Below are 57,671 nucleotides of genomic sequence, written 5' to 3'. Positions count from 1 at the left end.
CAATAAAATGAGCCTGCCCACATCAATGATCCTGAGTAGGTAGTAAGAAGGGAAACTATCAAATAAATTGGCTATACTAAGGATGGGAGGATTAAACAGTGCCTGTGGCAAATCGGAAATCCAGGTGTATGAAAAGTAATAGTAAAGTAAAAATATACCGGTAATGGCCCTGAATATACCTAGTGAATCTGTATTTACATAGGTGGCATTATTGACCCTACTCCATAAGGCCCTATTTATATGTTCAATGGAGGTGAATAATCTGCGCACTTTCTACTTGTCTTTTTAAAACATTACCCTGTAGGTCAATGGTTTTTTCTACAGCTTCTATTTTGATTTTATCTGCGTCTTGGACCCATATGGCTATGTTGGACTGGATCCAGCTTTTCAGCTCATTGATAGCGATATCATTAGGGACCCTTGGATCCAAAAGGTGCATCTTTTTCAGGATTTTAAAAAACCTCCTTTCCGGATAAGTCCTTGGTGGCAGCAGTCCAAATTCTCTTCGTAAGATGGGTGAGGAGTATTGTTCGGGAAGGGGGGAGAATACCGCTACAGGATCCAACTGTTTCCATGGTCCCCCCGCTTCCTGTACAAAAAATTCCAAGTTTCGATGCATAATTGTATTCCCTTCTAAAGTTTTAATGTGTGGTCCTGAAGGAAGGATGATTGCAGGATACATTTCAAACTGGTAGCCGAAAAGTGTTTTTATGACTAAGGGCATTATCAGTATAAGGAATAGGAATAAAGTGTGTCTTGCTTTGGGCATATCAGATCTTATCGACTGAATTTATTTTTTGCTTAATAAATATATCTGCCTACCACCATCTTCAAGTGAAGTCACCACGATGTGTTTTCCGTCTGGACTGGGACATGGATGAAGATCACAGCGAAAATGCCCGTTTGCAGGTGTATGGTGGTGAAAGGTGGCTATTTTTGAACTTGTATCATTTTTTGAATCATAAGTGTAGAGATCTATATTTTCCTGATAAGGAGTATCAAAAATAAATTTATCCTTTGTTCCACTGAAATGACGCATATGGACATTTTTTTTAATTAGATGAGGGGCTATTTTAGGAAGTTTTTGTACGCCATCAGTGGAGTCTTTGTAGACGTACAGCCCGTTTTGCTGCCATGCATAGAGGTGCTCGTTGTCCAGCCAGATGACATGAGAGGTAGCATGGCCAAGTAATCTCATGTCGTTTCCGTCCGTTCCGCATGTAATACTTGCTCCCATGCTGTCGCTCCAGCCTTTGGACAGATCTTTGGATCGATAGCGTATTTTTACAGTTAGACGGCTGCCGTCAGGGCTTACTTTTACATGATTGAACCAATAGATAGGGGATTTAAGTAGTTGATTGAGTCGTTCTTTGATCCGTAAATGTGGGAAAAGGAATCCGGCAGCTTTATTTATTGATAGAATTAATTTCTTTTCTCCAGTTTCTAAATCTATTCTCCAAATACCATCATCTTTTGGCTTTAGTTTATTAATCATATGGCCTTCCCCGCCCACATATCCGTAGCCGGGACGTACATGGTCCAGTCTCGCCATATTGAGAGAAAGAACAAACTTTCCATTTGGATCTACAGCATATATAGGCTGATCCATAGTTTCGGTTTTACCTGTATCAAGGGAATGGAGGCGTGAAACAAATTTACCGTTTTCCCTATCGTTCCATATCAATGTACGGGTATTAGGCAGCCATTGGCTCATGGCGCCTTGCTGCCAACTCCATGCAGTGCTTTCTCCCACTTTATACCATTTTTGCCCTTCTTTGAGGTTAATATATCCTATCTCTATAGCATCTGTAGATGTAGGCTGGCGTTCTTTTATGGTAATTTTATGTCCTGCGAGCAGATTGCTCCCTGAATCAAAAACAGGTATGTCATAATAAGCATGGGAATGGTAGGCTCCAGATTCACTTCCTTGAGTGAGTTTGGTCAGTAGCCATTTTTCTTCATTTAGTGGAGCATTCATAGATAGTGGTAAAGAGGGTGGGTATTTATCGGATTTTAGAAAGAATTTTTCTATATAAACTTGAGGAATCGTTGCGTAATTTTAATAAAGCCAGTTGGGTCCTCCAGGGCAATTTATCAAGGGTGCCAGATTTCCTTATGGGCATTTTTTCAATTTGAATCCTTTGGTCTTCCCCCAAATGCTGTAACAATAAGTTGCCATAGGATTGTCCATGTGTACTTACCCCAGCGGTAGCCAGCCTTTTTTGAAGACTTTGAAGTAATGCTTGGTTCCATTTAAAATGATGGACCCTAAGGGGGATCTGAAATCTAGTTGTTGCCGCTTTTATCCCGTTGAATTTTGCAAGCTGACGGGATCCAAAGATATATTTGATCGGGCTTCCATGGTTTAAAGGAAAATGACCTCCTCTTTCAGGCAGTAAGTCACCTTTACATGCCATTATGTTTACAGTACCGTTCTCCCACCCATTTTCTTCCACCTGACGAATGGTGCATATGACATCAGCCTGTACGGGGAATTGTTCCCAAAGTGGCGGTGATGCTTTGATAGCTGCTAAGGATCCATCAGATGTCAGTCTATCTATAAAAACCCCTTGGACACAGTTGATTTCTTTTTTATCACAGTAAGATAGGAATACTGATAGTTTATCGGGGAATTCATGAAATTCATCTACATCTGCACTGATGACCCAATCTTCTTTATTGGCGACGCATAGCTGGATCTCCCTTCGCTTTTCCCACATGGTGGCGCTGGTGTAGGGGGCTATCCAGATTTCGGCAGCAGTTATTCCATCTTGATGGAGAATAGCCTGTGCTTTCTTCATCTCATGACTATCTGATTCTGAAGCTTGCAGAATGAAATACATATTCTTTGTATGTATTCCCAGCGCTTTATAATAGGCTATAAAATGTGGCAAGAGTGCTAAGTCATGTTCCACTCCTGCACATGTTATAAGTTTTATTTCTGCCATTTAAGTTTTTAAATTCAAAATGTTAAGTTCACTATTAAGACTGGATTTGGTAATTGAGAGAAATAAACAATTACTGAAGAACTTTTCTTATAAAATAAGGGATTGGAAATTGGAAGTTACAAAAAATAGGGTGTATAACAATTATTTGTACATGTAAAAAGAGTTTAATATTCTAAAGCATTTTAAATAATATTGGCAAAACTCCTTTTTATGAATGAATATCTCAACATATCGCGTTATTGATGAGATAGCTATAAGTTTTAATTTGATTTACAAAGGGTAGTGTTAAATATTTATCCCATAGAAAAATGCCTAAAACCCCCAAGGGACAAAAATAAAAAAAGCCACTCCTACGAGTGGCTATGTAGCCTCGACGGGAATCGAACCCATATCTAAAGTTTAGGAAACTTCTATTCTATCCATTGAACTACGAGGCCAAGATCATTAAGATAATGAATAAAGTAGGAATTCTAAGGCAATAAGTATCCAGTTTCTTTACTACAAGGTCCTTTGGTTTCGCTCCTCCAGGCACTATGCATAAATAACCGGTCATCCTATATCATCATCATTAATGCCCGCAATTTAACCCAAAATTTTGAACTTCCACAAATAAAATTAAAGCTACTTGTACTTTTCCATATTAATGAGTTATCTTTGCAGTCCAAAAATAAGGTGGACGGGATCCACCAATTAACTAAATATCAATATAATATGGCAGTAAAAATCAGATTATCGCGTAGAGGTAGAAAAAGAATGGCCATCTATGACGTAGTAGTAGCTGATGCAAGAGCTCCACGTGATGGACGCTTTATCGAAAAAATCGGATCTTATAATCCTAACACTGACCCAGCATCTATCAATATCAACAATGAGCGTGCTCTTAAGTGGTTATTGAACGGTGCCCAGCCAACGGATACAGTTAAGGCTATGCTTTCTTACCGTGGTGTAATGCTTAAGAAACACCTTCAGATAGGCGTCTTGAAAGGTGCTATTACTCAGGAAGATGCAGACAAAAAATACGAAGACTGGATCACTTCTAAAGAAGAAGCTATCACTGGCAAGAAGGATAAATTGACTCAGGCTAAAGATGAAGCCCGTCAGAAAGCCCTTGCTGCTGAGACTGCTAAAAAAGAAGCCCGTCTAGAAGCTATCAAAAAGAGAGAAGATGAAGCCAAGGCTGCTGCCGAAGCTGCTAATGCTCCTGCTGAAGAAGGCGAAGCCTCCGAAGAAGCTCCTGAAGCTAACGAAGAAGAAAACAACGCTTAATCAAATCCACTATCCGTGAACATAGACAACTGTTACCAAATCGGCTACATTTCTAAAGTTCATGGTTTGCATGGAGAAGTTACCGTAGTCCTGGATGTAGATGACCCATCGCAATATGAAGACCTCGAACATGTCTTTTTAGAGCAAAAGTCACGATTGGCACCTTACTTCCTCGAGCATTTTGTCCTGCAGCCCGGTAATAAGGCGCTGGCTAAATTTGAGGAGTATGAAACTGTAAATGATGCCAGTACCCTGGTAGGGGCTGTTGTTTATTTACCGCTGAATGCCCTTCCTACCTTGGAGGACCATCAGTATTACTTCCATGACCTCATAGGATTTACTGTGGAGGATCAAAACCACGGCGAATTGGGAGAGATTAAGATAATATATGACCTTCAGACCCAGGATTTGATAGGGTTGGACTACAAAGGAAAAGAAGTACTGATCCCTATACAGGACGGTATCATTACCAAAGTAGACAAGACAGCAAAAAAAGTTTTCTGTCACTTGCCAGAAGGTTTACTTGACATTTATCTGGAAGATTAGTCCATGCGCATAGATATCATTACGGTAGTTCCGGGATTGCTGGAGGGTCCATTTTCACATTCTATCCTTAAAAGGGCAGAAGATAAAGGACTAGCAGAGGTAAAACTGCATAATCTTAGAGATTACTCCACTGATAAGCATAAACAGATTGATGATTATGCTTTTGGTGGCGGTGCAGGCATGGTCATGATGATAGGGCCTATCGCCAGGTGTATAGATGCACTGAAGAGCGAAAGGGACTATGATGAGGTAATATACATGACTCCGGATGGTGAGACATTCGATCAGGGTATGGCCAACTCACTTTCTCTCAAAGGCAACCTTATCATTCTTTGCGGACACTATAAAGGTGTGGATGAAAGGGTAAGGCAAAAATACATCACCAAAGAAATCAGTATTGGGGATTTTGTTTTATCCGGAGGAGAGCTGGCAGCCGCCGTAGTGACAGATGCAGTGATCCGCTTGATTCCGGGAGTGCTCAATGATGAGACTTCCGCACTGACAGATTCCTTTCAGGACGGCCTGTTGGCTCCTCCTGTATTTACCAGGCCTGCAGTGTATGAGGGCATGAAAGTGCCGGATATATTACTTTCGGGACATAATGGAAAGATAGACGAATGGCGGTTTGAAGAATCGGTTCGCCGGACCAGAGAAAGAAGACCTGATCTGCTGAAGGGCAGGGATTTCTAAGGTGGCGATTTACGTAAATATTTGAGAATTAATTTAATAGAAAAATAAAATTGCATAGATTTGCAGTTCTAATTGCGAAAGCAAATAAAGGATAAAGATATGAGCGAACTAATTAAATTTGTAGAAGAGGAATACAAAGATGTAAGATCGAAATTCCCTTCTTTCAAGGCTGGAGATACGATCAATGTTCACGTAAAGATTACGGAAGGTAACAAAGAGCGTGTTCAGCAGTTCCAAGGTACAGTAATCCAGAGAAAGAATCCTAATACTAACGGAGAGACTTTCACGGTAAGAAAAATTTCAAACGGTATCGGAGTAGAAAGGATTTTCCCAATCATCGGCCCTAGCATCGAAAAAATCGAAGTGCTTAGAGAAGGTAAAGTAAGAAGAGCGAGACTGTTCTATCTAAGAGGACGTCACGGAAAAGCTGCCAAGATCAAAGAAAAGATCAGAGCAAGAAAATAATAGCTTTGTTTATAAAGCAGAAAGGGATCCAAATGGGTCCCTTTTTTTTATATATCGAATGTGGAGGCTTTTCATTCACGCGATGAAATGTAAGTGTTGAGGAGCAGGTATAGTTGCTTTAAATGCTCAAACCCAATCTTCCAGAAACTGATCATATCTCCCACGTAAATCTTTGATATCTTCTGGTTCTGAAAAACCATTTTCTCCAGCCCTCATACACATATCTGCATGTCTTCTTAATATTTTCAAACGGGTTTGGTCCCGGGTAAATTGCTTGATGGTAAACAGACCTTCCATTAAACGGATCAAAACAGCAGGATTATTAGCTGAATATTGCCTCACTTGATTGAAGGCTGCATTCACTAGGCCTTCAAAAGTAAGTGGGTTTAATATCATTCTCAGATGTCCATTGTCATCGAATCTGTAGCCTGATGGGAATATGTTTGCAGCGAGTTCACTAAGGTTGGCAGTAAGCTTATCCAAAGCGGTGATAGCGGTAAAAGGATCATTTATACCAGATGAAAGTGCCCTGGAAATGATCTCCACCAGCTGGTGCACAGAAAATTCAGCATCATGGGTAGGTGTCCTGTTTTCTCCGAGAATGAAGGCAGCTGTAATTTTTTTTATGGTTTTTTCATTTAAAGGAGCATGAGAACTGATTTTGGCTAAAGTCATGTTTTTTACTATGAGATCTCCCGGTCGATGGTCAAATTCAAATACCAGATCATTATCTTTAGCGATCTGAAGTAAGTTTTCGCCATTTATAAGCTGTAAATACCCGCTTTTAGGGTTAGAAATCAAGGTTTTGATGGGAATCTTATCTGTATGTTCTTTCAAAAACACCTCACTTTGCTCGAAATTATGAGTGCCTATCTGGTTCGGATATAGTATTTTGAGACTGCTTCTCAGGTTTTTGCCTACATCAGTGATGATATAATCGGCCTGTATGCTTACTGCAATATGATGGATGTAGGCAATGAGTAAAAATATGTTAGCTATAGATATGATTATGGCTACAAATATGGAAATGTTGGGAATAAATTCATTATCCTCAACGCCTTTCACTACCCTTAATATCAAAATGCAAAAAATAAAAGTAGCGATATAGGTCCCCAGGACAACCTGATTGAGCCTGTCATTCATAAAATTCCGTAGTAACCTAGATCCAAACTCCGAAGAGGCTAAGGTTAGTGCTACCAATGTAATAGAAAATACGATACCGGTAACATTTAACATCGCTCCGGCGATGGTAGAGAGGATCTGTCTGGCAGACTCTACGTCTTCTGTTATAAAATGGGAAAAGAAACCCTCAAAGGCTACATGGTAATTACTGTCTAGATCAATTAGAACTATCGATAAGATGATGGATGCCAAAACAATTACAGCAGGAATAAACCAAAAGCTGGTTTTGAGTTTTTCCCAGATATGAATAGTCAGTGTTTTCATTAAAAAATAAGGTTAAAGTAATGATGAGAGGTAAATCGTTGTACTATAATCCTGCCAATATATAATATCTAAATTATCTGTTTATAAATGTTTTAAAAACAGCATAAATCTTCCCGTTCTGAAGGTGGTGATGAAATTATACATAATCGAGATGTTGTAATGCAGGCTTTTAGGACACATCAATGATTATACTTTTACCCATGCTCTATTTCATGCTGTTTTACTTTTTCATAATGAAGGTATTACCCTAATACTTACGCCGAAAACCATTTAATTTCTACCTCCTTCCCTATCTTTTTGCTATCTTTGTATCATATTTGGTGAGACCAAAACTGTCAATTTATACGGTGGTTTTACCTTCGAAGGAAAAGAATTTAAAATGAACAGAGAAGTACGTGTACGATTTGCGCCATCCCCTACAGGAGCGCTCCATATAGGTGGGGTGAGAACTGCCCTTTACAATTATCTTTTTGCTAAGAAAAACAACGGTAAATTTCTGCTCCGCATTGAGGATACTGATCAGAATAGGTTCGTGCCCGGCGCAGAAGAATATATCAAAGATGCCCTCGAGTGGATCGGCGTAGTGCCCGATGAAAGCCCCTGGTCTGAAGGTCAATATGGGCCATATAGACAATCGGAACGTAAGCCCATGTACATGCAGTATGCACTGGACCTGGTGGAGAAGGGCCATGCTTACTATGCCTTTGATACAGCAGAAGAACTTGAAGCGATGAGGGAAAGGCTCACTGCCGCGAGGGTGGTTTCGCCCCAGTACAATTCTATTACTAGGGCCCAGATGAAAAATTCCCTTACCCTTCCGGATGATGAAGTAAAGGAAAGACTGGCTTCCGGTGACCCCTATGTGATCCGTATAAAGATACCAAGGAAAGAGGAAGTCAGATTAAATGATATGATCCGCGGTTGGGTGATGGTTCACTCCAGTACTCTGGATGATAAAGTACTGATGAAATCTGACGGTATGCCTACATACCATCTGGCAAATATCGTAGATGATCATCTGATGCATATCACACACGTGATCCGTGGGGAAGAATGGTTGCCTTCTGCACCGCTTCACGTATTGCTATATAAATATTTTGGATGGGAGGATACTATGCCGCAGTTTGCCCACCTCCCTCTTTTGATGAAGCCTGACGGAAATGGAAAGCTATCAAAGAGAGATGCAGAAAAACACGGTTTTCCTATTTTCCCACTCGATTGGACTGATCCAACATCTGGTGAAAAAGCACAGGGCTTTAAAGAATCAGGCTACCTGCCTGATGCCTTCTTAAACTTCCTGGCCTTTCTTGGCTGGAATCCAGGGGATCACCGTGAGATCTTCAGCGTAGATGAGTTAATAGAGGCTTTTTCCATAGACAGGATAGGCAAATCAGGAACCAAATTTGACATCAATAAAGCCAAATGGTTTAACGAGCAGTATCTTAGGTCAAAATTAGATGCCGAGCTTGCCGAATACCTTTTGACAGATCTTAGTAAAGAAGGCATCAGTATCTCCCAGGATAAAGCTGAAAGCATTGTAACCTTAATGAAAGAAAGAGCCACTTTCCCTTCTGATCTTTGGAAAGAAGGGAAATTTATGATAATAGCTCCGGATACATTTGACGAGGGCGTGGCAGCTAAGCGCTGGAACAATGAGGCAGTAACCGTGTTATCTACCTATCGGGACAAACTCTTATCATTGGATGATGACCTCAATCCTGAAAATGCAAAGACACTTCTCGAGGCTGCTGCTGAGGAAAACGGTATCAAATTGGGTAAGGTGATGCAGGCAGTAAGACTGGCAGTTACTGGAATAGGCGCTGGACCGGATCTTATGCAGGTATTTACTATATTAGGTAAAAAAGAGTTATCCAAAAGAATAGATTTTGCGTTAGATAAGTTAAAGGTAACTGTATAGTCTGTCTATCGGCTTCACCAGTAGATAGCAGTGTAAGTATCCATTGAACCCTGAAAAAGGATAAAGCTATGGCCAAGAAATCAAAAAAGGACGAAAATCCTAAAGTAAGTGCAGACTTGGAAGGCTTCAAAATGAAAATCAATTCATTTGGAGAAATTTCCAGTTCGTTTTCTATCGATAAGATCAACGAATTTCTGAACAAGAATGTAGATGATAAAAAACTGAGAGATAGGGATGATCTAGAAGAGGTAAAAAAGAAACCTAAAAAATAGAAAGAGCCGCCATTAGTGCGGCTTTTTTTATGTGGTAATGTTTCTAAAAATTCCAATAATATGGTTTAAAATGTACGCTGCCATAAAGGGATATAAAAACACTCATTACTTAGGGGGAAATTAATTTGTGATTATCATCATGTTGCTATTTTTTTTCGAATTGTCAGCTGTATATACATCGATATAGATATCTAGGTGAAAATGGAAATTCCCTTCCCAGATAATATTCGGTTTCATTGACATATGATAGATCTATTCACTATTTTTGGCACATGCATGCAATGTTAAAAATTTTATTGAGCTTGTCGTTACTCTTATTTGTGATTGCTGATATGCAGGCACAGACCAGTTTAGGAGTCAGGGCGGGATATTCTTCATCGAATGTCAGTTATAGATCTGCACCAGGGGCACCGCCAAGGAGGACAGGTGATGTTTTGACCCCTACTTATTCTTTTGTGATCGAGCAATTTTTTGCTGATAATGCAGGAGTTCAGCTGGAAGTTCAGTGGCTCACCCACGGTTATGCAGAACAGGATACGCTAGGTAATGTGAATGAATCACGTCTAAATTATATGAAGGTTCCTGTGCTATCAAATTTTTATATTGGAAATAAAAACAGGTTCCATATAAAAATGGGGCCGCATTTTGGAATGTTATTAAATGCCAGTGATATAAGAAGGACACATGAAACCAATGATCTAGGTCTGCCTTCCATGCCACAATATGGAAGGGAAACAGACGCTCCCCAGCGATTCATGTATGGTCTTACTGGTGGTGTAGGTCTCTCAAGGTTGCTGGGAAGAAACACAGTACAGGCAGAACTAAGGTTTGGTTATGAGTTTGGCAGGCCAGAGGGCTTGGATAGGGTATTTGATATGAATTTCAGTAGCCTGGAACTTACACTATCTTATTTATTTGCGGTTATCAGACGTCCTTAGAGGGGGGGGTTGCCTTCCTGTATAGAGTATAATAGTATGCCGGGAAGATCAATGCCCGCAATTTCCATAAATTTTTTTCTTCTAGGGATAAGCTTTTATTTTGGTGGACTTTCATATACATGCTGCCTGCCATGACGGTATGGGCGATTAGGAGCAGAAAGATAGCCGCATATATGATTAATTCTGTCATCTTGTGAATTTAGGTAATAATGATGGGACCTCTTTTTTATAGTCCTCATATGCTGGTCCAAAAATGGTGATTAATTTTCTTTCCTCAAAGTAAATGCCTATCGGTATATATATGATCAATGCTACCAGGTGTACCAGTGAGACCGTAGTAGGCATATATAAAAAGAAACCCAGATAAATAAATATTAGTGCAAGATAAACGGGATGTCGTAGATAGCGATGTATTCCCTGGACGATTAATTCCTGTGGTTCATGCAGGTCATTATGTAAAGGCAAACCCAAAAACCGCAGCGGTCCAAAAAATTTGAAAGCCTTAATGAGTATGATTGTTCCTATTCCAGAAAGCATGAGAGCCATATATTCACCGAAATCACCTGTGGGAAATAGTATAACCGTAGGAATAGTGGCCCCATAAAAAAATATGATGACAAAGAGGGATAATGATATCAAAGCGTAAAAAAACCTATACCATTTATACCCTTTTCCCATGTATCGATGAATATTTCTTTTTATCTTCAAGCTGGCAAGAACGCTGTGAATAAAATAGAAGAGAGCCCAGCTCATCAATAATAGGATGTATGACATTTTGGATAAGGTTTGTGTGAAGATAAAGCTTAAAGCGGTAAAATAATAACTTAATTCTTGGTATAAGTATGAAAATAGGCTTGATTAAAGAAAATAAAAACCCCTATGATAAACGGGTGCCTTTTGATCCCAGCCAATTGGCTACTATAGTCAGAAATGCTGAAGGTTATTTTGATTTTATTATCGAACCCAGTGCTCATAGGTGTTTTGCTGACAGTGAATACATTGATGAGGGCCTTACGGTATCTGCAGAAGTAGAAGATTGCGACATTCTGATGGGAATTAAGGAAGTGCCTATAGCATCTATAATTCCAAACAAAACATATATATTTTTTTCGCATACTACTAAAAAGCAGGAAGCCAATAGGCGTATGTTACAGCATATATTGGAAAACCACGTTACCCTCATCGATTACGAAGGGATCAAGGATAAAAATGGAAATAGACTGGTGGCTTTTGGAAAATGGGCTGGAATAGTGGGTGCGTATAATGGACTATGGACATATGGAAAAAAAACAGGGTTATTTGATTTAAAGAGAGCTATAGACTGCTATGACATTCAGGAATTGAAACAAGAACTGAAAAAAATAAGTCTTCCTCCTATAAAAATGGTCATTACGGGTACTGGTAAAGTAGGAGGGGGAGTTCAGGAAATATTGAAGCTTGTAAAGGTCAAAGAGGTTTCTCCGGCAGATTTGATCAGTAAATATTATGAAGTGCCTGTATATGCGGTCCTTTCATCGGAAGATTATAATAGGAGGAAAGCAGATGGTGTATATAACAGAGAAGAATTTCATTCTCACCCCGAGCTTTACGAGAGTGACTTTCTCAAATATACAGAGGCATGTGATATATTGTTTGCAGCAGCTTATTGGCATCCCAGAGCACCTAGGCTTTTTGCTCCCAAAGATTTGTTGGCAGATGATTTTAACATTTCGGTGATAGCCGATATTTCATGTGATATCGATGGGTCTATCCCAACTACCTTGAGATCCAGTAGTGTAGCAGATCCTGTGTATGATGTGGATAGAAAAACGATGCGGGAAATTCCTGCTTTTGGGTCTCAGCATAGTATATCGGTAATGGCTATAGATAACCTGCCCTGTGAGTTGCCAAGAGATGCTTCCCGTGATTTTGGCAATCAGCTCATGCAATATCTTATACCTGAACTCATGCTGGAATCCTCTGATTTATTAGAAAAGGCAACTATAGCCAAAAACGGGAAATTAATGCCTGCCTATACCTATCTGGAAGGGTATGTAAATCCCATAACTACTAATTAACAATGAAAAACTTAGAGCGATATATAGAGCAAACTGTCTTAAAGCCATTAACGGTGGATGCGGACATAGAACTGCTGATAGCAGAAGCTAGGAAATATAATTTTGTCGGCGTTTGCGTCCCTCCTTTTTGGGTAAAAAAAGTGAAAAGGGAACTTGCCGATACAGATACTCAAGTGGTTACTGTGGTAGGTTTTCCGCTTGGATATAACATGACCGAAACGAAGGTTTTTGAAACCCAACAGGCTATCAGAAACGGTGCAGATGAAATAGATGTGGTCTGGTCACTTACTTCTTTCAAAACAGGCATGAACTGGCCCAAAATAGAATTGGCAAAGCTGGCCACCTTCTGTCATGAAGAAGAGCGACTCCTTAAAGTCATCATAGAAACCGCCTATTTAGATGAGAAGGAAATTATCACTGCCTGCGAAATTTGCAGTGATGCTGGGGTCGACTTTGTCAAGACTTCCACCGGATTTGCTCCCGAAGGGGCCAAGGTAGAGCATATTTCTTTGATGAGGAGTATACTTCCCAGTAACGTGGGCATTAAAGCCAGCGGGGGCATCAAGACATATGAACAGGCTGTGGCGCTTATCCATGCTGGAGCTGACAGGATTGGCACCAGCGCTGGACTCCAAATACTGGAAGGACTGGTAAAAAACAGTTAATATCTTAAAAAAACAGCTGCTGAGTAGCAGATTTGTCTAAATGGGTTTTCTTAGGGACCAGTATCTCTTTGTTTTTCTCTTTACTGCGAGCATCATGGACCTGAACATCATCTTTCTTATTGAAATATATCAAAAGAAAAGGAATGATAAAGAAAGTCATCAGGATATATGCCAAACTCACATATTTTTTATTAATAGAAATTCTTCCAAAGAAGCTGGCTATCATGACCGGGATATGGCGTATAGCTGGGAATGGCAGAAAAATCAAAGCTCCTATTAAATTTATAATTACATGGACAATAGCAATGCTGATAGCTGCTTCGGTTTTATAAATAGCAGCTATAATGGCTGTGATGGTGGTGCCCATATTGGCGCCTATGATAAAAGGAAAAATTTTCGCCAGTTTTATCTTTCTTGTCGCGACTGCAGGTACGACCAGTGAAGTGGTCACTGTACTAGACTGTACAGCTGCTGTAAACAATATGCCATAAATAAAGGTCAGTAAAGGCGCCTTAAATACATGCTCGCTTAGATTTTTGAAATGGGTAGAGAGAAACGCCTTATATACTGTTTCAGATAAAATTTTAATGGAGCCAAACACCAGCAGTATAGCTAAAATAAACCATAATATCGGTTGAGCAAAAAGCTGGGTAATCCATAAAGTAAAGGGACGGGTGATCAGGACATTATATATGAATTCACTTTTGGTAGGGTCATCCGCTGCAAAAAAAGTATGGGTGAGGTATTCAGAAAAATAGCTTAAAAACCCAAAATATAGTTCCAGTGGGAAAAGGATGATTACTGTAAGAATGTTAAATATATCGTGCAGCACCCCAGCAGCCAATGCTCTTTTAAATTCATTTCTCTTCATTATAAAAGTGAATGATACCAATGTACTGGTGAGTGTGGTGCCTATATTGGCCCCCATGATTACCGGAACCGCCTGAATGAGTGACAGGCTACCTGAAGCGACCACCGCTACTACCATGGCAGTGATCATGCTGCTGGACTGAAACATGGCTGTCATGAGCAAGCCTATAAATAATCCTACAAAAGGGTTAAGAGTAGCTGTAAAAATATCTTTGGTGACATCATTACTGAAGGTTCCTAAAGAATAAGTAAGTAAATCAATTGAAAATACAAAAAGCACAAAGGCTAAAACCAGTTGCATAGCCATGATGAGCTTAAAATAGCTTCCATTTGCGGACTGGATTTTACTCATTTAAAATTGCTGGCAGGGTTTGGCTGGAATGATATATAATCTTACAAAGTAACGTCACAATTGGTATATAAATACGGATTCAATATGAAGCTTTTGTTAACAATGGCAGTAGTCTGAAAAAGTGTATTTTAATGGAAGAAGACCTCTTATTTCAATTTATTCCAGAGTTTGATAAATATAATTCAATCCCTACCTTTGGATTCCAAATACTGGTTCAGGTGATTGTTACTAAATGTTAGCGATGAGTTAACAATTTATTAATATATATGCCGATGAAACTTCTTTAACTTTGCGCGGAAAATTATTTCAGCCGAAAAAACATTTATGGCAAAATTAAAAGATCAAAATATTAACCAGGATGCTTTATCCAAAGCTGCCTATTCACTTTTTGATTTCTCTAAAAAAGAAAAATCCTTCTTGGTAGTGATATGCGTATTGGTATCCATAGCAGGAATCATTACTCCTTATACCTATGCAGCTATGTGGTTTGGGTTTTTTCTGGCTGCTTATTCTGCCATAGCAAATGACAGTATACAGACCATAGGGACTTTTATAGCGTCCAACCAAACCCGAAAGTGGTATTACCTGTGGTTATTCATGGGGTTGATTTTCGTGGGCACAGTTTGGTTTAGCTGGTATTTTAACAATGGGGACGTCAGTTATGAAAGGCTTCAGGTACCAGGTTTAGACCAGGCACCTACCAGCTTTGTATTTCTGCAGTTGGCTGCACCGATAGTACTATTGGTAATGACCCGATTGAGGATGCCGGTTTCGACTACATTTTTATTGCTTAATGTCTTTACCTATAAGGCTGGGACTATTGCAGGAGTGGTCCAGAAAAGTTTCATAGGTTATATTCTAGCATTTGTAATAGCCATAGTAGTGTGGTATGTGCTTGAAAAGTTTGTTTCCAATTATTTGAAAGGCAAGCCTAAACCTTACTGGTATGTACTGCAATGGTTTACTTCTGGTACATTGTGGGCTGTATGGATCATGCAGGATGCTGCCAATATTGCGGTATTTTTACCTCGTCGGCTCGATGTATGGGAATTTATAGTCTATGCAGGGGTGGTATTTTTTGGATTAGGTTTCCTTTTCTACATGAAAGGTGACAGAATTCAAAAAATAGTCACAGAAAAAACGAAAGTAACCGATGTAAGAGCTGCTACGATAGTAGATTTTGTTTATGCGATAATTTTGTTTTATTTCAAAATGTACAGCAATATGCCTATGAGTACCACATGGGTATTTATAGGTCTGTTGGGAGGTAGAGAGCTTTCTATTGCTTTGGCAAAATCAAAAAAATTAAAGAAGAGAAAAGCCCGACTGGTTAGAGCCTGGAGACTGGCACGGAATGATGTTTATAAAGCTTTTATCGGATTGTTGGTGTCATTGATCCTCGCCCTTATTATCAATGAAGGGGTAAGGAAAGAGATATTTGACCTGATCAGTGGCCGCTAAGCATATTAGAAGGCTGGGCATAATGGTCCAGCCTTTATATTTTTCCCGTTTTTATAACTGTAAGCTTAATCATTATGTATAATAAAATTCGTTCTTATTATCGACAGTCACTCGAGATACAGTATGAAAGAGGGCTTATTTTTCATCCAGCAGATGCAGTGTAAGGATTTCTTCAGGCTGAAGTTTATTTCTGTATTTTTTATATTTAGTTTTTGCATATTTCATTTCCACATCAAGATCCAGTGAGAAGGCTTTTTCCAGTATTTGTGGATGAATGTAGTATTGTCTGCATACACTGACGGTGTTATTAAGCTTTTGAGCTACTAGATTCACCAAAGTGGTGTCCAGTTTCTTTCGGGGGTTTTCCTCTATTTCTTGTTCGGCCTCTTTTTTCAGCTTCAACGTGAGGACGGATCCGGCCCAGGTCCGGAAGTTTTTGGCAGAAAAATCTTCTCCTGTGATATCCCGAAGGTATTCATTTACATGATCGCTCATCAGGTTACAATAACACTTAGTAGCATCATCATAGTACCTGAACAATTCGTATCCAGGTAGATCATGGCAGTCTTTGACCAGGTTGACCAGCGTTTCATCTTCGAGTGTCACCTTCTGATATATTCCGCTCTTTGCTTTGAATTCAAAACTGACGATCCCATCCTGAAAATTGACATGTTTTCTTCTAAGCGTACTCAGCCCATAAGTGCCATTTTCTTTAGCATAGGAAAGGTTTCCTACCCTGATAAAAGCCTCATCTAGAATCATTACCATAATAGCCAAAACTTTTTCTTTTGGCCAGCCCTCTCTTTTGATGTCCTTCGCTATTCTTTTGCGAATAGAAGGTAATGCTTCTCCGAAGTGCCGGAGCCTCTCGTATTTGGAGTTTTGGCGGTGTAAGATCCATTTGGGATGATAAAGGTATTGTTTCCTGCCTTTCTGATCATACCCTACCGCCTGTATATGGGCTTTGGGTGTTTTGGTGATCCATACCTTTTTCCACTGGGGTGGGATGACGAGTTGTTCGATTCTTTTTAAAGTGGTTTTAGCGGTTATTTTCGTACCCTGGGTAGTTACATAATAAAATCCGGTGCCGGCTCTTTTTCTAAGTATCCCAGGTGCTTCCTGGTCTGTATAAATTAAATTTTCGGGTATGGTCATATAGTTGGCTAATGTTTCGGAATAACCATCAAATGAATAAAAAAGTTAAACCATTGGTAATGATTTTCTGACCGTTTGTAGTTCTATTTTATTTTTCATCCACAAGTCACTTTTTTTATACCCAGCATATGCACGTTGTGTTTTGGTCTTAAAAGAAAATCGGTTAACTTCATTTTATGGAGTTGTACTCACACGAATATTTCATGAATGAGGCTATGAAGCAGGCCAGAACAGCGTTTGATGATGGAGAAATTCCTGTAGGTGCCATAGTGGTCTGTAGGAATACTATAATATCCCGGGCTTATAATCAGACCGAAAAACTTACAGATGTGACAGCTCATGCAGAGATTTTAGCCATAACTGCGGCCTCCAATTATTTGGGATCAAAATACCTCAAAGAATGTAAACTCTATGTTACTCTCGAGCCATGTATAATGTGTGCAGGGGCTACTTTCTGGGCTCAACTAGGAGAACTGCATTTTGCAGCAGAGGATCTACATCGCGGTTTTTCTACCTTACAGGCCCCAGTGTTGCATCCCAAAACAAAGGTTTTTTCAGGTATGATGGCTCAGGAGTCCAACCATTTATTACAGGAGTTTTTTAAAATTTTAAGAAATAAGTAGAATGAAAAATTTTAAAGAACCATTTATCAAATAGTTTGGTTTACCCTATATACCTTTTAAAATAGGAGATTTTAATGTTTAACCTTTAAATTTTAACAAAAAATGGCTTTTGAACTCCCTAACCTACCCTATGACACTAGTGCATTGGAACCGCATATCGATGCGAAAACCATGGAAATCCACCATGGTAAACACCACAATGCTTATGTTACCAAACTTAATGAAGCTATCCAAGGCTCCGACCTTGAAGGAAAAAGCTTGGAAGAATTGATGAGCAATATCTCTTCAGCACCTACTGCTGTCCGAAATAATGGAGGTGGACACTATAACCATTCTCTTTTTTGGAAAATCATGTCTCCACAAGGCGGAGGAGAACCATCAGGTGAGCTTGCTGATGCTATCAATGATAAATTTGGTTCTTTTGCAGCCTTTAAAGAAGAATTTGAAAAAGCAGCTGCTACAAGATTTGGTTCTGGATGGGCTTGGCTTATCAAAGACGGATCTGGTGGAGTAGCAGTAACTTCTACCCCTAACCAGGATAATCCGCTGATGGATGTTGCCGATGACCAGGGTACCCCTATTTTAGGACTTGATGTATGGGAACACGCTTATTATTTGAATTACCAAAATAAAAGACCAGATTACATTTCTGCATTTTGGAATGTAGTAGACTGGAATGAAGTCAACAGAAGATTTAACGAAGCCTAATAGTTGGCTCAGTAATAAATGCTCCGATCGGGATTTTCCGGATCGGAGTTTTTTTGTTCATTGAATTTTTTTCATACAAAGTCCGATAAGGTGAAATGCAAAAGGCGCTAAGAATTTTTCCTGCAAAGATTCAAATGAAACAAAGATTTTATGAGAAACAGCCTTTTTACTGTGAGCTTAAATCTTATAAATCTTCAGTATGCACCATGATTGTTCCTCTTAAGTTCCTTGGCGCCTTTTTAGCTATTTAACTGTTTCTATAAAAAACTGTACGTCCAGCGAACAATAAAAGTGTTCATTATCAGTACATACAATATTCTGTTTTATTTCGTAAATTATTATAAATCAGGTTTTTATATGTAAATTTTTGTATTGGCACCGCTTTTTCAATAGGGTTGGTATCATCTATTATAATACCAACTCTATGAAATTTTCTTATCAGATTTTTGCGATCGTTTTTATCTTTCTATTGGGTGCCAGCCATGTAGTAGCTAAAGAAACCGGTCAGATAACTGGACAGGTAAAAGACTCCAGGGATGAAGTGCTTCCCTTTGCCAATGTAGCATTAATAGAAGCATCTTCCGGAAAACTTATCACAGGGAGCGTTTCTGATGAAAACGGTAAATTTTCTATCAGCACTTCCCAATCGGGGACTTTTAAAATTAAAATTTCTACCATTGGATTTGAGACTTATGTATCCGAAGCCTTTGACCTTCAGCCCGGTGCCGTAAAGGATTTTGGCACTATTCAGGTGCAGGAGGAGATGGCTTCTTTAGGCGAGGTGGAAGTGAGAGCTGCCAGACCGGAGGTAACCATTGAAGCCGACAAAACCACTATCAATATAGAAGGAACCGTCATGGCAGAGGGGAATACGGCCCTTGATGTTATCGGGCGCTCACCTGGCGTTTTTGTAGATCAGGACGGTAATATAAATTTAAATGGGCGCTCAGGGGTAACGGTGATGATCAATGACAGACAGACCTATATGAGTGCGCAGGATCTGGCCAACTTTTTAAGAGCCATGCCAGCTGAGAATATCAAAAGCATAGAAGTTATCAATAATCCCTCTGCAAGGTTTGATGCTGAAGGAGCTGCTGGTGTCATCAATATAAAATTAAAGAAAAACAATATGGATGGTGTATTTGGTAATTTTCAGGCAGGAAATCAATATAATGGCTACTATGCTCCCTTCGGAGGTGCTACTGTGAATGTGAAAAAAGGCCGATGGACTACCAATGCCAGCTTTAATTATAGTGAATACAATATATTGAATGAACTGAACATCAATAGGAATTTTCAGCTGGAGGAAGGTGTATCCAGCTTTGATCAGGCTAATGATATGATCATGAAGAGAAATAATAAGTTTTTTACAGGAGGGGCAGACTATGAAGTGAATAAAAATCACAGTTTGGGTATGAATTTACAATTGTCAGATAATAGGGGTACCGATATCAGTGATAGCCGAACTGTTATTACAAACCCTGGACTGACCGCTAGAAATTACATTCTATCTGAAAATGACAATAGATCAGGTACCCAGCGGGTTTTTGCAAACCTTCACTATGTAGGACAGCTGGACACCTTAGGTACCAAAATTACTTCTGATATAGATTATACCAAAATGTATTCTGATAGTGAGGGTATCCTGTCCAATGAATATTACATGGGTGAAAGAGAAAATCTAAGCAGAGATAGGATTATGACCATTAATGACATGGAATACCATATATTCACTGCGAAAGTAGATTTTATCAAACCATTTGGCAAAGGTAAAGTCCTAGAGTCAGGATTAAAAGGAAGCTGGGTTCGTTCTGATAATGACCTAAATTTGAGCAGGAGCGTAGAAGAAGAACCATTTATGCCAGATCCCAACAGCAATGCATTTGTATATCATGAAAATGTGTTAGCGGCCTATACTACTTATAAAGGTTCTATATTTCCAAATTTAAGCTTTCAGGCTGGATTAAGAGGTGAATATTCTGACATCCAAGGTAATTCTCTTACGATGGGACAGATTAATACACAGCGATATTTTAGCCTTTTTCCCAGTATGTTTCTGCAACATAAATTAAGTGATAATTATTCCATTAACTATAATTTGAACAGGAGAATTACCAGGCCTAATTATAGACTGCTCAACCCGTTTGTGTTCTATATAGATCCTCTGACCACAGAAGAGGGTAACCCAGCACTGAGACCTCAATTTTCAAATAATTTTGAAATGAACCATGTGATCAAAAATGCCTATCAGGTATCCGTGAGTTACTCAGAAACCGAAGACGTATTTCAGCAAATTTTTACACAGGATGAGGCAACTAGAACTACCACCACATATACGGCAAATTTTGATAAAGCTAGAAATTTTAATTTCAGAGGTATCATACCGGTAGACCTGGCTCCCTGGTGGAACACCAGCAATATGTTACAGGTCAGCCATCAGGCCTGGAAATCAATGATCGGAGATGCTTTACTGGATGTTTCTCAAACTTCCTTTTTGGCCAGAACCCAGCACAATATTGTATTGCCAGCCGGATTTAAGCTGGAAGTAGTGGGGATGTATTTAGGTCCGCAGCTATATGGACAGGCCCGCTTAGCTTCTTTTGGATGGGTGGATGCAGGTGTTTCCAAATCCGTTATGAAAGACAAACTGAGCATTACCTTAAATGGAACCGACTTATTCCGTACCCAGATAATCAATGCGGATATACAATTTGATCAGATGGATACCCAGTTCAGACAGTACAGAAGTAATCAAGGCGTAAGACTTACTTTGAGATATAAATTTGCCCAGGGAGAGAGCTTTAGGGTGTCTAACAGAAATGGAAGTAAAGAAGAAAGAGACCGTCTGGGAGATTAGTTTAGGAATAAATATCCATATCTTTCATCTTGAACCTGTCCCTATCCAAATGCTGTTCAAGCAATCTGTGGAGATTATATCTTTGTGTGGAAAATAATTTTATAAAGAAATGTAATATCATATAATTTTAAAAATGGCTCCTTCTGGGGCCTTTTTAGTTGATTGTACGTAAAAAATTTGGTAGGATTGATAGCTATACCTGATTAATCCAGATACAAAAACAAGAGTAATTTTATTTATCCTAATGTAAAGTTTAACATTTTACTATAAATGAAGTTTTTTCTATTGACCTGCTTTTAAAGCCACTTTATATACTGTCCAAAAATCTTCTTCGATCTCTTCGTTTAAGTTTGACATGAACCACAGGTGGTCATCTCTTACCATAAATTGTGTAGGATTAAAACCATCGGGCACAGTAGTCTCCTTTATCTTGTTTCCTTCCTTATCGAGTAGGAGCAGATATTTGGGATACTTATCCTTCATTCGTAAACTGAAAGCAGTAAATTCCTGTGAGTTCGATATAAGATCAAACTCTTCCTTATCCTGATCATTATAGCCCTGGAAATAGCTAATGATTACATAATCATCCAATACTTTAACATTGGAAATTCTTCCTGCACTCATATCCGGCCGGATCATATTAGGATCCACCTTGGCAAAATCTTCTCCCTGGTTCTGCTTAAAGTCAGTCAGAGGCAAATGAGTTCTTTGTAATAGCGCATAGGGAGGGTTGAGGTCATACACATTGAGATAGGTATCTTTACCTACCACTATATAAATTTTATCCTCCTTCACATCTACCATAGGCATCATATCTGCAATATCATGTCCCTTGCCGTTTTTGTAAATGCTATCATCTTCCAGTCCCATAAAACGGTTAATTTCGCCGGTATTATTATCGATCATTGCCAATAAAAGAAAATGGTCATAGAATTCAGGGGTATTTCTTTTGTATTCTCCCCAAGTCTCCACCGCTTTGATTAATGTTTTGTCCCCCAGATCATAAAACTCAGAATCAGCTGTAGACCTCCCTGAAAAAGATGTTGACTTTTCTCCCGCGAATTTTTTACTGTTTGAAAGATTACCTTCTAAATCATATTCAAATAAACCGGTATTGGATACCAAATTGATTTTCTGTCCGTCTTCTGAAAATTTAGCTGCTGCCAGGGGGAAGCTTCCATAGGAATCAGGTGCGTCTGCTATTTTTGTGAAGGAGGAAAGGGTTTGTCCTTCGAAATCAGTGATTACAAATGTTCCCTCCATCTGATTAAATAACAAAACCCTTTTATGATCAGGGTTTATATCCATGAGGTTAAGCTGTCCTAAATAATTTATCCTTACACTGTCTACTTTTTCAAATCTCAGTGAAGCATGAAATTCTTTTTCGTTTTGAAAATTAGAACAGCTAAAGTTCAGATATGCTATCAGCATTAATAGGAATGAGGACTGCTTCGAAATATTCATTAAAGTCAAAAGTTAGTGCTTTATAAATTTAAACAATTAGTTTAAAAAAATTATTATGATGGCAAAAATAAATTGACATAAAAAAACCTGTGAATATCCACAGGTAGAAGTTATTATTTAAAGTGGTACAGGAATACCAGATTACCAGTGAAGGCTGGTTTTTTCTGCCCCTTGATTTCCAGTTTTACCTTCATTTCAGTTTTTATGGTCCCTCTTAGGTTAGTGATGTTTTCTAATGAAGCATTCAGCCTAACCTCATCCCCTACCATTACTGCCTGGGCAAATCGGAGGTTTTCTATTCCATAATTAACCATCATTGACAAATTATTTACTTTAACCACTTGTTCCCAAAGATAAGGTACTATAGATAGCGTGAGGTAGCCATGGGCGATGGTGCCCCCAAAAGCGCCTTCTGATTTAGCCCTCTCGGGATCTGTATGTATCCACTGATGGTCCAGTGTCGCATCAGCAAAAAGATTTACCTGGTTTTGTGTGATGGTATGGTATTCCGATACGCCCAGTTCCTGACCTACGTATTTTTCAAATTCCTCAAAACTGTTTATGATAAGCTGGCTCATGTCTTTACATTTTTTTAAAAGCGTGAATATATTAAAAAGGGTTGGGATTATAAAGGAATAGTGATAGGTGGATTAAGGATTAGTAAATAGAGCATTAATTCATATAGGAAATGCGATAAGAAAATGAGTGATGAGTAAATACCATAGTCCATAATTTCGTTTTTCCTATGGCTATCCTCTATTTATTCAGAGAGTGAGATTATGCTCCCCCATCGTGTTTAATGCATATACTTTAGATTTTATAAAATAAGGCCAAAAGTAGATTAACTAAATTTAAGTTTTAATCCAAAATGTAGTTGTGTATTTTTGATTCTTGACATACATATTTATGATTTTCATTAGGAGACAAGTGTTTTTTTAAGGACGGATTTTTATGGGTGTTTAAGAATTTTGATGATGAGGTGGAGTTACATCAGGTTGAGTTTTAGAGAGTGATATAATTTAAAATCCCTTTTAACCTTTAAATTTCCAGATTAATAAATCATATATAATGAATCAAATGAATTTATTCTTCAAGCTATCTGCCATATTAATTTTCTACACCAATATTGATTGTTTCTCCCAAAGTAGCAGCTTTATTTCAGGAGTGGTTTTTGACCAAGATACTGATGAACCCATAGCTTACGCAAATATTGGGGTAAAGAGAAAATTTATGGGCACAGTTACTGACTCCACTGGATATTTTTCGATTGATTTATATCAGCTTTCCAATACTGATACAATTGAAATATCAAGATTGGGCTATGGAAAGTTTAGGATATCCGTAAAGGATCTCAAGGAGAAGGGAGATAAGGCGAATGTGATATTATTGCGCCAGTTGGCGTTGGATATGGAAGAATTTTTGGTGGCTGCTGACCCTTCAGGTGACACAAAAATTTATGGGAATTCCACATTGAAATCCCGTTTTGCTTATGCATTTAATCCTATTAAATCCCGGGCATCTGGTAATTTAGGGAGAGAAGTGGCTATAGAGGTAAATCCTGGTAACAAACCGGTCTCAATAACTGCCGTAAAATTTGTGCTGAGTAACAACCAGATGGATGAGTTAATATTAAGGGTTAATCTTTACAATGAAAATTCAGAATTTAACGGCTTACCCGGAGAAAGGTATTTTGAGAAAATCTTTAGGGTTGAAAATAAATTCATGGGAGAATATGTTATTGAACTTGAAAATTACAATCTGAATATTTCAGAAAAATTTTGGGTGTCGATCGAATTCTTAAATTATCGCAATGATAATGAATTTGGGATTGTTACTTTGCCGGTAAAAATGCCTTTCGGCAAAATGTTGGTGAGGAATAGCAGCTTGGGGGAGTGGAATAAAAACCTAGGATCACCAAGTATTCAGGTTGAGGCAAAAGTTTTTAAAGAAGTACTTATAAAATAGATGGGTTTAAATTGTGGACTAAATTATCAAAGGAAATTATATATCCTATTATAAATACTCTATTCATTTGCGCATCCCTTTTCGTTTCTTACGGGATAAGTTTTGCGAGATTTTTTTTCACACAGAACCTAACCAAAGATAAGCGACTCGGAAAATCACTGATGACTTTGATGTTTTATTAAACTTATAGATTTCCCTAATCTCTTCTTATTCATGATATTGAATATGCTGCTTAGAAAAATTATTTTGTAATTCAGAAGGGGTTACAGATCTAAAAGGGCTTAAGAAAAATATTAAAATAATAAGGAAGCCTTAAACAAATCAATAAACAATAAAAACGTCATATTAAGATTCAGAAACCGATAAGCTAAATTTTATGATCCTAACTTTATCTTCTAATCTATCGATAAAGTAATACCTTTGTAATAACAATCTAACGGTATGGAAGCTTCCATAATTTAAATAGGTAACCCAAAGTACTTCGATTAAGTAAGGCAACAATTGATAAGTACAACATTAAAAATAAAGTTGAAATAATTCTCGAAGACGAAAAAATCATTCTTAAACCATTAGATGAAGCTAGAAAAGGCTTGAGAACGGCATTCAAGAAAATGAATGAGCGTGGGGATGATAACCTAAAATTTGATGATGTATTCGAGGATGAAAACTTTGACGAATGGAAGTTAAGTAATATCAAAAATTCTGGTAAATCTTGACCCAACAGTGGGTAGCGAAATTAAGAAAATAAGGGCTTCTGTATTAATATCGCCAGACGAATTGAATGATTGCTTAAGAACGGTAATTAGCGCTCCTATGACAACCAAAAGTTATAAGTACCCGACAAAAATTAAAGTCAAGCATTATGAACAACAAGGCTGGATTGGTAGGGACCAAATAAGGACACTAGATAAATCACGAATAATTAAAACCTTGGGATATTTGTCAAGCGAGGAAATTGATAAATGTAAATTGGAAATTAAAGAAACCTTTGTCTATTAGAAAGATAAAAAGCATTAAAATGGGATATGGATTAAAAAAGTATCCCATGCATTCTCTGCGCCTCTGCGAGGAAATTGTTCACGCAGAGGCGTAGAGACGCTAAGAAATAGGCTTTTTTTTAACCTCTATAAATCATCCTCATCCTCCTCTTCTTCTCCCAAATTAAACATACTGCTGAACAGGTCTTTGAACTGCATGCCGGTATCCAGCAATTTCTTGCTTAGCTGGCTGTATTCTGCCAAGCCATGCAGGGCAAATTCCATGAAGAATTCCTTTTCCTTTTCCGGAAGGTCACTGACATTTTTGGTCACGATGTTTTCCAGTCCAGGGATCTTATGCAGGATTTTTTTATATTCTTTATCACTTTGTGATGCCAGGATATCCACTTCATTTCCTTCTCCAAACCAAGCCAGTGGATGTACATAAGGATTTCCTTCTTTTTCCCGCTTCTTCTGCTCCGGTGATGGGAAGTATTCGGTAAAAAGTGTTCGCACGGCTTTGCCGATGAGTGTATAGGCTACCAGTCCGGCACCTTCCTGTTCACCCTCATAGACCAGTTCGATCTTACCGGTAATGGCAGGCACTATCCCTATCAGGTCAGCTATCCTTACTACTGTGGTATTTTCATCATTTAGATATAACCTTCTTTCTGCGGCACTGATCAGGTTTTCGTAAGCAGAGATCGTCAGTCGGGCAGATACACCGCTTTTTTCATCCACATATTCACTGCTTCTGGCTTCTATGGCCACCTGCTCTATGAGGTCTTTCATCAGCTCCGGCACATGGATTCTGTCTGTGGGCTTATCATTAAGCTTGGCCTCCTGGGCGGTGATGCGTTTCCCTGTTTCTATGGATTTTGGATAGTGGGTGATGATCTGGCTTTCTATCCTATCCTTTAGCGGCGTGACGATACTGCCCCTATTGGTATAATCCTCGGGGTTAGCGGTAAATACAAATTGGATGTCCAGTGGCAATCTTAATTTAAATCCCCTGATCTGAATATCGCCTTCCTGAAGGATATTGAATAGCGCTACCTGAATCCTGGCCTGAAGATCCGGAAGTTCGTTGATCACAAAAATACTTCTATGAGATCTGGGCACCAATCCATAATGGATTACCCGCTCATCATTATAGGAGAGCTTTAGGGTAGCGGCTTTGATGGGATCCACATCGCCGATAAGGTCAGCCACTGATACATCAGGAGTGGCCAGTTTCTCGGTATATCGGTCGGAGCGGTGCCACCAGCTGATGGGGGTGGCATCTCCTTTTTCATCTATGAGACCCTTTGCGAAAGTGGTAAGGGGCTGCAGGGGATCATCATTCAGTTCTGATCCCTTCACCACCGGCACGAATTCATCCAAAAGCAGGGTCATCATTCTGGCAATTCTGGTTTTCGCCTGACCACGTAGACCTAGCAAGTTGATATTATGTCTGGAAAGAATGGCCCTTTCTATATCGGGTATGACGGTGTCTTCGTATCCCCAGATGCCTTCAAATACATTTTCTTTGTGCTTGATCTTTTGGATAAGGTTGCTCCTCAGTTCTTCTTTGATGGATTTAGCTTGGTATCCGGCGGCTTTGAGTTCCCCTAGTGTTTTGATGCTTTGTAATTCTTTTCCTGTAAGGTTTTTATAATCCATGTTGTTAAAAACGTTTTGTACGGTTTCTGCTGAAATCTTCAAAAATCAGGTCTCCTAGACCCTGTAAATCACTGTAATAGGCATTTCCATTGTTTGCTTTGGTAAATTCTTTTACGAATTCCTTCAGATAAGGATCCGTGGCGATCATGAAGGTAGTCACCGGGATCTTCAGCTTGCGGCACTGTGCGGCCAGTTTTAAGGTTTCATTCAAGATTTTGCTGTCTATTCCAAAGCTGTTTTTGTAATATTTGATCCCCACCTTGAGGCAGGTAGGCTTACCGTCTGTGATCATAAAGATCTGCTTATTGGCATTTTTTCTCCTGCGGAGGATGTCCATGGCCAGTTCGAGCCCTGCCACGGTATTGGTATGATATGGGCCTACCTGTAGATAGGGGAGATCTTTGATCTGGATCTGCCAGGCATCATTTCCGAAGACGATGATGTCCAAAGTATCCTTGGGGTATCGTGTCTTGATGAGTTCCGCTAGTGCCATGGCCACTTTTTTGGCAGGGGTGATCCGGTCTTCCCCATATAGGATCATGGAGTGGGAGATATCGATCATCAGGACCGTAGAGGTCTGGGATTTATATTCTTTTTCTACTATCTCCAGGTCATCTTCTGTCAGAATAAAATCCCCGGATATCCCGTGGTTGGTCTGGGCATTTCTCAAGGAATCAGTGAGGGCTATTTGGTCAAGATTGTCCCCAAATTGGAAAGCACGGCGATCGGTGCCGCGTTCATCCCCGCGTCCTGTATGGGTCGTCTTGTGCTGGCCGCTTTTGCCCCGTTTGAGTTTGCCGAAGATTTCTTCCAGCGCATTTTTCCGGATCAGCTGTTCTGATTTGCCCGTGATTTTGATTTCCCCATTTTGGTTTTCCTCTGTCAGGTATCCTTTTTCTTTCAGGTCGTCTATAAAATTACCTATCCCATATTCGGGGCTGGTCATATTATACCGCTTGTCCAGATTGGTCAGCCAGCTCAGTGCCTCGGCCACATCCCCTCCGGTCATAGTGACCAGCTGGAGGAAAATATTCAGCAGGTTTTCAAAAGTGCTTTTGTCGGGATCCTTGGAGGGTGTATATTTCGTAAATTTAAATCCTTTCATAAAATCTATAGCAGAAATTGGATGTTGTGCCTATAACAAGAATAGTAGGCTACTGGTTTAATCTAATGAATATAAATATAATTGAGCGGGTCTAGTATGTTTTTGAGGAATTGAATCAAGTACAAAAAACCGTTTCAGTTAATACCTTCTTAAGGCCTGTTTTCTACTTACTACTAGGTAGTTAAGGTTTGAAATTAAAAGTTTAAGACTTTATTTTTATATTGATTTTTAAATCTATATTTGACCATATTTTAATTTTTTACTTAAGAACTTTTCAAACAATGAACAAAACAATTAATGCCTTGAGTTACATGCTCGCTGTAACATCAACTATTTTTATCGGGGGGGGTGTCAGCGTGATCTGAATGAAGATTTGACACCTGATATTACCAAATTAATTGAGTGAGTTAATAGTACTTTTAAACTGTAAATAATCCTATAAACTCGATCAAGATGAGACCATTGCTAATTATTGTTTACTTATTTTTCACATACCAGCTGAAAGCTTTCGGTCAAGAAGAAAAGTTGTATATAAGTGCTAGAATAGGAGCTCCTACCTATAAATGGAATGTAGACGGAAATTTTGATATGCTTAGTACTCAAAATTCCGGATTGTGGGCTTTAAGTTTTCTGTCATGCAAGAGAAGAAAAGCAATTGGGGATTCGGATTAGATTTTGCAGTCAATAGATTTGGATATAGTTTTGTTTTAGCAAGGAGTGATACAAAACGAATTATGGGGACTAAGACACTCCCCTCTACATTTTTCCAGATCAGTCCTGTAGTCAAGAAAAGTTTTCATCTCCGTCATTCAAAATTCGGATTTCAAGCTTCCTTAGCATTGCCTTTAGCCATTACCCATGATGAGTCTTATAAAATTGACCACGACAAATTCTTAATTCTTAAATGGGATGCAAATACTCCTATACATAATCTATTACTGAATGATTCTTACCATCAGGTCCAAAGTAGGTTCAATGTATTTTTAAGACCAGAAATAGGAATATTCTATAAATTGGATGAAAGACAATTCATTACCCTAGATGCTCAACGGGGAATAAAACCAGGCGGTGATATTATTATCAGGGAGCTAAACGAAATAGTATTTGAAGGAACTTCCTACCAAAGCACCCACAGATTAAGTGGTAATTTCACCGCCGTGATGTTGGGATATACCTATAGGCTCAAGTAATCTCTTTTTAAGTTTTGAAAACCTTCATTTATGAACCTGATCATACTATTATTCAGCACCATTAGCTTCCAATTTGGAATGACCCAAGGAGATTCTCTGATGGCAGGAATTCCAAAGGAGCAAATGGCATATAAGACGTTTATTCCACAGGGGATATTTTCAGATTCCTTATATTTCATGGATCCATTTTACAGTGAGCTTTCAACCAAGAATGAAAATAGCTTACTTTCCCCTCGGAGGACCTATTTCAATTCCAACAGAATGGCAAAATATGCACTGGCAAGGGAAGATGGGGATATGTTTTAGTGACAGGCGGTCTTAGATGGCGTCAAAATAGGCTGAAACCAGACCAAAACTATGTCAATTCCAGTGGGCAGTTCAGCTTACTTCTAGGATACAGGTTCAAAAGGTTCTCCATTGAATCAGGCTATTCTAAATTCAGCGCTAATAATAATTATCAATTTGCCTATAAAGGGTATGATCCTATTTTGATCAGTTTCCATAATTATGTGATGTCTGCCATTCCATTATCCTTAAAATATGACATGGACGTAACAGGTCGTGAAGCCATTCGGTTTGGGGTTTTGTTTTCCGGAAATTATGCCTTGCGCGACCGAAGTAAAACCGAGTATGAGTCTAAAGGAACTGGCTCATTGAACACTCCTGATGGTACAGTTTATGAATATGACGCTCACACGATTAATGATAAAAATTTAGAACATAAACGTTTATTTCTAAATGCAGGAGTATAATGGAAATCGGGGTGTTCAATTCAAGCTTTTTAACGCTAAATATCACCAGAAATTTCAGTTCCCCCATTTTTGACACATTATTTGCTGATTATACTATTGATGGTCAAAGATTTGAACAGGTATCGCACTCCGGCTTGAATGGTTATAGAATTGAGGTAGGCTACAAGTTGCCCTAGAATATTTTAAATAAGCAGAAAAAAGCTATCTACAAAGTCGAAAGGGGGTTCTGAAAAGCTTTTGAAAAGACATCGAGCATCATGAAAACAGTCCCTGATATATTTTTGATAATTAAGGAATTTGCCCTGAAATAAAGCATTTATTAAATAAATACCATCCTAAACAAATGAATGGGTGTTTTTAATAATCACCATAAGTGTTTAATATTAGCGGATAATAAGTAAAATCATGAAAACAAACAAACGCATTACTATCATAGGGAAAGTTCAGGGTGTATTTTTTAGAAAAAGTACCAAAGCCAAAGCTGAAGAGCTGGACATCAGTGGTTGGGTCAGAAATGAAAGAGATGGTTCCGTGTTTGCCGAGATCGAGGGTAACCGTCATGCGGTTAAAGCCATGGAAGCTTGGCTCAGTCAGGGACCACCTAAGGCACTGGTAGAAAACCTTCTCATCGAAGCTGGAGAGGAGCAGGGGTATACCGGATTTGAGATAAAGGAATAGTAGGGATTTATCACTTTGAAATCTTATTTTTTTACTGTACAGGCAACAGCTATCTATACATTGGATCTTTTATCTATCTTTCGGAAATTTTAATAACATGTCAGAAAAAGGCAATAAATACCTTCATGGATATGAAGAGGTGGAGCAGGAAAGGCTCATGGAGCAGGCTAATGTAATCGAAAGCAAAATATTTGATTTTATCGATTATGAAGACTGCCAGCGATTACTGGAGATCGGCAGTGGGGTAGGGGCGCAGACAGAGATCCTGCTGAGAAGGTTTCCCCATCTTAGTATTACCGGTATCGAATATGAACAAAAGCAGATAGATAAAGCCAAGAAAAATCTTGCTTCCAAAGGATGTGAAATGAGCAGGATCAGCTTTATCCAGCAGGATGCCAAAAATCTTGACCTGCTTAAGGTGTTTGATGCGGCATTTGTCTGCTGGGTGCTCGAGCATGTCACCGAGCCCATAGAAATCCTCCGTTCGATGAAGTCAGCCCTTCTACCCCATGCCAAAGTGGTCATCACTGAAGTATTGAATTCTACCTTCTATACCTACCCTGTTAGAAAAGAAATTACCCATTATTGGGAAATTTATAATGACTACCAGCGATCTATCGGTGGAGATCCGGAAGTAGGAGCAAAGCTCGGTGATATGTTAGAAAAGTGTGGCTATCGTGATATTTCACTTAGGTCAGGAGGATTCCACCTGGACAGCCGGGAGCAGGAAGAAAAAAAGAAGGTCTTTACTTACTGGAAAAATCTCATGAGCAGCGGTGCTTCTGCCATGATTGGAGAGGGCGTAATCTCTGAGGCTGAAGTGGACAGCATGCAGCAGACCATGGATGAGTTGAGGGACATGCCGGATTCGATTTTTTACTATAGGTTTATACAAGCCACAGCTTATAACAGATAATAATGCTAAAAAGAATCTTAAAAAGAATAGGCATTTTTCTACTGGGATGCTTTCTGTTCTCCATTGTTATTACCATCATTTATCGGTTTGTACCGGTTCCTATTACCCCTCTGATGGTAATCCGTATGTGGGAGCAAGCCAGGGAAGATGATAGGGAAGTGAGGTTGGTGAAAACCTGGAAATCTTTAGAACATATCTCCAGACATTTGCCACAAGCCGTATATGCGGGAGAGGATCAGAAGTTTCTCATCCATTCAGGGTTTGACCGGGAGGCCATTGAGAAAGCCTTAGAAGGAAATAAAGCAGGGAAAAAGATGAAAGGAGGCAGTACTATTAGCCAGCAGACAGCTAAAAATGTGTTCCTCTGGCCTGCACGAAATTATTTCCGCAAAGGGCTGGAAGCTTATTTTACAGTTTTGATAGAATTATTCTGGTCTAAAGAAAGGATCATGGAGGTCTATCTGAATGTCATCGAATTAGGTGATGGTGTCTATGGTGTAGAAGCTGCTGCCCAGACTTTTTATGGTAAGCCAGCTGCTGAGATCACCCGTCATGAAGCCGCCATGCTGGCTGCCATCGTCCCGGGCCCATTGATGTGGAACCCCAAAAAGCCTACAGGGTATAACAGACAGCGGCAGAGCTGGATATTACGGCAGATGAGCAATCTGGAACCGGTGGGGTTTGGGAAATAGTATATCTACTAATTATTGAAAATTAGTGAAAAAAATAGCGCCGAATGTAATCGGCGCTAAAAAGTAAAGCAAGGAGTTGAAAAAGTGTTCGTTTGCTGTACGGTATCAAATGTAGATATTCTTACTCCAAGCGGTGCAAACTTATCGTTAAGGAATATTTAATTAATCAGGTACATTTTCGCGATGTCCTTAATATTTAAGTAATGTGAAGAAAAGTTAAATAATCTCACCTTTTTTGTATTCTAGAAGTCTTTTTTAATACTCTGCTCATACTCAAGCTTAAGTTCATCTATTTTTTGTACTTTTGCTCAAATATTAAAAGTTTTGAAGGCAAGAACATTAAGAAAAGATAAAGTCAACATCATCACCATGGGCTGTTCCAAGAACCTGGTCGATTCGGAAGTGTTGATGACACAGTTGAGAGGGAATGGAATAGATACCGTTCATGAATCAAGTTCAAAGGATAACAATATTATTATTATTAACACCTGCGGGTTTATAGATAATGCCAAGCAAGAATCCATTGATACCATATTACAGTATGTAGATGCCAAAGAGCAGGGATTGGTAGATAAGGTATATGTGACCGGTTGCCTCTCCCAACGTTATAAAGATGATTTAGAACTTGAAATACCGCAAGTTGATGCATTTTTTGGTACCAGAGATCTTCCTGCATTATTAAAAAAATTTAAAGCTGATTATAAGCATGAGCTAGTTGGGGAAAGACTACTTACCCACTCATCACACTATGCTTATATGAAGATATCGGAAGGCTGTGACAGGCCATGTTCCTTCTGCGCTATACCCATCATGAGGGGTGGGCATATCTCCAGGTCCATTGATGATCTGGTAAAGGAAGCAGAACACAAAGCTGCTAATGGAACCCGTGAATTACTATTGATAGCGCAGGACTCCACTTATTATGGATTGGATATCTACAAAAAGCGAAGACTGGCTGACCTTATGCGTGCACTATCTGATGTCCAGGGAATTGACTGGATACGTTTACATTACGCCTATCCTACAGGTTTCCCTATGGATGTGATTGAAGTGATGAAAGAAAGGCCAAATATCTGTAATTATCTGGATATTCCACTTCAGCATGGTTCCTCTGATGTGCTGAAAGCAATGCGGAGAGGAACTACAAGAGAAAAGCAGGAAGAGTTGATCCATTCCATCCGGGATGTGCTTCCTGATATTGCTATCCGTACCACGCTGATAGCAGGTCATCCCGGTGAGGGAGAAAGAGAATTCCAGGAAATGGTGGACTTTGTAGAAAGGATGAAGTTTGAAAGGCTTGGTGTATTTACTTATAGTCACGAAGAAAATACCCATGCACACACCATGGAAGACAGTACACCTGAAGAGGTGAAGCAGGACCGGGCCAACTATCTGATGGAGATCCAGGAGCAGATCAGCTATGACCTTAACCAAGATAAGGTAGGCAAGACCTTTAAAGTACTGATTGACAAAAAAGAAAATGGCCACTTTGTGGGCAGGACCGAATATGACTCTGTGGAGGTGGACAATGAAGTGCTGATAGATGCTTCGAAGCATTATTGCCGCATCGGCGATTTTGTGGATGTGAAGATTAATACCGCTACCGAGTTTGACCTTTATGGGGATGTGGTGGCGTGATTTGATTTATCTCACCCTTTCCAATTAAAGTAGAATATAATCCTGTCAGGTTTTCAAAACCAGACAGGATTTTTTTTGATACAAACGAACTGATATTTGGAAATTATGTAAAGTTTGCTTTACTTAGTGTAAAACAAACATGACTTATGAAATTAGATCCCATTATAGATGTTCCCTTGTTGAACAGGAAATGGTTGCCTGTTGGGTATGCCTTTTTTCCCCTGCCTATCTTTATACTGATTGGTTCTGTTTTTATCAATCTTGATTTGACAGATTATGTGCTGGACATAGGCTATGGTTGTTGGGCCGCTGGCTTTTTGATATTGAATTTGACTAAGGAGAAAATTGAAGATGAGATGATCAAGAATTTCCGTTTACAGGCCTATCATACAGGTTTTTTTTGGTTGCTTTCAGGGATGACTGCTATTGTTGCAATCAAATTTGCCAGTTCCTTTTGGGGAGCTTCAGGTATACCTATTTCGGCTACATTGATTCTATTTCTATTGAATGCCTATATTTTTTTTGCCTTCCAATATCAAAAATATATTGCCGCAAAGGATTCAAAAACAACTTAATTATTAATTAGCCTTTTTAAAATTTTGAATTAATATAAACTTTGATTTGTTTAAAACATACCTGACTTATGAAAGTAGATGTAGATTTTCCCCTCTTGAATAGAAAGTGGTTGCTTTTAGGTTATGCATTTATTCCCTTACCATTCATTCTGATAATTGGTTCATTTTTCACCAAAATCGATGTAGGCGATTACATATTGGATCTGATGAGTGGCTGCTGGGCTGCCGGCTTTTTGATACTGAATCTGACTCGGCAGAACGCCGAGGATGAGATGGTACAAAAAATTCGGTTGCAAGCCTATCAGCTGGGTTTCTTTTATTTGTTATTAGGTTTGTTTGTTCAAGTGATATTTAATTTTATTGTCTCTTTTTGGGGATTTTCGGGTGTGACCATATCAACTTTTTCAGTACTGTTTCTATTAAACTTCTATATTTTTATTGCTTTCCACTTTCAAAAATTTAATAATTCTCAGAGTATCTAAATGAACAACACTTTAAAAGTAGAGCGGGCAAAAAAGGACATCACACAGCAGGATTTGGCCGAGGAAATTGGAGTTTCCCGGCAAACGATTAATTCTATAGAATCCGGTAAATATGTGCCTTCCACCGTATTGGCATTAAAAATAGCCCGTTATTTTGAGGTTACAGTTAATGATATATTCGAGTTGGACCTGGAGGATTAGGAATGGAAAGCGGTTATTTTTAAGATTAAAAAGACCCTGTATGCCCTTAAATTTTCCATTCCTTTGTTACTATTTATTATATAGTATAAATTAGATTTTATGTTTTATGAGAAAATTCAGAGATAGAACCTTAACTTAATTTTTGACTTCTTATGATTTTTAGTATCATTACTTACTGTAAACAAAACTTGATCATGACTATAAATTTCACCCATAAACCCACTGCTGTTCTTTTTCTCATTTGGTTTATAGTTTTCCAATTTCCGGCCTTTGCCCAACAAAACCAGGCACAGGACCCATTCATCGGATGGTTCCTTACCTGGAAGGAAGATCCCACCAGTTCTATGGTCGTAGATTGGCATAGCTTCGGAGAAGAAGGGCAGACATTTAAGATCCGGAAAGAGGGCGAGGCAGAATGGAGAGAGGAAAAGGGTAAAGTGCTGGAATTTCCCTTTACTTCACCGAAACGATGGATCCACCGTGTTGAACTTAAAGGTTTAGAGCCGGACAGCAGGTATGATATTCAGTTAGAAGGCCAGGAAGCGATATTTTATTTTCGGACCATGCCTACTGATTTGAGAGATAAATCAATCAGAATAGCGGTAGGAGGTGACACCATGCACGATAAGAAAAACATGGAAAGGACGGGAAGACAGGCCATGAGCTTTGATCCAGATTTTGTAGTGATAGGAGGGGACCTGGCTTATGCCAATGGGGATCCGGAAGCAGTGGGCCGCTGGTACCAATGGTTTGAAGCATATAACAACTCGCTGATCGCAAGTGATGGCAGAATAGTACCCATGCTGGTAGCCATAGGAAATCATGAGGTACAAAAAGGATATTATACCAGCCATGCTGACTTTGTGGCCAATGATGAAAACAGGCTGAAAATAGCCCCGTTTTTTTATTCATTATTTGCCTTTCCTTCTCACCCTGGATATGGGGTCCTTGATTTTGGCAAGTACCTGAGCCTTTTTCTGCTGGACACCGACCATACCAATGCCATAGGAGGTGAGCAGACAGACTGGCTTGCCAAAAACCTAGAGGACAGAACTGATGTACTGCATCTGATCCCGATATATCATGTACCCGGCTTTCCTTCCGTAAGGGAATATGAAGGGGCAGGACAGAAAAGGGTTAGGGAGCATTGGGTACCTTTATTCGAAAAAAACGGTGTGCGTCTGGCATTCGAAAATCATGACCATGCCTATAAGCGTACCCATCCTATCTGGGAGGAAAAAGTAAACGAGAAAGGAATAGTGTATGTAGGCGATGGTTCATGGGGGACGAGCCCGCGTGAGGTTCATTCGGCCAATACTACCTGGTACCTGAAAAAGTCACAGAGCATTCGGGCATTTACTATCCTTAGCCTTGAAGGCAGAGGCTATAGCTTGATTTCGGTAGATGAATATGGACGTGTCATAGATACCTATCCCAATAATCCGCTCCACCTGAGAATGGAGGTGAAATCGGAAACTGATTGAATAAATATCCTTTAGCATAAGCCTGTAGCTTTCGGAACACCTTCTTTAGGGGTTCCGTTTTTTTTGCCTAAATTTGTACTCCCAATAAAAGTGTAACGTATGGAATTACTGGAAGTCACCAGTGAAGCGCATCAGAAAGAGTTTATTGAAATGGCCGTTCGCCTATATTCAGGCGAGTCAAATTGGATCCGGCCACTCAATAAGGATATAGAAGGACTTTTTCATCCGGAAAGCAATAAACTGTTCAGGCAGGGGGCTAAAGCCAAAAGATGGTTACTTCAGGACAAAAATGGTATAACCATTGGCCGGGTAGCTGCTTTTATCAATCCTAAAATGAAAGAAAAACAACCGACCGGTGGCATGGGATTTTTTGAATGCATCCAAGATCAAAAGGCCGCTTTTCTTCTTTTTGATACCGCCAAAGCCTGGCTGGAAACTGAGGGGATGGAAGCCATGGACGGGCCCATAAACTTTGGCGAGCGGGATAAATGGTGGGGCCTGCTCGTAGATGGATTTACGCCGCCTAACTATAATATGCCTTGGAACTTTGCTTACTATAAAGATTTTTTCGAAGCATACGGGTTCAGGTTATATTTCAAGCAGTATACTTACATGAGACCGGTAAAAGGGCAAGGGTTTGACCCGAAAATGATAGAGCGGGCACGGAAGATCAGCTCCGATCCTGATTTTACTTTTCGACATATCACCAAAAGCGAAATTATGAAAGAGGCCCCCGAATATTTCATGACCGTATATAATAAAGCTTGGGCTCGGCATATGGGCAAATCACTTACCCTAAAAGAGACCAAGCTTATGTTCGGCAAGATGAAGCCTATTATAGATGTTCGGCTGATTTATTTTGGGTTTTATAAAGGGGAGCCGGTATCTTTTTTCATTAATATTCCTGAGATCAACCAGCTTTTCCAATATGTGGACGGAAAGATGGACCTGATCGGGAAACTTAAATTTATCTGGAACAAAACTTTTAACCCTCCCAATAAAATGCTTGGACTGGTATTTGGGGTAGTGCCGGAATTACAGGGAAAGGGAGTAGAGAGTGCTATGATCATGGAATACAATAGAACCCTTGCCAGTACCTCAGGTTTTTCATATAAGACCATAGAGATGAACTGGATAGGTGATTTCAATCCGAAGATGATGCGCGTATGCGAACAGCTGCATGCCACCATTTATAAAACCCACCATACTTATCGATACCTCTTTGACAGACAAAAGCCCTTTGAAAGGCATAAGATATTTGAATAGTTGACTATTGATATTCTCAATACTAATTCATTTTATCTACGAAAGTAAATAATCAATATATATATATACAGATGAAAAAATATGACATAACCGGCATTGGAAATGCCTTGGTAGATATTGAATTTAAAGTAAGTGACCAGTTCTTTCTTGATAATGAAGTAGAAAAAGGTGTTATGACCCTGGTGGACGAAGACCGTCAGAATGCATTGATGGGGGTGATCAATACTGCTGAAGCCAAAAAGCAATGTGGTGGGTCAGCAGCCAATACTGTAATAGCTGTTAGTCAGTTTGGAGGCAAATCGTATTATAGCTGTAAAGTAGCCGATGACGAATTGGGCCATTTCTTTATGAATGATATGAAGGAATCCGGGGTGGACAACAATCTTAATGCTGAAAAATTGGAGGCTGGTATCACCGGAAAATGTCTGGTCATGGTAACCGAAGATGCTGAGAGGACCATGAATACTTTCTTGGGCATCACGCAGACCTATTCTGTGAATGATGTGAATGAAAGTGCTATTAAAGATTCCAAATATCTATACATCGAAGGCTATCTCGTCACTTCCGAAAATGGTAAAGCAGCGATGCTCCATGCCAAAAAAGTGGCAGAAGAGAATGGTGTAAAAGTGGCGATTACCTTTTCGGATCCTGCTATGGTGAAATATTTTAAAGCCAACTTTGATGATGTAATCGGCCATAGTGTAGACATGCTATTTGCCAATGAGGAAGAAGCGATGCTTTACACCGGTAAGGACAATGTAATAGATGCCCGTGAAGAGCTGAAAAAAGCAGCCAAGCATTTTTGTATCACCCAGGGTAAAAACGGTGCCATGATCTGGGATGGGGATACATTTATAGACATTGAGCCATATAAAACCACAGCGGTGGATAGTAATGGAGCAGGCGATATGTTTGCCGGAGCATTTATGTATGGCATCACCAATGGTCATTCTTATGCATCTAGTGGAAAGTTGGCTTCAATGGCCAGTTCTAAGATCGTAAGCCAGTTTGGACCAAGGCTTACCTGGCCTGAGGCTAAGGAGATTTTGGGAAGATTGAATCCTTAAATTTATTTTCCTTATTTTATAAATCCTTTCCAAGTCTAGATTAGGCAAGGGAGGGATTTTTTTCATTGTTTAATTGAGATAAACACAGTTGTATTGTTTTGCCACTTGATAATACATAAGTACATGTGCAGTTTTCACTGTTTCGCTAAATAGGTGAAACATTAATTTGTATTTAAAAATTAGTTGGCTTATTTTTCCCCGCAATTAATTTTTTGAAAAATGAAAAAAAAATTAAAACTTGATTATTATGGCAGGGTGCATTTTTTTTGGACATTGCTGCTTTTGGTGGTTGGTTATCAGCTGAACCACTCCTATAGAGAATATATTGCTGAAAATAACCTGTATGATTTTGAATTTTCCCGGGCGGGTATTGCAGGTATAAGTATGGCAGCCGTTTATTTTATGATCAGTTTTTTCCACCGCAAGGAAATTCCTGTTTATCAATTCGCATTTATTTTTAGTATGTATTTTATTTTTGAGACATATCCTGTTGTTTTTAATAATCAGCCAATTGATTATTGGAGGTTTGCCTATCTGGGGCTAGCGGGATCAGTGATCTGGTTTTTTTATATACCATTTCAAAAAAAGCATCAAGGTAGGAATACATTATCGGGCACGTCAATTTTAAATATTTAAGCTATGAAATACTTGAAGATAATACTATATGCTTTACTCAGTTTGCAGTTCTGCTATACGTCAATAGAAACTATGACTGCAAATCCTACCGATACTTTCCAGTTTTTGGGTATGGAGGTAAACAAATATATTTATTTTGTTATCCAATGGTTGACGGCGATAGTCTTAATAAAATATTGCTATTGGTTATATAAAGAAAAAATTGTACACTCAGGTCAGCCTGCCAAAAAATAAAATAAAATGAAAATCAATATGAAAAGAAATGGCATTGCCATACTGAAAGTTTTATTATTTGCGACCACTTTTATAATAGCCTCACTTATCTTTAAAGATTGGGAGAATTTTAAAAGAGGGCTACAAGGTGCTCCAGAGATTGAAAAATTAAATATTACCCCATAAATAGACAATGAAAAAAGCAATAACACTCGCTCCCTTTTTAGAAGAAAGCAAGATAGACATACAATTTTTAAGAGTTTTATCCATTTTATATCTTGTTATTATTGTCTACACTTATCTGATATCAGATCCTATAGCTATGAGGCTTGGCGTGAAGGGTTATGATGACACCTTTTCTGCTATAGATAGTTTTTCCATATGGTCCGCACTGCTAATTGCGCCTATTATTGAATAGCTCTTATTTCGATTTCATTTAAGTGGACAGAGGGCACACGCATATTTTTTTCTTATCCCCCTTATCATTATCATGTTTGTTTTCAATACCTATTGGTACATCTTCTTTTTGGGACCTGTATTATTTTTGATTCGGATGTGGTGGGAAGAGAAAAAAGAACATGGTAAAAAAAATCTTTCAACTTTTTTGTTCTGCACCATAGTAATAATTACATCCCTTATATTTGACAGGATTCACTTTATCAATGTTGTAACTGATAATGAGACGCTTGCTATATTTTTGGTGATTATGGCACTTACGCCTGCTACTTTATTATTAAGCTTTATCCGGTATAAGAAAGGTTTGGTATATGCTATGGTTTTCATAGTATATCAAACTTTTTAACCTTATTTTTGAATGGTCTCATATATCATTAATAAGATTGAAACTAGGTTATGAGCCCTCGATCAAATAAAATAATGGCTGCCATTTGCTTTCTACTGTGTGGATTGTCACTGATATTCCTGGTACTTCGGCTTCATAAATTGAGAGGGGAGCCCATTTCGGAAACTATAATAGGATATGGTGTTTTAGGGAATATCCTCACTTTCATAGGTACGGGTTTGACGGGATTCGTATTTGTGCAGCGATTAAAAGATCCTATTTAAATAAACCTGATATGGTAAACAGCAATCAAAGCGAATTAAAAAAATACTCATCGAAGCGCTCTGCTTTCATTCATATATTGATAGCGGTTTTTATTTTGTTGCCCATTTTAGTATTTGTGATAGGGTGGGACAGCTTCAGTGCCAGGCCGTATCTAATCATCAGCGTATTGCCGCCTATTGTTATCATTCTTCATATATATTTTAGTACCTATTATTGTATTGGACAGGGCAAGCTATTTTACAAGTCGGGGTTTTTAAAAGGAGAAATTCCGATCAGCCAGATCAAGGAAGTCATCAAAAACATAACCGTATATGTGGGGGTGAAGCCAGCACTTGGCCTTAAAGGATTGCTGATCAAATACAACAAATTTGATGAGGTGTACATCACACCAGAGGACAACGAGGTATTTGTAATGGATCTGCTAAAAGAAAATGATCAGATAAAAGTGAGCTCTTGAGTAGTAGCGGATATAAATGAAATGAAAAGATATGGATATAAGAAAAAGTGTTTATTTAAAAACTATATTATTTGGGATAGTGTATGCCATTATTTACCTCTTAATAAACTTTGTAGAATTAAATTTTTCAAGTCATCAGGAAATATATGCTGGATGGAGCGCCTTCAGCTTAATATATTTTCTGATCAACTTAGTAATAGGGTTATTTATTGGATTTTGGTTGATGTATAATCATTACAAATATCCTGAAAAGGAAGAAGCTTAAAACTCTAAAGCAGCTACCAAGTCTGTCAATATTATGAAGTTTATTGTTTTGCATTTATTAGTAACCACAGAGAGCAAGAGGCCACAGAGAAGAAAAGCGCGAGGCGACGGGGGCAAGGGAGGGAACAGAGGATTCTCTTCGGAAATGAGCAAAGCGACACATGAATTGTCTTATAATTAATCGAAATTTATGGTTGTTATAAAAAAGCGTCAGAAGATTCCTGAACAATACCCTTCAGAAACTCAAAACTTTTATTTTAACAGGCCAGGCTGTCGGGAAAGGCGAATTCACAGTGATGGATTTCTTGATTTTATTGGGTATCAAATTTCCTGTGATAATAGTAACAGGAATAATTTTATGGCTAATGGATGCCAATGAACTGGACCATAAATTAGATTTTATTGATAATAAAACTTTTTTCTTCATCCTAAATGTAACCATTGGTCCTTTTATTGAAGAACTAATATTTCGTTGCCCTCTTCATCTCAAAACAAAAGCAATTATCATTTCAGCTATTTTATCAATTGGTTTTTAGGAGGGTCATCTTGGGTATTCGGTGCTGGATATTTAGTATTCCTTGGAATTTTCTTGATCGGAAAGCTGATAAGAATACCACTTCCGATAATTTATGTTATTTATATTTCCACAGGATTTTTCGCTTTGATGCACTTGGCTAATTATTCGGATCTTGATTATCTGAAGCATTTTTATCTGCTGCCATTTTTGGTTCTTAGCTAGTTTTTAGGTGGATTGATTCTCTGTTTTGTCAGACTTTCACATGGATTTATGATGGGCGTATACTTTCATGCGCTTTTTAATGGGATTTTGGGATTAACACTATTTTTTGAGTAAGCTGATAAATCCATAGATTTATAACAAAAATCATTTGAACTGTTTAAGGATTAATCCAAGTTTAAATTTTATAAATTCGAGATTGCCTGATTATTTAGCAGCAATGCAAAACTTAATCGATAGGTACTATTGCAATTGTAAAGAATGCTGGATATTTTTCCAGCTCATTTTAAAACTGACCTTTTGCTTCTGGAAATTTTTCAATTTATAACTGTATTCTTATGTTAGTAACAACTCTTCATTACCAAAATCAAAAAATTGAATTCTATAACTCATGGTCAGGAAAAGAAACCATTAAAGGAAAATGGGCAAAAAGTTTCTACCAAAAGGTCTTTTTTAGGTGGCGGACACGTCTTTAGTATAAACACTGAAGGAGCTGATAAGCAATTTAAATTCACTTCCAGTCTAGGATATGGAGGTATTGTATATGATATGTATGTTGATGGGGATCCTATACTGGAATCTTCAAAGGGTGGATTTTTTTATTCTGCAATGATAATTGGAATGGCTATAGGTATATTTATCTCTATCTATAACAGGGGATTTTAAATAAGCAAACTTCAATATATATAGGGTTATGAACAGCAGCATATATCAGGATTTGCTCAATTTTATAAAAAAGCCAAAGTTGATGCGAACTGTGGCACCACTGACGGCCTCCAATTTCTTTCTTCTTTTGATGATCACGTTTGGTTTGGTCATACCTTATGCATTTCTCCTTGAGTTTATGGGAGTAGGAGAATTTGATAATATTATTCAAGAATTGATGAGGGACCATAAGGCCCTAGTTCTGGTAATGGTAATTGTGTTTGCGCCGCTGTTGGAAGAAACCATCTTCCGTTATCATCTTACCTTGCAGAAAAAAGCGATTATGTGGAGTTTGATAGCTTCTGTTTTTATGTTATCACAGCTATGGATTATCGGAGCAGGACTGATGCTATACCTCTTGGTTTTGTTTATACTGGCGCTTCGGAAAAACCCGCCTCCCCTCCATATTGCAGTATACATTTCCGCCTTCTTTTTTGGAATTGTCCACCTGGGAAATTACAGAGATTTTGATTTTCTTTCTAATTTCTACTGGATACCTTTCTTGGTATTGATCCAGTTCGGACTTGGACTTTTACTAAGCTTTATAAGACTTCACTATGGATTACTTAAAGCCATGCTTTTCCATGCAGTCTATAATGCGGTGTTAGTTGTGCCTGCAGTATTTCTAGAATTTGATTAAATAGTAAGACAACTGGGGCTTATATTCAAAGATTAATTTTAAGTATATAATAAAAATCGTATGAAAAAGACAATTATACTACTATTGATGACTGTGGTCATCTTCTATATTGGGTATTTAATAACATATCGTCATGACTTCGTTCGTGGCTTTCTTGAGGGGTTTAATTCAATCTAAAATGATGATTAAAATATATTGATTAATATGGTTGGGGATAAATCATTTCAAGTCTTTCTACTTGTAATGTTTCTCATAGGGATCGTTTTAAGTGTTTTCATAGGTATACACTTAGATTTATAAAATGATTTTTACCATTAAATATAATGAAGTTTTCGTTAGAATAATTATAAGGATAATGGTTATGAACAAGTTTATCAATGGGGTTTCATTGTACTATCTATTCGCAATACTGATTTTATTATCTGTAGGGTTAGGATACTTTGTAGGTGTAAGGATGTGGCACTAATAAAGAGTGATGAGAAATAATATCTTTTTAGATTTTCGGCATTTTTTAACTTCCAGTAATTCTTTATCTAAAGCTGATTTAGATGGCAAAAGCTTTTTAACATTACTGGTTTTTAAAATCCTAGTTGTGTTATTATTGGCTACACTTATCTTAACCTTTAGAATCGAAAAATTTCAGCATGTAGATGGGTGGCTTGGAACTTCCAAATTCAAAATAGTTTTGAATGCAGTGATTTTAGCCCCTATCATGGAAGAATTTATGTTTAGGTATCATCAAAAGCTATCTATACAAAGGTTGCTTATTTCTTTCTTTTTGCATTGATTATGTTTCACTCGTCATTATTCCACCTTTTAATCTTCGCATTGTATATTGGAGGACTGGCACTTTTATTAAAATTTAGGACACCTCCCTCTCGGATAATTATAGTATTCCTGTCCGCTGTAATTTTTGCCTTATTTCATTTAGCAAATTATAATACGCTAGATGTACTCATCAATTTCTATTACATACCTTTATTGATTTTGTCTCAATTCGTCGGAGCTTTGATTCTCTCGTTTATATTTTGGAATTACGGATTAAAATATAGTATTCTATTTCATATGACCTGGGATTTAATATTTATTCTTCCAAAATTATTACTATAGATTTAATTAAATGAGCATGATCAAATTCAATAAATTAAAAGCTATTTATGCCATTCTATTTTTGATAAATCCTGGTTTATTCTTGGTTTTCAGACTTCCATATCAACAATATATTTATGAAAACAATGTCTATGATTTTCATTTTGCCGATGTGGCGCCAAATTTTTTTTCAGTTTTTATGGTTGTTTTTTTTCATAAATCCCTAAGTAATGATGTAAATAATAAAGTGATTTGTATAGGTCATTTATAGGGCTGGTGATTTATGAGATATTTATTCAGCAACATATTTATGACGCAACCCTTGATATGTTTGATGTTTTAGCTTCATTCCTAGGAGCTTTTTTGTGTTTTCATATATGTAAAACAGTTGATGAAAAATTTTCTGTGCAGATTTAAACCTGAATTAGCAGATAGACTAGTAAAAAAGGGGATGAACCCTCACCTGATTCCTTGTATTATATTCCACCGCCGGCATAGGAATCCGATATATACTCAGCAGATAAATAGCCGTTTTCAGAAACCTTCCCTTCACCGGCAGATACCTTAGATCTATATCAGTAGAAAGGAAAAACTGTCTGTAAGATTGATGCCCTGCCAGGCGGTTTTTTATCGGATCACCATAAACCATTCCACCTGCGCCGTATCCAGTGGCTATATTCAGCCACTTAGGGAAGCGGCTATCTTTCTTTAAAAATGCGGCTATGTCAACTGAAAGCCAATAACTCTGCCCGTTATAATCCTGAAGGATCTGCTCGGGGAGCGAATTACCGAACATTTCCAATCGATTGGGATCATAGGGGGTCGGACGAAAGGAAAATTTGGGCATGATACGGATCTCTCCCCAGGTAAGCTCCTGAGCTATGACTCCTGCAGATCCGAGGGTATTGGCAGCAAAATCACTTACCGATGCTCCATATTCGGAACTAAATCCATCAAATAATTCTATAGGGGTCTGTAAGACTACTCCCATCATTCCTCCAATCCATATGGCTTTTTTCTCCTTAACTCCCGCCCAGCGAAGTGCATCTATACCAGCCCTACTTTGGTGAAAAGCAGTATAAAAATGTCCTGCTTTATCCATCTGGTTCCAATAGTGAAGGTCGTCATGGAAGTGGAAACTGCTTCTGGTATCCTGGGAATACCATGCTTTGTTAAGCAATACCAGACTTGCAGTATACCCTACTGCAAATCCAATAGATAATCCGATCACCCGATTTTGAACCTGGTGGGGAGTAAGTGTGTCACTACTTACTTGTACTTGAGCTATTGAATGGGTTGATAAATGAAATAGTAATAAAAATATTGAAAGCATTTTACCCATCACCGGGGGAAAGGAGGTCTTATGCATTCTTTTACACATAGGTAAATTATAATCGTTTTTCCGAAAATAGGGAGACTTATAACCTCAATGATTTTTCAAACTATCTCCCCGACTTGGATTTGCTTTTACAGTAAAGACCGGGATATTATTCAAACGTATGATTTTTTAATGAAAAAATTAAATAAAATCTACTTTTTATGATTTTGTTTATTATTTTGAAAAAGTTAACCATCTCCCTTTTTAAAACTAATATCGATAATACTCCCTAATAAAAGAACGAATTTGTCCATAATCGGACATTTTTTTAAGACCAATCGTCCGCTACTGTAACAAGATAACTAATCTCTTATTTTTTTATATTTTAAAGTATATTGAAAATTTGTTACTCAGCCATAAATAACTTACTTTTCCAACCTATTTTTAACTTTTGCCGTTTTGTAAGGCATCTTATTATCATACAATGAATTATACTGTTTTACATTCGGCAAATAGAAAATTAAATCCAAATCTATACTTATGAGAAAGTTTTCGCTTTTGATGTTGCTAAGTGGCGCACTATGCCTTTCGGCAATAGCACAAAACAACATTGAATACAAGGAATTTACCCTTGACAATGGCTTGCATGTAATCATGCATCAGGATAATACAACTCCTATTATTACTGCATCAGTATTATATCATGTAGGCTCAAAAAATGAAAATCCAGAAAGAACGGGTTTCGCACACTTTTTTGAGCACCTCCTTTTCGAAGGTTCTGAAAACCTTGGTAGGGGTGAGTATATGAATATCATTCAGTCAGCAGGAGGTACTTTAAATGCTTTTACCTCTAATGATATTACGTACTATTACCAAACTTTGCCATCCAATCAGCTGGAACTCGCTCTTTATATGGAAAGCGAAAGAATGCTTCATGCAAAAATTGATCAGGTAGGGGTGGATACTCAAAGAGAAGTAGTAAAAGAAGAAAAAAGACAGCGGTATGATAATCAGCCATACGGTACCATCTTGCCAGAGACAATGTCCCGTGCATATTCTAAACATCCATATCAGTGGACTCCTATAGGTTCACTGGAACATTTGAATGCCGCTTCTTTGGATGAGTTCATTGAGTTTTATAATGATTTTTATGTGCCAAATAATGCTACTTTAACAATAGCCGGTGACATAGATTATGATCAGGCAGAGGAATGGGTTAAACAGTATTTTTCAGAAGTACCACAAGGTACAGGTGAAATTAGAAGACCAAATGTAGAGGAACCTAAAAAGACTGAAGAAGTTCGGGATATCATTTATGATAATATTCAGATTCCTGCTGTAATCCAAGCCTATAATTTACCGAAAAAGACGCATGAAGATTCTTATGCGATGAGTATGCTTTCTACCTACCTTACAGGTGGGAAATCGTCTTTGATGAACAAAGAATTGGTGGAGAAACAGCAGAAAGCACTTGCGGTTCAAGCCATTCCATTGGATCTAGAGGATGGTGGGATATTCATTATGTATGGCGTTGCTAATATGGGTATAGAAGCATCTGCTCTGGAATCAGAGATAGATGTGATTCTAAGAAAGGTTCAGGAAGAAGGCATCTCTGATAGAGATTTTCAGAAACTTCAAAATATTATAGAGAATAGATTGGTGAGTAAAAATTCTACTATGGCAGGAGTGGCACAGAATCTGGCTGAGTCCAAAGTATTTTACGGAGATACTGAATATATCAATCAAGAGCTTTCTAATTATAGAAAAGTTAAACAGGAAGATATTAAGCGTGTAGCAAATGAGTACTTGACATTAGAAGGTAGAGTAGTATTGCATTATCTTCCAAAGTCTGCTCAGCCTGCTGAATAAATCATTAAAAAGTATATCAATTATAAACAGATGAAATCGAGTATGAGTAAAGCCCCACAAATGGGATGATTATAGATTCTGCGAGATTCCAACTGACCTTTGAAAAAAAATATAAACAGATGAAAAACATATTTATATATCTAATGCTTTCTTTGGTCATATCCCAAACCGGATTTGCCCAAGTAGACAGGAGTAAGCGGCCTGAACCAGGGCCTGCCCCTGAAATAAAGATTGGAGATGCAGAATCCTTTACTCTGGCTAATGGTCTAAAAGTATTTGTGGTAGAGAATAACAAACTTCCTAGAGTTGCTTTTTCTTTAATCTTGGATAGAGATCCTATTTTTGAAGGGGAAAAGGCCGGACTCACAGATTTTGTAGGACAAATGATGATGGCTGGAACATCCTCCAGAAGTAAAGATGAGTTGGATGAAGAAGTGGATTTCCTTGGTGCTTCATTGAATGCTGGTGCTACATCCCTGTTTGCTTCTTCTTTAAAAAAGAACCAGGACAAAATAGTAGAACTAATGGCTGATGTTCTTTATAATCCGATATTTCCAGAGTCGGAATTAGAGAGGCTGAAAAAGCAAGCTATCAGTGGCTTGGCTAGCAGCAAAGACAACCCGGACGCTATTTCCAGCAGACTGACCTCTTCAGTAGTTTTTGGTAAGGAACACCCTTATGGAGAAGAAGCCACCGAAGAGACAATTGGTAATATCACGGTAGAAGATGTAAAAGACTATTATACCACTTACTTCCGTCCTAACATAGCCTATATGGCGATTGTGGGGGACATTAATAAAGGGGAAGCTGAAAAATTGGTAACCCAGTATTTTGCTGAATGGGAAAAAGGCGAGGTTCCATCTAAAGATGTAGCAAAGCCACAGGCCCCTGAAAAAAATAAGGTAGCAATGGTAGATAGGTCCGCATCTGTGCAGTCTGTAATCAGCGTAACACATCCTGTGAAAATGCACATTAGCGATGAAGACTATCTAGATACACGTGTGCTTAATTACGTTTTGGGTGGAGGATCTTCCTCTAGACTATTTATGAACTTAAGAGAAGACAAAGGATATACCTACGGAGCTTATTCATCGATAGGATCTGATAAGCATATCGCTACTTTTTCTGCAGGAGCATCTGTTAGGTCTGAAGTAACAGACAGTGCTGTATATGAAATCATTTATGAAATCAGGAATATAGTAGAAAATGGAATTACCCAGGAAGAACTCGATGCAGCTAAAGCTAACCTTAGCGGAAGCTTCGGCCGTTCTCTGGAAAGCCCTTCTACTATTGCCAATTTTGCTATAAATACTGAGCGATATGATTTATCCAAGGATTTCTATGCCACCTATCTTCAGCGCCTAAATGATTTGACTGTAGAGGATATCAATCAGGCGGCTAAAAAATACCTTAAACCTGAGAACATGTACATCACTGTAGTAGGAAATGGTTCAGTTATCCAGGATGGTCTTGCCCAATTTGGAGAGATAAACCAGTATGACAATATGGGCAATCCTGCAAGGAAGGTCGTAATGGCAGACGCTGATATGACTGCTGAGCGGGTATTGGCTAACTATATTGACGCTATTGGAGGTGAAGAGAACGTCTCTAATATAGAAAGGGCGAAAATTTCTAGTACTGCTGAAGTTCAGGGCATGAAATTGGATATGCTGAGTGTACATGATGAACCTAACGGGATGTTCAGTCAGAAGATCATGATGATGGGAAATGTAGCTTCTAATATAGTGATCAAGGATGGTAAAGCTACCATGACAGGAATGGGCCAGAGCCAGGAAATGACCGATGAGCAATTTGAAGAAGCAAAGATGGGTATGTACATCATCCCTGAAACAAGATATGAGGAAATGGGATATACCCTGGATCTGGATGGGGTAAAGGATGTAGATGGGCAGGATGCCTATAAAGTGATCGTCACAAACCCTACCGGTGCGCAGGTGACTAATTACTACAGCGTATCTTCAGGCCTAAAGATCAAAAGCGAAAGTGCTTCTAGTGGTGAAGTCGTTTATGAAAATTATAAGGAATATGAAGGTGTAAAATTTCCTACCCAATTAACAGTAAAATCACCGATGATCCCTATGCCGCTCAAATCCGTGGTAGAAAATGTTGAAATCAATGCGGATCTTGCAGCTGCTGATTTTAATTAGTATTGTAAATTAGTAAAAAATGGGCTTTACAGAGGGCATCTTGGATGGCTATCCAGGATGCCCATGGTAGATTTCATCGTGTTCCCTCGTCACGGGAGAAGTTATGGCCTTTAAAAATCAAAATATAATCAGATGGAATCGAGCATGAAGCTAACTTCACACATAGGGATGATGATAAACTTGCTAGCGTGCAGCCCGATCTCGGTTGAGGGTAGTCTCCTACAGATTAAATTGAAGTAGATGCAGTCCACAACTAGGGAAATTATTGGTCATTATGCAAATTCCTTTTCAGATCTTCGTACGGAATAATCGATAAGCTTAAAAAACTCCAAAAAAATAAACAAATGATGACAAGAAAAATAGGTTTAATAGCGCTAGTGGCGCTGATTACCAGCCTGAGCGCCATAGCGGCTCCTGCACATAAAAAAGAGCCCTCTGCCACAGAAGTGATAGAAAAATATATTGCTGCTATCGGTGGGGAGTCTAGCCTTCGTAATATTAAAACTGCCCGCCTCGAAATGGTGGCCGAGTTTCAGGGTATGGTCATAAATATGTTCTTTGTGCATGATGATGAAAATAGCCGCATGAACCAAAAAGTAATGGTAATGGGTAATCAGGCTTCCAATATTACTGTAAAGGACGGTAAGGCTGTAGTATCAGGGATGGGGCAAAACCAAACATTGTCTGATGAACAGTATGAGGAAGCTAGAATGAATATGTTCATCTTCCCAGAGCTTCATTATGATGAAATGGGTTACGAACTCACCCATGAAGGAACCCATGATGTAGATGGCGAGGAAGCGCATAAAATAGCAGTAAAAAATTCCACAGGCGCTTCTATCATCAATTATTATAGCGTAGAAACAGGTCTTAAAGTTAAAAGTGAAAATGCCACCGCTGGAGATACATTTTATGCTGATTATGAAGTCTTTGAGGGCGTCAAATATCCAACATCGTTATCGGTTAAATCTCCCATGCTACCTGAACCTATGAAAGCTACAGTAGAAACTGTGGATTTCAATGCTGAAGTTTCAGATGATGATTTCGAATAAAATATAATGATATAGTGGCCCACTTGCTATAGTGGGCCCTTTACATTACTTGGAGCTAATTTTTCATAAGATACTTATTGCCACTCTCACCTGTGTTGAACACGTTTTTTTATGACATCCAATATTTTCTTTTGATGGCAGTTTCTAGCACTCTCAGTTTATGTTGGGTATAATATGATGTGTCTTTATGTGGTAATATAATTTTAATTTCCCTGCCAAACCGAAGCAATTCCATCGTTATGGCTGCCGCATCAGACCGATAATCCGGTGAAAATTTCTCTCCTCCTATGTGACAAATTTCATCACCTATCATGACTTGTTCAAAAGCTGGTGCAGCTATGTGTACTTTGGTCACTACCCCAGTATCAGATGTCATAATACCTAATCTTCCTTCCAAAAAGGAAGTTCTTGGTGCTCTATCGCAGGTTATTCCTATGCTTCTTAATTGGTCAACAAGTATTGGCCATATATCTTCAGTTCCCCATATGTACCTTTCAAAAAATTCGTTCAATCCCTCATCGCAGATAGTTGCCAATACGGTATCTTTAAAATCTTTTAAGGAATATCCAATATTCGTTTTGCCGAATCTGATCCACATCCCTTTCATCACTTCATGAAGGGAGCTGCCATTGTCCAGAAGGATAAGGTCTAAACAAAGAGAGATCATCGCTCCTCTATTATAAATTGATACTTTTTTATCGGGTATTCCTGTTTTGTATCCATCTAGCCAAAGATCCAGACTGGAAGAAACAATGGATTGGTTTTGCCATCCATAGCTTTCATATTCTCTATCAAGAAGTTTCTCTATAATCTTAAGGTAATCTTCCAAAGTGTAATAGCCGGACTTCAGTAAAAACAAATCTCCCATATATGTTGTTACTCCTTCCGCCACCATTCCGGTATTGATATAGGCTTCCTTTGCGAAGTTATAGGGCATTAGCTCTTTTGGCCGGATCCTGCATACATTCCAAAAGTGATACAGCTCATGTGAGCTTACTCCCACCAGTTTATCGAGGTATTCTTTATCTTTTAATTTAATCGCAGGCCCCAGGGTGATTACCGTCGAATATTGATGTTCTACCCCATGATAATGTTTATAAGGAAGTATCTGTAATATGAAATGATAGTCTTCAGCAGGGAATTCTCCAAAAGCTTTGATTTGTTTACAGGTAAATTCCTTAAATGTGGTGAGTAAATCTGCTACATCAAAATGGATGTCTCCCTGTATCCAAATGTGGAAAGTAGTCTTTTCGACGGTATAGGTAAAATGTGAAAGCGAAGATGATGCTATTAATGGGCTGTCTACCAAATGTTGGAAATTTTCTGCTCTAAACAGGTGTTGGTCTATCTGGGGCAATGCTGTAGCTGTGGTATAATTTGGGGGAAGGTCTATTTGGACGGTGATTTCTTCATCAGCTCTTCCTTTTACTTCGAATATGAAATTGATAAAATTCAAATAGAGCTGTTCATCATCTGACCAGCTGCCACCTGCGTCCATCTGGTTCGCATGGAAATCATATTTAACCGTATAAATACCTTCTTCGTCTGCCGAGAATGTCCATAAGTCTTTTGTCTCTTTTCGGACAGCTATAGATACATCTGTTTTAAATACTTCTAGCTTTCTTATTTTTTGTGCATAATTTGCTAGTTCGTATCTTCCTGGTCTCCATGCAGGGAGCTGCAGCATAATCGTCTCCTTTTTATGGCAGTATATATGTAAGTCTAGTTGGATATATTGGGATAAGGGATTGATCCTATGTATGAAATATTGCATTTGTGATTAGCTTATTGAAAAACAAAAGTAAGTTACTGATTTGTAAATCAAAAAATCCTATTTATCTTTGCAATCCTTTTTAGGGGCAACCCTTTGAAGCAGATATAGGATCGCAAATATTAAATAAAGCATAAAATGAAAAGAACATTTCAGCCTTCTCGAAGAAAAAGAAGAAACAAGCACGGATTCAGAGAAAGAATGTCTACTGCTAACGGTAGAAGAGTAATCAGATCGAGAAGAGCAAAAGGCAGACATAAGCTTACTGTATCTTCAGAAAAAACGGTGAAGAAGTAATTCTTAAAGCATGATTTGCGTATTTTTGGATACGGTAATAATGTGCTATGAATTATAAACTTCCCAAGAATGAGAGATTACATTCTAAAAAGTCAATAAAGGAACTTTTTGATAAAGGTTCCTCTTTTTTTTTATATCCCTTCAAAGTTCTGGTCTTAGAATCGGATCTGGTTGAAACTAATCAGGTGCTTTTTTCTGTTTCTAAGAAAAAAATAAAAAAAGCGGTAAACCGTAACTTTGTCAAACGCAGGATCAAAGAAGCTTACCGTCTAAATAAACATCTACTGGACGTTCCTTTAAGTAAGAATAAACTTATAGCTTTCATATACGTATCATCCGATCTGGACAGTTTTCATAAAATTCAGCCCAGAATACAGAAGATTTTAAAAAAAATAGCCCAACCCGAAAATTCCTAAGTTAACTTATTATTATGACCAATAAGAATAAAATCATTATCCTTCTGCTGTCCATTATCATGATAGGCGGTGTATTTTTTTCATTCAATATTAAGAACGATAAGCTTTTTGCGATAGCAAAAAACTTGGACATCTTTGCCTCGGTCATCAGGGAACTAGATTCTTATTATGTAGATGATATTGACCCTGAAGAATTGGTGACCATAGGTATAAATGCCATGTTGGAGGAGTTAGATCCCTATACTGAATATATACCAGAAGAGAATTCTGATGATTTCAGGATGATGACTACAGGAGAATATGCCGGTGTGGGAGCTTTAATAGGTAACAGAATAGGCACTAATATGATATTGATGCCATATAAGGGCTTTCCTGCCCAGGCTGGGGGGTTGAGGATAGGGGATGAACTGCTTAAAGTAGATTCCATAGATGTAAGGGAGATGGGAACGCCAGATATTTCTAAGCTGCTAAAAGGCCCGGCAAATACAGAAGTCAGCATAAAAGTAAAAAGGGGTGATGATACATTGGCAGTAAATATTACAAGAAAAAAAATCGTCATCAGTAATGTCCCTTATTATGGAATGATTGATAATGAAACCGGGTACATCAAGTTAACTGATTTTACAACCAATGCAGCTGCTGATGTCCGCAAGGCTTTACTTGACCTAAAAGGCCAGGGAGCTACCAAAATGGTTTTGGATGTAAGGGATAATCCGGGCGGGATATTAAAAGAAGCAGTAGAAATAGTCAATTTGTTTATTCCCAAAGGAAAAGAGGTTGTAAAGACAAAAGGAAAACTGGCTAGTGTAAATGCGGTTTATAAAACCGAAAAATCTCCGGTAGATAAGGACATACCTTTGGTGGTCCTGATCAATGAACGTAGTGCTTCTGCATCCGAGATTGTGGCAGGTGCTTTACAGGATTATGACAGAGCTGTATTGGTTGGTAGAAAGACATTCGGTAAAGGGTTGGTACAAAGTACTATTCCACTTTCTTATAATTCTCAAGTAAAGGTGACCACTGCTAAATATTATATTCCAAGTGGGCGATTGATCCAAGCGATCGATTATAGCCAGAAAGATGAGGAAGGACAGGGTCGAACCATACCTGATTCTCTAAGAAATGAATTTAAAACCAAAGGAGGTAGAATAGTGCGGGATGGAGCCGGGATAGAACCGGATAATTTGATAGCAACTCGTAGTTATGCCCCCATAACTTATAGCTTGGTAGCGAGAGGTCTTGTCTTTGATTTTGCAAATTCTTTTTCCAGAAAGCATGCTGAAATAGCCGGACCTCGAGAATTTAATGTTTCTGATGAGCTGTACCAAGAATTTGTGCTATGGCTGAAAGATAAAGAATATGACTATACCACCAGAGTAGAAAAGACTATTGAAGACCTTGAAAAATATGCTGAAAAGGAAAAATATTTTGAAGAGATCAAAAATGAAATTGCACAACTAAAGAAAAGTGTAAATCATAATAAAGAACAGGATCTGGTGACATTTAAGTCGGAAATAAAGGATGCATTGAAAGATGAACTGATTTCCAGATATTATTATCAGGAAGGTATAGTAGAGACCTCATTGGACAGTGATGAAGATATCCAAGAATCACTTAAGGTGCTTTCCAGTCATGATCAATATGCAATGCTATTGAAAGCTAATAGCAAGAAAAAATAAATTAAAAATGATTTTTTTCTAATTGGCCGTAGCTTTTATAACAGCTCTTTAGGGCGCAGGAGGAGAGACGGTGTTTATCGCCGTTTTTCCTTTTGTGCATTTGAAGGTAGGCGTTTAGGATGGAGAGAGCTGCATAATCCTATCACCGATTCTTTGGTCGGAACATTTTTTCGCACCCTTATCCTGCCACATGAAATACATACGGAAATATACGTTAGGATATCAATTGTTTTAATGATCGCTACATCGTCCTGATTACAGCTATTTACATTCATTGGGTGTGGTGATAGCATTAAATATGCCTTCCAAAAAGTTAAAAATTGTTTTTACTATCTTTGTGGCTTTGATTATTGAAGATAAAAGTTTTGAGTTGATAAGTATATGGGTTTGATATTATCTATAGAAACGGCTATTGCTGTTTGTTCGGTGGCATTGCACAGAGAAGGTAACTTACTTGGAAGGTTGGAACTGCACCAGGATAATGTGCACTCCCAAAAATTAATGCCCATCATTGACGCATTACTGACACAGGGCGGATTTAAAACAAACGATTTACAAGCCATAGCCGTTTCTTCAGGTCCAGGTTCCTATACCGGATTACGGATAGGTGTATCTACAGCTAAAGGTATGGCCTTTGCAAATGATATCCCTCTGATAGCAGTAGACACATTGGATGCTTTGGCATATGGCATACACCAAATAGTGGATCCAAAGGATTTTATTGTTCCGATGATAGATGCAAGGCGTATGGAGGTGTATCAAAAAGTATTGGATGGCGAGATGAACGAGATTTCTGTTTTGGAACCATTGATCATTGATGGATCCAGCTACATTGAATATTTTGACAGAGGGAAAGTATTTTTTTTAGGTGATGCAGTATCCAAAATAAAAAATCAAATAAAGCACCACAATGCAAGGTTCCTTGACATGGTCAATTCCGCTTCATCTGTAGGGAAGTTGGCCCATAAAAAATTCATGATGAATGATATGGTAGATGTTGCTTATTTTGAACCGAACTACCTAAAGGAATTTAGGGTTATTACCTCGAAGAAAAATCCGCTATTGTTATGAGTGAAATCGTAAACCGTATTGCAAACAGTTCTATAGCTACTATAGATCTGGAAGAATTCTATCCTGCTGGAGACCGTATTGTTTTTGACTTAAAAGATTACCTGTATATGGAGCTGGTCTTGAAAGAAATGGATTTTAGGAAAGCACTAAAAGAACTTGACTGGTCATTATATAAAGGGAAGTATGTGGCTGTTCATTGTTCAGTAGATGCGATAGTGCCTACATGGGCCTATATGTTAGTCACTGCCTATCTGGATGAAGTGGCAGCAGCATATGCTGTAGGAGATAAAGACGCTTTGGAACAGTTCTTATTTCATGAGGCATTGAATAAAATCAATCCTGATGACTATGTGAATAGGCCTGTAGTGGTCAAAGGCTGCAGTGATGTGGCAGTTCCGCTTTTTGCTTATGGTGAAATCATAAGGCGTTTAAAGGGGGTTGCTAAGTCTATTATGTTTGGAGAGCCATGCAGTACTGTGCCGATTTATAAGCGTTCTAAGGCGTGAAAAAGAATATATCGCTTGAAAACAGGTATTTAAGAATTATTTCTCAAAAATATTAAGCGGTAGTTTGGTAATTTTACAAAAGAGCTCTATGTTTGCATTCCCATTCGGGGCAAGCAAGACAAAAGGTATTGGTTGACAAATTTGAAAGGCAAATAACAGTCTATTTAGGAATTAAATTTTAAAATTTTTTCTATAATGATTGTTGGAGATTAAAAATAATCTCCTGATATTTGCACTCGCTTTCGGAAAAGATGTTTTTCGAAACAACTCTCGCAAGAGAATTAAGTTCATTGAAGTAATGTAAGACAATACGACATATAGGTAATATGCAAATATTACACCTGACAAAGAGACAAGATGGAATAAA

58 protein-coding genes and 1 tRNA gene (1 of these 59 running past the window's edge) are annotated in these 57,671 nt (G+C 38.3%); 44 read left to right on the top strand and 15 right to left on the bottom strand.

Annotated features, from left to right (window positions below):
* From EL17_RS19505 to EL17_RS19485, 5 genes are all read right to left on the bottom strand, one after another.
* Nucleotides 1–270: the 5' end (the start) of a hypothetical protein gene (locus tag EL17_RS19505; protein ID WP_035078231.1), read on the bottom strand. Its footprint begins 819 nt before the window's first position; only the first 270 of its 1,089 coding nucleotides appear in the window; the start codon lies at nucleotides 268–270; its stop codon lies beyond the left edge, outside the window.
* Nucleotides 245–724 (bottom strand): hypothetical protein, encoded by a 480-nt coding sequence (locus EL17_RS19500; RefSeq protein WP_035078228.1) that lies wholly within the window; start codon nucleotides 722–724, stop codon nucleotides 245–247. Before EL17_RS19500 ends, EL17_RS19505 begins: the two co-directional genes overlap by 26 nt.
* A gap of 66 nt (nucleotides 725–790) precedes the next feature.
* Nucleotides 791–1,978: a TolB-like translocation protein gene (locus EL17_RS19495; protein ID WP_035078225.1), complete on the bottom strand. Its 1,188-nt coding sequence runs from the start codon at nucleotides 1,976–1,978 to the stop codon at nucleotides 791–793.
* Nucleotides 1,979–2,003: 25 nt separating this feature from the next.
* The gene (locus EL17_RS19490; protein ID WP_035078223.1) at nucleotides 2,004–2,948 is read right to left on the bottom strand and encodes a glycosyltransferase family protein; all 945 of its coding nucleotides are present in this window, start codon (nucleotides 2,946–2,948) and stop codon (nucleotides 2,004–2,006) included.
* A gap of 365 nt (nucleotides 2,949–3,313) precedes the next feature.
* Nucleotides 3,314–3,385: transfer RNA gene (locus EL17_RS19485), tRNA-Arg, on the bottom strand.
* Between the two features lie 274 nt (nucleotides 3,386–3,659).
* Between EL17_RS19485 and EL17_RS19480 the strand changes: the two genes are divergently transcribed.
* The 4 genes from EL17_RS19480 to rplS all read left to right on the top strand — a co-directional run bounded on the left by EL17_RS19480 (nucleotide 3,660) and on the right by rplS (nucleotide 5,915).
* Nucleotides 3,660–4,214, top strand: coding sequence for a 30S ribosomal protein S16 (locus tag EL17_RS19480; RefSeq protein ID WP_035078653.1), 555 nt, complete (start codon nucleotides 3,660–3,662; stop codon nucleotides 4,212–4,214).
* 15 nt (nucleotides 4,215–4,229) lie between these two features.
* Nucleotides 4,230–4,760: a ribosome maturation factor RimM gene (rimM, locus tag EL17_RS19475; protein ID WP_035078220.1), complete on the top strand. Its 531-nt coding sequence runs from the start codon at nucleotides 4,230–4,232 to the stop codon at nucleotides 4,758–4,760.
* Between the two features lie 3 nt (nucleotides 4,761–4,763).
* Nucleotides 4,764–5,450 carry a tRNA (guanosine(37)-N1)-methyltransferase TrmD gene (gene trmD, locus EL17_RS19470; RefSeq protein ID WP_035078213.1) on the top strand — a complete coding sequence of 229 codons (687 nt, stop codon included), beginning with the start codon at nucleotides 4,764–4,766 and terminating at the stop codon, nucleotides 5,448–5,450.
* A 99-nt stretch (nucleotides 5,451–5,549) separates the two neighbouring features.
* Nucleotides 5,550–5,915, top strand: coding sequence for a 50S ribosomal protein L19 (gene rplS, locus EL17_RS19465; protein WP_035078650.1), 366 nt, complete (start codon nucleotides 5,550–5,552; stop codon nucleotides 5,913–5,915).
* A 126-nt stretch (nucleotides 5,916–6,041) separates the two neighbouring features.
* Here rplS and EL17_RS19460 read toward each other — a convergent pair whose 3' ends face one another.
* Nucleotides 6,042–7,361 (bottom strand): DUF2254 domain-containing protein, encoded by a 1,320-nt coding sequence (locus EL17_RS19460; RefSeq protein WP_035078211.1) that lies wholly within the window; start codon nucleotides 7,359–7,361, stop codon nucleotides 6,042–6,044.
* Nucleotides 7,362–7,740: 379 nt separating this feature from the next.
* Between EL17_RS19460 and gltX the strand changes: the two genes are divergently transcribed.
* From gltX to EL17_RS19445, 3 genes are all read left to right on the top strand, one after another.
* Nucleotides 7,741–9,279, top strand: a complete 1,539-nt coding sequence (gene gltX, locus EL17_RS19455; RefSeq protein ID WP_035078210.1) for a glutamate--tRNA ligase — start codon at nucleotides 7,741–7,743, stop codon at nucleotides 9,277–9,279.
* Between the two features lie 68 nt (nucleotides 9,280–9,347).
* The gene (locus EL17_RS19450; protein WP_035078209.1) at nucleotides 9,348–9,551 is read left to right on the top strand and encodes a hypothetical protein; all 204 of its coding nucleotides are present in this window, start codon (nucleotides 9,348–9,350) and stop codon (nucleotides 9,549–9,551) included.
* Between the two features lie 281 nt (nucleotides 9,552–9,832).
* Nucleotides 9,833–10,489 carry an outer membrane beta-barrel protein gene (locus EL17_RS19445; protein WP_164675177.1) on the top strand — a complete coding sequence of 219 codons (657 nt, stop codon included), beginning with the start codon at nucleotides 9,833–9,835 and terminating at the stop codon, nucleotides 10,487–10,489.
* Between the two features lie 186 nt (nucleotides 10,490–10,675).
* Here the strand turns inward: EL17_RS19445 and EL17_RS19435 are convergent, their stop codons facing one another.
* Nucleotides 10,676–11,263 (bottom strand): methyltransferase family protein, encoded by a 588-nt coding sequence (locus EL17_RS19435; protein ID WP_035078204.1) that lies wholly within the window; start codon nucleotides 11,261–11,263, stop codon nucleotides 10,676–10,678.
* A gap of 68 nt (nucleotides 11,264–11,331) precedes the next feature.
* Here EL17_RS19435 and EL17_RS19430 point away from each other — a divergent pair, with 68 nt between their 5' ends.
* Together EL17_RS19430 and deoC are read left to right on the top strand one after the other, a co-directional pair.
* Nucleotides 11,332–12,546 carry an NAD(P)-dependent oxidoreductase gene (locus tag EL17_RS19430; RefSeq protein ID WP_035078202.1) on the top strand — a complete coding sequence of 405 codons (1,215 nt, stop codon included), beginning with the start codon at nucleotides 11,332–11,334 and terminating at the stop codon, nucleotides 12,544–12,546.
* A gap of 2 nt (nucleotides 12,547–12,548) precedes the next feature.
* Nucleotides 12,549–13,211 carry a deoxyribose-phosphate aldolase gene (gene deoC, locus EL17_RS19425; RefSeq protein ID WP_035078199.1) on the top strand — a complete coding sequence of 221 codons (663 nt, stop codon included), beginning with the start codon at nucleotides 12,549–12,551 and terminating at the stop codon, nucleotides 13,209–13,211.
* Between the two features lie 4 nt (nucleotides 13,212–13,215).
* Here deoC and EL17_RS19420 read toward each other — a convergent pair whose 3' ends face one another.
* Nucleotides 13,216–14,433 (bottom strand): Na/Pi symporter, encoded by a 1,218-nt coding sequence (locus tag EL17_RS19420; RefSeq protein ID WP_035078196.1) that lies wholly within the window; start codon nucleotides 14,431–14,433, stop codon nucleotides 13,216–13,218.
* A gap of 324 nt (nucleotides 14,434–14,757) precedes the next feature.
* On the opposite strand from EL17_RS19420, the gene EL17_RS19415 reads away from it, so the two are divergent.
* On the top strand, nucleotides 14,758–15,894 hold the full coding sequence (locus EL17_RS19415; RefSeq protein ID WP_035078195.1) for a hypothetical protein: 1,137 nt from the start codon (nucleotides 14,758–14,760) through the stop codon (nucleotides 15,892–15,894).
* Nucleotides 15,895–16,029: 135 nt separating this feature from the next.
* On the opposite strand, the gene EL17_RS19410 is transcribed toward EL17_RS19415, so the two are convergent.
* Nucleotides 16,030–17,049 carry a DNA topoisomerase IB gene (locus tag EL17_RS19410; RefSeq protein ID WP_035078194.1) on the bottom strand — a complete coding sequence of 340 codons (1,020 nt, stop codon included), beginning with the start codon at nucleotides 17,047–17,049 and terminating at the stop codon, nucleotides 16,030–16,032.
* Nucleotides 17,050–17,225: 176 nt separating this feature from the next.
* On the opposite strand from EL17_RS19410, the gene EL17_RS19405 reads away from it, so the two are divergent.
* The 3 genes from EL17_RS19405 to EL17_RS19395 all read left to right on the top strand — a co-directional run bounded on the left by EL17_RS19405 (nucleotide 17,226) and on the right by EL17_RS19395 (nucleotide 21,237).
* The gene (locus EL17_RS19405) at nucleotides 17,226–17,672 is read left to right on the top strand and encodes a nucleoside deaminase (protein WP_035078193.1); all 447 of its coding nucleotides are present in this window, start codon (nucleotides 17,226–17,228) and stop codon (nucleotides 17,670–17,672) included.
* Between the two features lie 102 nt (nucleotides 17,673–17,774).
* Nucleotides 17,775–18,380 carry a superoxide dismutase gene (locus tag EL17_RS19400; RefSeq protein WP_035078190.1) on the top strand — a complete coding sequence of 202 codons (606 nt, stop codon included), beginning with the start codon at nucleotides 17,775–17,777 and terminating at the stop codon, nucleotides 18,378–18,380.
* A gap of 424 nt (nucleotides 18,381–18,804) precedes the next feature.
* Nucleotides 18,805–21,237 carry a TonB-dependent receptor gene (locus tag EL17_RS19395; RefSeq protein WP_035078187.1) on the top strand — a complete coding sequence of 811 codons (2,433 nt, stop codon included), beginning with the start codon at nucleotides 18,805–18,807 and terminating at the stop codon, nucleotides 21,235–21,237.
* Between the two features lie 282 nt (nucleotides 21,238–21,519).
* On the opposite strand, the gene EL17_RS19390 is transcribed toward EL17_RS19395, so the two are convergent.
* Together EL17_RS19390 and EL17_RS19385 are read right to left on the bottom strand one after the other, a co-directional pair.
* On the bottom strand, nucleotides 21,520–22,701 hold the full coding sequence (locus EL17_RS19390; protein WP_164675176.1) for a hypothetical protein: 1,182 nt from the start codon (nucleotides 22,699–22,701) through the stop codon (nucleotides 21,520–21,522).
* A 113-nt stretch (nucleotides 22,702–22,814) separates the two neighbouring features.
* A complete protein-coding gene (locus tag EL17_RS19385) occupies nucleotides 22,815–23,279 on the bottom strand; it encodes a MaoC family dehydratase (RefSeq protein ID WP_035078182.1) in 465 nt (154 codons plus the stop codon).
* 499 nt (nucleotides 23,280–23,778) lie between these two features.
* Between EL17_RS19385 and EL17_RS19380 the strand changes: the two genes are divergently transcribed.
* On the top strand, nucleotides 23,779–24,666 hold the full coding sequence (locus EL17_RS19380) for a carboxypeptidase-like regulatory domain-containing protein (protein WP_164675175.1): 888 nt from the start codon (nucleotides 23,779–23,781) through the stop codon (nucleotides 24,664–24,666).
* A gap of 690 nt (nucleotides 24,667–25,356) precedes the next feature.
* Nucleotides 25,357–25,665 (top strand): type II toxin-antitoxin system PemK/MazF family toxin, encoded by a 309-nt coding sequence (locus EL17_RS19370; protein ID WP_035078173.1) that lies wholly within the window; start codon nucleotides 25,357–25,359, stop codon nucleotides 25,663–25,665.
* Between the two features lie 125 nt (nucleotides 25,666–25,790).
* Here EL17_RS19370 and EL17_RS19365 read toward each other — a convergent pair whose 3' ends face one another.
* Both EL17_RS19365 and EL17_RS19360 read right to left on the bottom strand, forming a co-directional pair.
* Nucleotides 25,791–27,305: a P-loop NTPase family protein gene (locus tag EL17_RS19365; protein ID WP_035078647.1), complete on the bottom strand. Its 1,515-nt coding sequence runs from the start codon at nucleotides 27,303–27,305 to the stop codon at nucleotides 25,791–25,793.
* A 4-nt stretch (nucleotides 27,306–27,309) separates the two neighbouring features.
* Nucleotides 27,310–28,410 carry a vWA domain-containing protein gene (locus tag EL17_RS19360; RefSeq protein ID WP_035078171.1) on the bottom strand — a complete coding sequence of 367 codons (1,101 nt, stop codon included), beginning with the start codon at nucleotides 28,408–28,410 and terminating at the stop codon, nucleotides 27,310–27,312.
* 635 nt (nucleotides 28,411–29,045) lie between these two features.
* Here EL17_RS19360 and EL17_RS19350 point away from each other — a divergent pair.
* The 21 genes from EL17_RS19350 (at nucleotide 29,046) to EL17_RS24415 (ending at nucleotide 45,178) form a co-directional block, all read left to right on the top strand.
* A complete protein-coding gene (locus tag EL17_RS19350; protein ID WP_164675174.1) occupies nucleotides 29,046–29,600 on the top strand; it encodes a hypothetical protein in 555 nt (184 codons plus the stop codon).
* A gap of 30 nt (nucleotides 29,601–29,630) precedes the next feature.
* Nucleotides 29,631–29,906 (top strand): hypothetical protein, encoded by a 276-nt coding sequence (locus EL17_RS19345; protein ID WP_035078164.1) that lies wholly within the window; start codon nucleotides 29,631–29,633, stop codon nucleotides 29,904–29,906.
* Complete coding sequence (locus tag EL17_RS19340) at nucleotides 29,906–30,352, top strand: hypothetical protein (RefSeq protein WP_035078155.1); 447 nt, start codon at nucleotides 29,906–29,908, stop codon at nucleotides 30,350–30,352. Before EL17_RS19345 ends, EL17_RS19340 begins: the two co-directional genes overlap by 1 nt.
* A gap of 405 nt (nucleotides 30,353–30,757) precedes the next feature.
* Nucleotides 30,758–31,030: an acylphosphatase gene (locus EL17_RS19335; RefSeq protein WP_035078153.1), complete on the top strand. Its 273-nt coding sequence runs from the start codon at nucleotides 30,758–30,760 to the stop codon at nucleotides 31,028–31,030.
* A 97-nt stretch (nucleotides 31,031–31,127) separates the two neighbouring features.
* Complete coding sequence (locus EL17_RS19330) at nucleotides 31,128–31,946, top strand: class I SAM-dependent methyltransferase (protein ID WP_035078152.1); 819 nt, start codon at nucleotides 31,128–31,130, stop codon at nucleotides 31,944–31,946.
* A 2-nt stretch (nucleotides 31,947–31,948) separates the two neighbouring features.
* A complete protein-coding gene (gene mtgA / locus EL17_RS19325; protein WP_205623591.1) occupies nucleotides 31,949–32,638 on the top strand; it encodes a monofunctional biosynthetic peptidoglycan transglycosylase in 690 nt (229 codons plus the stop codon).
* A gap of 324 nt (nucleotides 32,639–32,962) precedes the next feature.
* Nucleotides 32,963–34,276 carry a 30S ribosomal protein S12 methylthiotransferase RimO gene (gene rimO, locus EL17_RS19320; protein WP_035078137.1) on the top strand — a complete coding sequence of 438 codons (1,314 nt, stop codon included), beginning with the start codon at nucleotides 32,963–32,965 and terminating at the stop codon, nucleotides 34,274–34,276.
* A gap of 146 nt (nucleotides 34,277–34,422) precedes the next feature.
* Nucleotides 34,423–34,851, top strand: a complete 429-nt coding sequence (locus EL17_RS19315) for a hypothetical protein (RefSeq protein WP_035078134.1) — start codon at nucleotides 34,423–34,425, stop codon at nucleotides 34,849–34,851.
* A gap of 68 nt (nucleotides 34,852–34,919) precedes the next feature.
* Nucleotides 34,920–35,333 carry a hypothetical protein gene (locus EL17_RS19310; RefSeq protein ID WP_035078132.1) on the top strand — a complete coding sequence of 138 codons (414 nt, stop codon included), beginning with the start codon at nucleotides 34,920–34,922 and terminating at the stop codon, nucleotides 35,331–35,333.
* Nucleotides 35,334–35,534 carry a helix-turn-helix transcriptional regulator gene (locus EL17_RS19305; protein ID WP_035078130.1) on the top strand — a complete coding sequence of 67 codons (201 nt, stop codon included), beginning with the start codon at nucleotides 35,334–35,336 and terminating at the stop codon, nucleotides 35,532–35,534.
* A gap of 194 nt (nucleotides 35,535–35,728) precedes the next feature.
* Nucleotides 35,729–37,018 (top strand): purple acid phosphatase family protein, encoded by a 1,290-nt coding sequence (locus EL17_RS19300; RefSeq protein ID WP_051720200.1) that lies wholly within the window; start codon nucleotides 35,729–35,731, stop codon nucleotides 37,016–37,018.
* 99 nt (nucleotides 37,019–37,117) lie between these two features.
* On the top strand, nucleotides 37,118–38,284 hold the full coding sequence (locus EL17_RS19295) for a hypothetical protein (protein ID WP_035078126.1): 1,167 nt from the start codon (nucleotides 37,118–37,120) through the stop codon (nucleotides 38,282–38,284).
* A gap of 71 nt (nucleotides 38,285–38,355) precedes the next feature.
* Nucleotides 38,356–39,351: an adenosine kinase gene (locus EL17_RS19290; RefSeq protein WP_035078123.1), complete on the top strand. Its 996-nt coding sequence runs from the start codon at nucleotides 38,356–38,358 to the stop codon at nucleotides 39,349–39,351.
* 219 nt (nucleotides 39,352–39,570) lie between these two features.
* On the top strand, nucleotides 39,571–39,987 hold the full coding sequence (locus EL17_RS19285) for a hypothetical protein (RefSeq protein ID WP_035078120.1): 417 nt from the start codon (nucleotides 39,571–39,573) through the stop codon (nucleotides 39,985–39,987).
* A 240-nt stretch (nucleotides 39,988–40,227) separates the two neighbouring features.
* Nucleotides 40,228–40,386, top strand: coding sequence for a hypothetical protein (locus tag EL17_RS23660; RefSeq protein WP_164675172.1), 159 nt, complete (start codon nucleotides 40,228–40,230; stop codon nucleotides 40,384–40,386).
* A gap of 7 nt (nucleotides 40,387–40,393) precedes the next feature.
* Nucleotides 40,394–40,618 carry a hypothetical protein gene (locus EL17_RS19280; protein ID WP_035078118.1) on the top strand — a complete coding sequence of 75 codons (225 nt, stop codon included), beginning with the start codon at nucleotides 40,394–40,396 and terminating at the stop codon, nucleotides 40,616–40,618.
* Between the two features lie 658 nt (nucleotides 40,619–41,276).
* A complete protein-coding gene (locus tag EL17_RS19270) occupies nucleotides 41,277–41,723 on the top strand; it encodes a PH domain-containing protein (RefSeq protein WP_035078101.1) in 447 nt (148 codons plus the stop codon).
* A 1,375-nt stretch (nucleotides 41,724–43,098) separates the two neighbouring features.
* On the top strand, nucleotides 43,099–43,389 hold the full coding sequence (locus EL17_RS19255; protein ID WP_035078095.1) for a hypothetical protein: 291 nt from the start codon (nucleotides 43,099–43,101) through the stop codon (nucleotides 43,387–43,389).
* Nucleotides 43,390–43,417: 28 nt separating this feature from the next.
* A complete protein-coding gene (locus EL17_RS19250; protein ID WP_035078092.1) occupies nucleotides 43,418–44,068 on the top strand; it encodes a CPBP family glutamic-type intramembrane protease in 651 nt (216 codons plus the stop codon).
* 475 nt (nucleotides 44,069–44,543) lie between these two features.
* Complete coding sequence (locus EL17_RS19245) at nucleotides 44,544–44,855, top strand: hypothetical protein (RefSeq protein WP_035078090.1); 312 nt, start codon at nucleotides 44,544–44,546, stop codon at nucleotides 44,853–44,855.
* A 2-nt stretch (nucleotides 44,856–44,857) separates the two neighbouring features.
* Nucleotides 44,858–45,178: a CPBP family glutamic-type intramembrane protease gene (locus EL17_RS24415; protein ID WP_164675173.1), complete on the top strand. Its 321-nt coding sequence runs from the start codon at nucleotides 44,858–44,860 to the stop codon at nucleotides 45,176–45,178.
* A gap of 415 nt (nucleotides 45,179–45,593) precedes the next feature.
* Here the strand turns inward: EL17_RS24415 and EL17_RS19235 are convergent, their stop codons facing one another.
* Nucleotides 45,594–46,526 carry a DUF2279 domain-containing protein gene (locus EL17_RS19235; protein ID WP_240486033.1) on the bottom strand — a complete coding sequence of 311 codons (933 nt, stop codon included), beginning with the start codon at nucleotides 46,524–46,526 and terminating at the stop codon, nucleotides 45,594–45,596.
* A gap of 489 nt (nucleotides 46,527–47,015) precedes the next feature.
* On the opposite strand from EL17_RS19235, the gene EL17_RS19230 reads away from it, so the two are divergent.
* The 3 genes from EL17_RS19230 to EL17_RS19220 all read left to right on the top strand — a co-directional run bounded on the left by EL17_RS19230 (nucleotide 47,016) and on the right by EL17_RS19220 (nucleotide 51,564).
* A complete protein-coding gene (locus EL17_RS19230) occupies nucleotides 47,016–48,344 on the top strand; it encodes a M16 family metallopeptidase (RefSeq protein WP_035078085.1) in 1,329 nt (442 codons plus the stop codon).
* Between the two features lie 119 nt (nucleotides 48,345–48,463).
* Nucleotides 48,464–50,512 (top strand): M16 family metallopeptidase, encoded by a 2,049-nt coding sequence (locus EL17_RS19225; RefSeq protein ID WP_035078082.1) that lies wholly within the window; start codon nucleotides 48,464–48,466, stop codon nucleotides 50,510–50,512.
* Nucleotides 50,513–50,856: 344 nt separating this feature from the next.
* A complete protein-coding gene (locus tag EL17_RS19220) occupies nucleotides 50,857–51,564 on the top strand; it encodes a hypothetical protein (RefSeq protein WP_035078079.1) in 708 nt (235 codons plus the stop codon).
* Between the two features lie 109 nt (nucleotides 51,565–51,673).
* Here EL17_RS19220 and EL17_RS19215 read toward each other — a convergent pair whose 3' ends face one another.
* Complete coding sequence (locus EL17_RS19215; RefSeq protein ID WP_035078076.1) at nucleotides 51,674–53,338, bottom strand: M61 family metallopeptidase; 1,665 nt, start codon at nucleotides 53,336–53,338, stop codon at nucleotides 51,674–51,676.
* A 135-nt stretch (nucleotides 53,339–53,473) separates the two neighbouring features.
* On the opposite strand from EL17_RS19215, the gene rpmH reads away from it, so the two are divergent.
* From rpmH to EL17_RS19195, 5 genes are all read left to right on the top strand, one after another.
* Nucleotides 53,474–53,632 (top strand): 50S ribosomal protein L34, encoded by a 159-nt coding sequence (gene rpmH, locus EL17_RS23205; protein ID WP_084166277.1) that lies wholly within the window; start codon nucleotides 53,474–53,476, stop codon nucleotides 53,630–53,632.
* Nucleotides 53,633–53,679: 47 nt separating this feature from the next.
* Nucleotides 53,680–54,048 carry a ribonuclease P protein component gene (gene rnpA, locus EL17_RS19210; RefSeq protein WP_035078073.1) on the top strand — a complete coding sequence of 123 codons (369 nt, stop codon included), beginning with the start codon at nucleotides 53,680–53,682 and terminating at the stop codon, nucleotides 54,046–54,048.
* Nucleotides 54,049–54,062: 14 nt separating this feature from the next.
* Nucleotides 54,063–55,727 (top strand): S41 family peptidase, encoded by a 1,665-nt coding sequence (locus tag EL17_RS19205; RefSeq protein WP_035078070.1) that lies wholly within the window; start codon nucleotides 54,063–54,065, stop codon nucleotides 55,725–55,727.
* Nucleotides 55,728–56,108: 381 nt separating this feature from the next.
* Nucleotides 56,109–56,798, top strand: coding sequence for a tRNA (adenosine(37)-N6)-threonylcarbamoyltransferase complex dimerization subunit type 1 TsaB (gene tsaB / locus EL17_RS19200; protein WP_035078068.1), 690 nt, complete (start codon nucleotides 56,109–56,111; stop codon nucleotides 56,796–56,798).
* Nucleotides 56,795–57,304 (top strand): DUF2480 family protein, encoded by a 510-nt coding sequence (locus EL17_RS19195; RefSeq protein WP_035078065.1) that lies wholly within the window; start codon nucleotides 56,795–56,797, stop codon nucleotides 57,302–57,304. The genes tsaB and EL17_RS19195 overlap by 4 nt, the downstream gene beginning before the upstream one ends.
* The last annotated feature ends 367 nt before the right edge of the window (nucleotides 57,305–57,671 follow it).

The organism is Anditalea andensis (assembly GCF_000714815.1).
In the GTDB taxonomy this organism is placed as follows: domain Bacteria; phylum Bacteroidota; class Bacteroidia; order Cytophagales; family Cyclobacteriaceae; genus Anditalea; species Anditalea andensis.
The sequence above is the reverse complement of the archived record's forward strand: the minus strand, read 5'-3'. Positions and strand labels throughout refer to the sequence as shown.

Excerpts from the sequence above, each read along its gene's own strand:
- EL17_RS19500 (WP_035078228.1), bottom strand. The coding sequence starts at position 724 with ATGCCCTTAGTCATAAAAACACTTTTCGGCTACCAGTTTGAAATGTAT.
- EL17_RS19495 (WP_035078225.1), bottom strand. The coding sequence starts at position 1,978 with ATGAATGCTCCACTAAATGAAGAAAAATGGCTACTGACCAAACTCACT.
- EL17_RS19490 (WP_035078223.1), bottom strand. The coding sequence starts at position 2,948 with ATGGCAGAAATAAAACTTATAACATGTGCAGGAGTGGAACATGACTTA.
- EL17_RS19480 (WP_035078653.1), top strand. The coding sequence starts at position 3,660 with ATGGCAGTAAAAATCAGATTATCGCGTAGAGGTAGAAAAAGAATGGCC.
- trmD (WP_035078213.1), top strand. The coding sequence starts at position 4,764 with ATGCGCATAGATATCATTACGGTAGTTCCGGGATTGCTGGAGGGTCCA.
- rplS (WP_035078650.1), top strand. The coding sequence starts at position 5,550 with ATGAGCGAACTAATTAAATTTGTAGAAGAGGAATACAAAGATGTAAGA.
- EL17_RS19460 (WP_035078211.1), bottom strand. The coding sequence starts at position 7,361 with ATGAAAACACTGACTATTCATATCTGGGAAAAACTCAAAACCAGCTTT.
- gltX (WP_035078210.1), top strand. The coding sequence starts at position 7,741 with ATGAACAGAGAAGTACGTGTACGATTTGCGCCATCCCCTACAGGAGCG.
- EL17_RS19450 (WP_035078209.1), top strand. The coding sequence starts at position 9,348 with ATGGCCAAGAAATCAAAAAAGGACGAAAATCCTAAAGTAAGTGCAGAC.
- EL17_RS19445 (WP_164675177.1), top strand. The coding sequence starts at position 9,833 with ATGTTAAAAATTTTATTGAGCTTGTCGTTACTCTTATTTGTGATTGCT.
- EL17_RS19435 (WP_035078204.1), bottom strand. The coding sequence starts at position 11,263 with ATGTCATACATCCTATTATTGATGAGCTGGGCTCTCTTCTATTTTATT.
- EL17_RS19430 (WP_035078202.1), top strand. The coding sequence starts at position 11,332 with ATGAAAATAGGCTTGATTAAAGAAAATAAAAACCCCTATGATAAACGG.
- deoC (WP_035078199.1), top strand. The coding sequence starts at position 12,549 with ATGAAAAACTTAGAGCGATATATAGAGCAAACTGTCTTAAAGCCATTA.
- EL17_RS19420 (WP_035078196.1), bottom strand. The coding sequence starts at position 14,433 with ATGAGTAAAATCCAGTCCGCAAATGGAAGCTATTTTAAGCTCATCATG.
- EL17_RS19415 (WP_035078195.1), top strand. The coding sequence starts at position 14,758 with ATGGCAAAATTAAAAGATCAAAATATTAACCAGGATGCTTTATCCAAA.
- EL17_RS19410 (WP_035078194.1), bottom strand. The coding sequence starts at position 17,049 with ATGACCATACCCGAAAATTTAATTTATACAGACCAGGAAGCACCTGGG.
- EL17_RS19405 (WP_035078193.1), top strand. The coding sequence starts at position 17,226 with ATGGAGTTGTACTCACACGAATATTTCATGAATGAGGCTATGAAGCAG.
- EL17_RS19400 (WP_035078190.1), top strand. The coding sequence starts at position 17,775 with ATGGCTTTTGAACTCCCTAACCTACCCTATGACACTAGTGCATTGGAA.
- EL17_RS19395 (WP_035078187.1), top strand. The coding sequence starts at position 18,805 with ATGAAATTTTCTTATCAGATTTTTGCGATCGTTTTTATCTTTCTATTG.
- EL17_RS19390 (WP_164675176.1), bottom strand. The coding sequence starts at position 22,701 with ATGAATATTTCGAAGCAGTCCTCATTCCTATTAATGCTGATAGCATAT.
- EL17_RS19385 (WP_035078182.1), bottom strand. The coding sequence starts at position 23,279 with ATGAGCCAGCTTATCATAAACAGTTTTGAGGAATTTGAAAAATACGTA.
- EL17_RS19380 (WP_164675175.1), top strand. The coding sequence starts at position 23,779 with ATGAATTTATTCTTCAAGCTATCTGCCATATTAATTTTCTACACCAAT.
- EL17_RS19365 (WP_035078647.1), bottom strand. The coding sequence starts at position 27,305 with ATGGATTATAAAAACCTTACAGGAAAAGAATTACAAAGCATCAAAACA.
- EL17_RS19360 (WP_035078171.1), bottom strand. The coding sequence starts at position 28,410 with ATGAAAGGATTTAAATTTACGAAATATACACCCTCCAAGGATCCCGAC.
- EL17_RS19350 (WP_164675174.1), top strand. The coding sequence starts at position 29,046 with ATGCAAGAGAAGAAAAGCAATTGGGGATTCGGATTAGATTTTGCAGTC.
- EL17_RS19345 (WP_035078164.1), top strand. The coding sequence starts at position 29,631 with ATGAACCTGATCATACTATTATTCAGCACCATTAGCTTCCAATTTGGA.
- EL17_RS19335 (WP_035078153.1), top strand. The coding sequence starts at position 30,758 with ATGAAAACAAACAAACGCATTACTATCATAGGGAAAGTTCAGGGTGTA.
- EL17_RS19330 (WP_035078152.1), top strand. The coding sequence starts at position 31,128 with ATGTCAGAAAAAGGCAATAAATACCTTCATGGATATGAAGAGGTGGAG.
- mtgA (WP_205623591.1), top strand. The coding sequence starts at position 31,949 with ATGCTAAAAAGAATCTTAAAAAGAATAGGCATTTTTCTACTGGGATGC.
- EL17_RS19315 (WP_035078134.1), top strand. The coding sequence starts at position 34,423 with ATGAAATTAGATCCCATTATAGATGTTCCCTTGTTGAACAGGAAATGG.
- EL17_RS19310 (WP_035078132.1), top strand. The coding sequence starts at position 34,920 with ATGAAAGTAGATGTAGATTTTCCCCTCTTGAATAGAAAGTGGTTGCTT.
- EL17_RS19305 (WP_035078130.1), top strand. The coding sequence starts at position 35,334 with ATGAACAACACTTTAAAAGTAGAGCGGGCAAAAAAGGACATCACACAG.
- EL17_RS19300 (WP_051720200.1), top strand. The coding sequence starts at position 35,729 with ATGACTATAAATTTCACCCATAAACCCACTGCTGTTCTTTTTCTCATT.
- EL17_RS19295 (WP_035078126.1), top strand. The coding sequence starts at position 37,118 with ATGGAATTACTGGAAGTCACCAGTGAAGCGCATCAGAAAGAGTTTATT.
- EL17_RS19290 (WP_035078123.1), top strand. The coding sequence starts at position 38,356 with ATGAAAAAATATGACATAACCGGCATTGGAAATGCCTTGGTAGATATT.
- EL17_RS19285 (WP_035078120.1), top strand. The coding sequence starts at position 39,571 with ATGAAAAAAAAATTAAAACTTGATTATTATGGCAGGGTGCATTTTTTT.
- EL17_RS23660 (WP_164675172.1), top strand. The coding sequence starts at position 40,228 with ATGAAAATCAATATGAAAAGAAATGGCATTGCCATACTGAAAGTTTTA.
- EL17_RS19280 (WP_035078118.1), top strand. The coding sequence starts at position 40,394 with ATGAAAAAAGCAATAACACTCGCTCCCTTTTTAGAAGAAAGCAAGATA.
- EL17_RS19270 (WP_035078101.1), top strand. The coding sequence starts at position 41,277 with ATGGTAAACAGCAATCAAAGCGAATTAAAAAAATACTCATCGAAGCGC.
- EL17_RS19250 (WP_035078092.1), top strand. The coding sequence starts at position 43,418 with ATGAACAGCAGCATATATCAGGATTTGCTCAATTTTATAAAAAAGCCA.
- EL17_RS19245 (WP_035078090.1), top strand. The coding sequence starts at position 44,544 with ATGAGAAATAATATCTTTTTAGATTTTCGGCATTTTTTAACTTCCAGT.
- EL17_RS24415 (WP_164675173.1), top strand. The coding sequence starts at position 44,858 with ATGTTTCACTCGTCATTATTCCACCTTTTAATCTTCGCATTGTATATT.
- EL17_RS19235 (WP_240486033.1), bottom strand. The coding sequence starts at position 46,526 with ATGCATAAGACCTCCTTTCCCCCGGTGATGGGTAAAATGCTTTCAATA.
- EL17_RS19230 (WP_035078085.1), top strand. The coding sequence starts at position 47,016 with ATGAGAAAGTTTTCGCTTTTGATGTTGCTAAGTGGCGCACTATGCCTT.
- EL17_RS19225 (WP_035078082.1), top strand. The coding sequence starts at position 48,464 with ATGAAAAACATATTTATATATCTAATGCTTTCTTTGGTCATATCCCAA.
- EL17_RS19220 (WP_035078079.1), top strand. The coding sequence starts at position 50,857 with ATGATGACAAGAAAAATAGGTTTAATAGCGCTAGTGGCGCTGATTACC.
- EL17_RS19215 (WP_035078076.1), bottom strand. The coding sequence starts at position 53,338 with ATGCAATATTTCATACATAGGATCAATCCCTTATCCCAATATATCCAA.
- rpmH (WP_084166277.1), top strand. The coding sequence starts at position 53,474 with ATGAAAAGAACATTTCAGCCTTCTCGAAGAAAAAGAAGAAACAAGCAC.
- rnpA (WP_035078073.1), top strand. The coding sequence starts at position 53,680 with ATGAATTATAAACTTCCCAAGAATGAGAGATTACATTCTAAAAAGTCA.
- EL17_RS19205 (WP_035078070.1), top strand. The coding sequence starts at position 54,063 with ATGACCAATAAGAATAAAATCATTATCCTTCTGCTGTCCATTATCATG.
- tsaB (WP_035078068.1), top strand. The coding sequence starts at position 56,109 with ATGGGTTTGATATTATCTATAGAAACGGCTATTGCTGTTTGTTCGGTG.
- EL17_RS19195 (WP_035078065.1), top strand. The coding sequence starts at position 56,795 with ATGAGTGAAATCGTAAACCGTATTGCAAACAGTTCTATAGCTACTATA.